Source organism: Halodesulfovibrio spirochaetisodalis (assembly GCF_001672295.1).
Taxonomy (GTDB): Bacteria; Desulfobacterota; Desulfovibrionia; order Desulfovibrionales; family Desulfovibrionaceae; genus Halodesulfovibrio; species Halodesulfovibrio spirochaetisodalis.
This window is the reverse complement of the sequence record NZ_JXMS01000016.1, coordinates 1-57,671: the sequence shown is the minus strand read 5'-3', so window position 1 is coordinate 57,671 and position 57,671 is coordinate 1. Positions and strand designations below refer to the sequence as shown.

The 57,671-nt window shown below is 47.5% G+C and carries 61 protein-coding genes (1 of these 61 running past the window's edge); 49 read left to right on the top strand and 12 right to left on the bottom strand.

Going from position 1 to position 57,671, the window contains the following annotated elements; translation table 11 throughout:
* The 5 genes from SP90_RS10150 to truA all read left to right on the top strand — a co-directional run.
* Positions 1-661, top strand: partial view of an SAM hydrolase/SAM-dependent halogenase family protein gene (locus SP90_RS10150; RefSeq protein ID WP_066855411.1) — the 3' portion only. The gene continues 278 nt to the left of window position 1, outside the view; the window shows 661 of its 939 coding nt (coding positions 279-939); the start codon falls outside the window, past its left edge; its stop codon occupies positions 659-661.
* 2 nt (positions 662-663) lie between these two features.
* Positions 664-1,401, top strand: a complete 738-nt coding sequence (locus SP90_RS10145) for an adenosylcobinamide-GDP ribazoletransferase (protein WP_066855408.1) — start codon at positions 664-666, stop codon at positions 1,399-1,401.
* Positions 1,402-1,520: 119 nt separating this feature from the next.
* A complete protein-coding gene (fliJ, locus tag SP90_RS10140; RefSeq protein ID WP_066855404.1) occupies positions 1,521-1,955 on the top strand; it encodes a flagellar export protein FliJ in 435 nt (144 codons plus the stop codon).
* A complete protein-coding gene (locus SP90_RS10135; RefSeq protein ID WP_157471240.1) occupies positions 1,882-2,604 on the top strand; it encodes a MotE family protein in 723 nt (240 codons plus the stop codon). Before fliJ ends, SP90_RS10135 begins: the two co-directional genes overlap by 74 nt.
* A gap of 3 nt (positions 2,605-2,607) precedes the next feature.
* Positions 2,608-3,381, top strand: coding sequence for a tRNA pseudouridine(38-40) synthase TruA (gene truA / locus SP90_RS10130; protein WP_066855398.1), 774 nt, complete (start codon positions 2,608-2,610; stop codon positions 3,379-3,381).
* A gap of 264 nt (positions 3,382-3,645) precedes the next feature.
* Here truA and fliM read toward each other — a convergent pair whose 3' ends face one another.
* Together fliM and SP90_RS10120 are read right to left on the bottom strand one after the other, a co-directional pair.
* Positions 3,646-4,626 carry a flagellar motor switch protein FliM gene (fliM, locus tag SP90_RS10125; protein ID WP_066855394.1) on the bottom strand — a complete coding sequence of 327 codons (981 nt, stop codon included), beginning with the start codon at positions 4,624-4,626 and terminating at the stop codon, positions 3,646-3,648.
* A 211-nt stretch (positions 4,627-4,837) separates the two neighbouring features.
* A complete protein-coding gene (locus tag SP90_RS10120; RefSeq protein ID WP_066855391.1) occupies positions 4,838-5,290 on the bottom strand; it encodes a hypothetical protein in 453 nt (150 codons plus the stop codon).
* Positions 5,291-5,457: 167 nt separating this feature from the next.
* On the opposite strand from SP90_RS10120, the gene SP90_RS10115 reads away from it, so the two are divergent.
* The 6 genes from SP90_RS10115 (at position 5,458) to SP90_RS10090 (ending at position 12,715) form a co-directional block, all read left to right on the top strand.
* Positions 5,458-6,999: an ASKHA domain-containing protein gene (locus tag SP90_RS10115; protein WP_066855389.1), complete on the top strand. Its 1,542-nt coding sequence runs from the start codon at positions 5,458-5,460 to the stop codon at positions 6,997-6,999.
* Positions 6,996-8,123, top strand: a complete 1,128-nt coding sequence (locus tag SP90_RS10110) for a small ribosomal subunit Rsm22 family protein (protein WP_066855386.1) — start codon at positions 6,996-6,998, stop codon at positions 8,121-8,123. Before SP90_RS10115 ends, SP90_RS10110 begins: the two co-directional genes overlap by 4 nt.
* Positions 8,124-8,143: 20 nt before the next feature.
* On the top strand, positions 8,144-8,800 hold the full coding sequence (gene lipB / locus SP90_RS10105) for a lipoyl(octanoyl) transferase LipB (protein ID WP_066855383.1): 657 nt from the start codon (positions 8,144-8,146) through the stop codon (positions 8,798-8,800).
* Positions 8,730-9,614, top strand: a complete 885-nt coding sequence (gene lipA / locus SP90_RS10100) for a lipoyl synthase (RefSeq protein ID WP_066855381.1) — start codon at positions 8,730-8,732, stop codon at positions 9,612-9,614. Before lipB ends, lipA begins: the two co-directional genes overlap by 71 nt.
* Before the next feature lie 271 nt (positions 9,615-9,885).
* On the top strand, positions 9,886-10,818 hold the full coding sequence (locus SP90_RS10095) for a YceI family protein (RefSeq protein ID WP_066855378.1): 933 nt from the start codon (positions 9,886-9,888) through the stop codon (positions 10,816-10,818).
* Between the two features lie 568 nt (positions 10,819-11,386).
* Positions 11,387-12,715, top strand: a complete 1,329-nt coding sequence (locus SP90_RS10090; RefSeq protein ID WP_066855477.1) for a glycerate kinase type-2 family protein — start codon at positions 11,387-11,389, stop codon at positions 12,713-12,715.
* A gap of 124 nt (positions 12,716-12,839) precedes the next feature.
* Here the strand turns inward: SP90_RS10090 and SP90_RS10085 are convergent, their stop codons facing one another.
* Positions 12,840-13,115 carry an HU family DNA-binding protein gene (locus SP90_RS10085; protein ID WP_066855375.1) on the bottom strand — a complete coding sequence of 92 codons (276 nt, stop codon included), beginning with the start codon at positions 13,113-13,115 and terminating at the stop codon, positions 12,840-12,842.
* 353 nt (positions 13,116-13,468) lie between these two features.
* On the opposite strand from SP90_RS10085, the gene SP90_RS10080 reads away from it, so the two are divergent.
* The 4 genes from SP90_RS10080 (at position 13,469) to SP90_RS10065 (ending at position 16,766) form a co-directional block, all read left to right on the top strand.
* On the top strand, positions 13,469-13,936 hold the full coding sequence (locus SP90_RS10080) for an AraC family transcriptional regulator (protein ID WP_066855372.1): 468 nt from the start codon (positions 13,469-13,471) through the stop codon (positions 13,934-13,936).
* 14 nt (positions 13,937-13,950) lie between these two features.
* Positions 13,951-14,505 carry a YajG family lipoprotein gene (locus SP90_RS10075; RefSeq protein ID WP_066855369.1) on the top strand — a complete coding sequence of 185 codons (555 nt, stop codon included), beginning with the start codon at positions 13,951-13,953 and terminating at the stop codon, positions 14,503-14,505.
* Between the two features lie 4 nt (positions 14,506-14,509).
* Positions 14,510-15,547, top strand: coding sequence for a tetratricopeptide repeat protein (locus SP90_RS10070; protein ID WP_066855366.1), 1,038 nt, complete (start codon positions 14,510-14,512; stop codon positions 15,545-15,547).
* A 946-nt stretch (positions 15,548-16,493) separates the two neighbouring features.
* Complete coding sequence (locus SP90_RS10065; RefSeq protein WP_066855362.1) at positions 16,494-16,766, top strand: hypothetical protein; 273 nt, start codon at positions 16,494-16,496, stop codon at positions 16,764-16,766.
* 11 nt (positions 16,767-16,777) lie between these two features.
* On the opposite strand, the gene SP90_RS10060 is transcribed toward SP90_RS10065, so the two are convergent.
* Positions 16,778-17,626, bottom strand: coding sequence for an MBL fold metallo-hydrolase (locus SP90_RS10060; protein WP_066855359.1), 849 nt, complete (start codon positions 17,624-17,626; stop codon positions 16,778-16,780).
* A 259-nt stretch (positions 17,627-17,885) separates the two neighbouring features.
* On the opposite strand from SP90_RS10060, the gene SP90_RS10055 reads away from it, so the two are divergent.
* The 3 genes from SP90_RS10055 (at position 17,886) to zupT (ending at position 20,624) form a co-directional block, all read left to right on the top strand.
* Positions 17,886-19,085: an aminopeptidase gene (locus SP90_RS10055; RefSeq protein WP_066855357.1), complete on the top strand. Its 1,200-nt coding sequence runs from the start codon at positions 17,886-17,888 to the stop codon at positions 19,083-19,085.
* A gap of 108 nt (positions 19,086-19,193) precedes the next feature.
* Positions 19,194-19,520, top strand: coding sequence for a hypothetical protein (locus tag SP90_RS10050; protein ID WP_066855475.1), 327 nt, complete (start codon positions 19,194-19,196; stop codon positions 19,518-19,520).
* 264 nt (positions 19,521-19,784) lie between these two features.
* Positions 19,785-20,624, top strand: coding sequence for a zinc transporter ZupT (gene zupT, locus SP90_RS10045; RefSeq protein ID WP_066855354.1), 840 nt, complete (start codon positions 19,785-19,787; stop codon positions 20,622-20,624).
* Here zupT and SP90_RS10040 read toward each other — a convergent pair.
* The 3 genes from SP90_RS10040 to SP90_RS10030 form a co-directional block, all read right to left on the bottom strand.
* On the bottom strand, positions 20,602-20,955 hold the full coding sequence (locus SP90_RS10040; protein ID WP_066855351.1) for a hypothetical protein: 354 nt from the start codon (positions 20,953-20,955) through the stop codon (positions 20,602-20,604). The two genes, zupT and SP90_RS10040, sit on opposite strands and share 23 nt — an antisense overlap.
* 62 nt (positions 20,956-21,017) lie before the next feature.
* Positions 21,018-21,494, bottom strand: a complete 477-nt coding sequence (locus tag SP90_RS10035) for a methylated-DNA--[protein]-cysteine S-methyltransferase (RefSeq protein WP_066855348.1) — start codon at positions 21,492-21,494, stop codon at positions 21,018-21,020.
* Positions 21,495-21,520: 26 nt separating this feature from the next.
* Positions 21,521-22,546, bottom strand: a complete 1,026-nt coding sequence (locus SP90_RS10030) for a TIGR01212 family radical SAM protein (RefSeq protein WP_066855344.1) — start codon at positions 22,544-22,546, stop codon at positions 21,521-21,523.
* A gap of 89 nt (positions 22,547-22,635) precedes the next feature.
* On the opposite strand from SP90_RS10030, the gene SP90_RS10025 reads away from it, so the two are divergent.
* From SP90_RS10025 to SP90_RS09885, 29 genes are all read left to right on the top strand, one after another.
* Complete coding sequence (locus SP90_RS10025; protein WP_066855341.1) at positions 22,636-23,676, top strand: rod shape-determining protein; 1,041 nt, start codon at positions 22,636-22,638, stop codon at positions 23,674-23,676.
* Positions 23,677-23,749: 73 nt separating this feature from the next.
* On the top strand, positions 23,750-24,571 hold the full coding sequence (mreC, locus tag SP90_RS10020; RefSeq protein ID WP_066855338.1) for a rod shape-determining protein MreC: 822 nt from the start codon (positions 23,750-23,752) through the stop codon (positions 24,569-24,571).
* A gap of 26 nt (positions 24,572-24,597) precedes the next feature.
* Positions 24,598-25,086 (top strand): hypothetical protein, encoded by a 489-nt coding sequence (locus tag SP90_RS10015; protein WP_066855335.1) that lies wholly within the window; start codon positions 24,598-24,600, stop codon positions 25,084-25,086.
* Positions 25,070-26,866 carry a penicillin-binding protein 2 gene (gene mrdA / locus SP90_RS10010; RefSeq protein WP_066855331.1) on the top strand — a complete coding sequence of 599 codons (1,797 nt, stop codon included), beginning with the start codon at positions 25,070-25,072 and terminating at the stop codon, positions 26,864-26,866. Before SP90_RS10015 ends, mrdA begins: the two co-directional genes overlap by 17 nt.
* Entirely contained in the window at positions 26,863-27,978 is a 1,116-nt protein-coding gene (gene rodA, locus SP90_RS10005; protein WP_066855328.1) for a rod shape-determining protein RodA, read from the top strand. Before mrdA ends, rodA begins: the two co-directional genes overlap by 4 nt.
* Positions 27,979-28,033: 55 nt before the next feature.
* Positions 28,034-28,405: a bactofilin family protein gene (locus SP90_RS10000; RefSeq protein ID WP_066855325.1), complete on the top strand. Its 372-nt coding sequence runs from the start codon at positions 28,034-28,036 to the stop codon at positions 28,403-28,405.
* 349 nt (positions 28,406-28,754) lie between these two features.
* Positions 28,755-29,171 (top strand): ATP synthase F0 subunit B, encoded by a 417-nt coding sequence (locus SP90_RS09995; RefSeq protein WP_066855322.1) that lies wholly within the window; start codon positions 28,755-28,757, stop codon positions 29,169-29,171.
* Between the two features lie 28 nt (positions 29,172-29,199).
* Positions 29,200-29,763 carry a F0F1 ATP synthase subunit B family protein gene (locus tag SP90_RS09990; protein WP_157471239.1) on the top strand — a complete coding sequence of 188 codons (564 nt, stop codon included), beginning with the start codon at positions 29,200-29,202 and terminating at the stop codon, positions 29,761-29,763.
* A complete protein-coding gene (gene atpH / locus SP90_RS09985; protein WP_066855319.1) occupies positions 29,760-30,311 on the top strand; it encodes an ATP synthase F1 subunit delta in 552 nt (183 codons plus the stop codon). Before SP90_RS09990 ends, atpH begins: the two co-directional genes overlap by 4 nt.
* A gap of 4 nt (positions 30,312-30,315) precedes the next feature.
* Positions 30,316-31,824, top strand: a complete 1,509-nt coding sequence (gene atpA / locus SP90_RS09980; protein WP_066855316.1) for a F0F1 ATP synthase subunit alpha — start codon at positions 30,316-30,318, stop codon at positions 31,822-31,824.
* Between the two features lie 16 nt (positions 31,825-31,840).
* The gene (locus tag SP90_RS09975) at positions 31,841-32,725 is read left to right on the top strand and encodes a F0F1 ATP synthase subunit gamma (RefSeq protein ID WP_066855313.1); all 885 of its coding nucleotides are present in this window, start codon (positions 31,841-31,843) and stop codon (positions 32,723-32,725) included.
* 19 nt (positions 32,726-32,744) lie between these two features.
* Entirely contained in the window at positions 32,745-34,154 is a 1,410-nt protein-coding gene (gene atpD, locus SP90_RS09970; RefSeq protein WP_066855309.1) for a F0F1 ATP synthase subunit beta, read from the top strand.
* A gap of 20 nt (positions 34,155-34,174) precedes the next feature.
* Positions 34,175-34,579, top strand: a complete 405-nt coding sequence (locus SP90_RS09965; RefSeq protein ID WP_066855306.1) for a F0F1 ATP synthase subunit epsilon — start codon at positions 34,175-34,177, stop codon at positions 34,577-34,579.
* A gap of 234 nt (positions 34,580-34,813) precedes the next feature.
* On the top strand, positions 34,814-36,187 hold the full coding sequence (glmU, locus tag SP90_RS09960) for a bifunctional UDP-N-acetylglucosamine diphosphorylase/glucosamine-1-phosphate N-acetyltransferase GlmU (RefSeq protein ID WP_066855304.1): 1,374 nt from the start codon (positions 34,814-34,816) through the stop codon (positions 36,185-36,187).
* A 37-nt stretch (positions 36,188-36,224) separates the two neighbouring features.
* Positions 36,225-36,461: a cell division protein ZapB gene (gene zapB / locus SP90_RS09955; protein WP_066855301.1), complete on the top strand. Its 237-nt coding sequence runs from the start codon at positions 36,225-36,227 to the stop codon at positions 36,459-36,461.
* A 6-nt stretch (positions 36,462-36,467) separates the two neighbouring features.
* Positions 36,468-36,755, top strand: coding sequence for a cell division protein ZapA (locus SP90_RS09950; protein WP_066855298.1), 288 nt, complete (start codon positions 36,468-36,470; stop codon positions 36,753-36,755).
* Between the two features lie 169 nt (positions 36,756-36,924).
* Entirely contained in the window at positions 36,925-38,484 is a 1,560-nt protein-coding gene (gene rny, locus SP90_RS09945; protein ID WP_066855295.1) for a ribonuclease Y, read from the top strand.
* A 201-nt stretch (positions 38,485-38,685) separates the two neighbouring features.
* On the top strand, positions 38,686-39,003 hold the full coding sequence (locus SP90_RS09940; RefSeq protein WP_066855292.1) for an antibiotic biosynthesis monooxygenase family protein: 318 nt from the start codon (positions 38,686-38,688) through the stop codon (positions 39,001-39,003).
* A gap of 180 nt (positions 39,004-39,183) precedes the next feature.
* Positions 39,184-40,068, top strand: coding sequence for a LytR/AlgR family response regulator transcription factor (locus SP90_RS09935; protein WP_066855289.1), 885 nt, complete (start codon positions 39,184-39,186; stop codon positions 40,066-40,068).
* A 1-nt stretch (position 40,069) separates the two neighbouring features.
* On the top strand, positions 40,070-42,043 hold the full coding sequence (gene acs, locus SP90_RS09930) for an acetate--CoA ligase (protein ID WP_066855286.1): 1,974 nt from the start codon (positions 40,070-40,072) through the stop codon (positions 42,041-42,043).
* 85 nt (positions 42,044-42,128) lie between these two features.
* Positions 42,129-42,803: a phosphoribosylglycinamide formyltransferase gene (gene purN, locus SP90_RS09925; protein WP_066855284.1), complete on the top strand. Its 675-nt coding sequence runs from the start codon at positions 42,129-42,131 to the stop codon at positions 42,801-42,803.
* 3 nt (positions 42,804-42,806) lie between these two features.
* On the top strand, positions 42,807-43,778 hold the full coding sequence (locus SP90_RS09920; RefSeq protein WP_082936386.1) for a LysR family transcriptional regulator: 972 nt from the start codon (positions 42,807-42,809) through the stop codon (positions 43,776-43,778).
* A 9-nt stretch (positions 43,779-43,787) separates the two neighbouring features.
* Complete coding sequence (gene amrA, locus SP90_RS09915; RefSeq protein WP_066855282.1) at positions 43,788-44,366, top strand: AmmeMemoRadiSam system protein A; 579 nt, start codon at positions 43,788-43,790, stop codon at positions 44,364-44,366.
* Positions 44,367-44,520: 154 nt separating this feature from the next.
* Positions 44,521-45,660, top strand: a complete 1,140-nt coding sequence (locus tag SP90_RS09910) for an MFS transporter (protein WP_066855279.1) — start codon at positions 44,521-44,523, stop codon at positions 45,658-45,660.
* Between the two features lie 80 nt (positions 45,661-45,740).
* Positions 45,741-46,226 carry a hypothetical protein gene (locus tag SP90_RS09905; RefSeq protein WP_066855276.1) on the top strand — a complete coding sequence of 162 codons (486 nt, stop codon included), beginning with the start codon at positions 45,741-45,743 and terminating at the stop codon, positions 46,224-46,226.
* A 262-nt stretch (positions 46,227-46,488) separates the two neighbouring features.
* Positions 46,489-47,310 (top strand): substrate-binding domain-containing protein, encoded by an 822-nt coding sequence (locus tag SP90_RS09900; protein ID WP_066855273.1) that lies wholly within the window; start codon positions 46,489-46,491, stop codon positions 47,308-47,310.
* A 68-nt stretch (positions 47,311-47,378) separates the two neighbouring features.
* Entirely contained in the window at positions 47,379-48,074 is a 696-nt protein-coding gene (locus SP90_RS09895; RefSeq protein ID WP_066855270.1) for an ABC transporter permease, read from the top strand.
* Between the two features lie 2 nt (positions 48,075-48,076).
* Complete coding sequence (locus SP90_RS09890; protein ID WP_066855267.1) at positions 48,077-48,736, top strand: ABC transporter ATP-binding protein; 660 nt, start codon at positions 48,077-48,079, stop codon at positions 48,734-48,736.
* Between the two features lie 189 nt (positions 48,737-48,925).
* Complete coding sequence (locus SP90_RS09885; RefSeq protein ID WP_066855263.1) at positions 48,926-50,092, top strand: iron-containing alcohol dehydrogenase; 1,167 nt, start codon at positions 48,926-48,928, stop codon at positions 50,090-50,092.
* A gap of 73 nt (positions 50,093-50,165) precedes the next feature.
* Here the strand turns inward: SP90_RS09885 and SP90_RS09880 are convergent, their stop codons facing one another.
* Positions 50,166-51,158 (bottom strand): hypothetical protein, encoded by a 993-nt coding sequence (locus SP90_RS09880; RefSeq protein ID WP_066855260.1) that lies wholly within the window; start codon positions 51,156-51,158, stop codon positions 50,166-50,168.
* Between the two features lie 268 nt (positions 51,159-51,426).
* On the opposite strand from SP90_RS09880, the gene rlmN reads away from it, so the two are divergent.
* Positions 51,427-52,479, top strand: a complete 1,053-nt coding sequence (rlmN, locus tag SP90_RS09875) for a 23S rRNA (adenine(2503)-C(2))-methyltransferase RlmN (protein ID WP_066855257.1) — start codon at positions 51,427-51,429, stop codon at positions 52,477-52,479.
* 131 nt (positions 52,480-52,610) lie between these two features.
* On the opposite strand, the gene SP90_RS09870 is transcribed toward rlmN, so the two are convergent.
* Positions 52,611-53,954, bottom strand: coding sequence for a YihY/virulence factor BrkB family protein (locus tag SP90_RS09870; RefSeq protein ID WP_066855254.1), 1,344 nt, complete (start codon positions 53,952-53,954; stop codon positions 52,611-52,613).
* A 129-nt stretch (positions 53,955-54,083) separates the two neighbouring features.
* Here SP90_RS09870 and SP90_RS09865 point away from each other — a divergent pair, with 129 nt between their 5' ends.
* Complete coding sequence (locus tag SP90_RS09865; protein WP_066855251.1) at positions 54,084-54,482, top strand: rhodanese-like domain-containing protein; 399 nt, start codon at positions 54,084-54,086, stop codon at positions 54,480-54,482.
* A 92-nt stretch (positions 54,483-54,574) separates the two neighbouring features.
* Here the strand turns inward: SP90_RS09865 and SP90_RS09860 are convergent, their stop codons facing one another.
* The 3 genes from SP90_RS09860 to SP90_RS09850 form a co-directional block, all read right to left on the bottom strand.
* Positions 54,575-55,450, bottom strand: coding sequence for an amino acid ABC transporter permease (locus tag SP90_RS09860; protein WP_066855248.1), 876 nt, complete (start codon positions 55,448-55,450; stop codon positions 54,575-54,577).
* A gap of 67 nt (positions 55,451-55,517) precedes the next feature.
* Positions 55,518-56,345: a transporter substrate-binding domain-containing protein gene (locus tag SP90_RS09855; RefSeq protein ID WP_066855244.1), complete on the bottom strand. Its 828-nt coding sequence runs from the start codon at positions 56,343-56,345 to the stop codon at positions 55,518-55,520.
* Between the two features lie 31 nt (positions 56,346-56,376).
* Entirely contained in the window at positions 56,377-57,195 is an 819-nt protein-coding gene (locus SP90_RS09850; protein WP_066855241.1) for an amino acid ABC transporter permease, read from the bottom strand.
* Positions 57,196-57,671: the final 476 nt, after the last annotated feature.

Genomic DNA, 57,671 nt, shown 5'->3' with positions numbered 1-57,671 from the left:
GGATAACGGGTGCCTGTCCTTCCTGTCTGCACGATATCCCGACGCCCCTGTGTACCGCATTAAACAGGAAAATTTGCCGCTCGAGCATACGAGCCATTCCTGCACTTTCCATGGCAGAACCATGTTTTCACCGCTGGCAGCTGATCTGGCGCTTCATATCGAACAGCGACCTTCCTACATTGAATGCACTTCGCCTCTTCCATTCAGCGAAAACTCAACGCAGGACTGCCGACTAGAACTGTTCCCGCCGCAACCGGAGCATGCACTTGATATTCTTGATACGTACATGCAAAACTTCGGGCACAAACGGGCTGAGAACATTGTCACCCTGACGTCCTCTGTACCAAAAGTGCATGACAAGATGCTTGAAACTCAAGTACTCCACATTGATACGTTCGGTAATGTCATCCTCAATCTCCCGAGCGCAGCATGGCGCAAACGCTTTGCAGCAGGTGGCAAGCTACAGCTCTACACACAGACGACCCGCCCGCTCAAGCTGATCTCGGCCTATGCGGAACTGGCGCCTAATCAAGTGGGGATTATCTGTGGCAGTCAGGGGTACTTGGAACTTGCCTGTAACATGTGCTCAGCAGCACAGTTTATCAGTCTCAAGTTAGACGACACAATCAACATACTATTTTCCAATCCACCTGAGGTGTAATAATGCTGACACAATTCTGGACTGAATATCTCACCGCACTCAGTTTTATGACACGACTTGGATGCGCACGCATGTGCACCAGTGAAGAGATCGCTGCAACCATGCGGCAATTCTATGCTGTCGGTCTCACCGTTGGTGCTCTCATCACCTTTCCATTTGCATTGGGGATATTTTCAGAGCATCCATGGGTTCAAGCATGGCTCTGGGTATTCCTCTCCATATGGGTTACTCGTGCCCTTCATTGGGACGGATGGGCTGACATATGGGATGGATGGGGAAGCTGTGCGGAAGGTGAACGCTTCTGGCAGATCGTCAAAGACAGCAGAGTGGGTGCCTTTGGTGCCATAGCCATGGTTGTCGGTATTCTTGGCCAAACCATCCTTGCTCATGAAATATTTTTACAGGGACAATGGCAGGTTCTCATCTTCGCCCCTATCGCGGGAAGAGTTACCGCTGTCATTATCGGAGGACTGGGAGATGCACCACGTGAATCAACACAAGGCCGCCTCTTCCTGCAAGGAGCTACCAACCAGACCATTGCAGTCCAATCTGTCCTCGCACTTATCACCGGCATTCTGTTTTGTGGCATTCTTCCGACGCTCTACACAGTTATCCTATGTGCGCTTATGGTGTGGTCATATCTTAGACTCGCCAAAGTCCAAGGAGGCATCAACGGTGATTTTCTTGGCGCAACCGTTGTCGGTGGCGAGCTTGCCGCTATGCTTGCGTTTCTCATGTAACACTCTTTTCCAGAGCATTCCTGCCTGCCATACCCTTTGGACAGTTTCGGCATGAAACATGCTATACCTACTATACATCTAGGTAACATGTCATAGCTTTGACACTACTAGGAAGGATTATGGCACCATTCAAATTCAAGCTGCAGCAGGTTCTCGAATACCGCACGCAGCTGGAAGATCAGGCTAAGCTTGTACTGGCTGATGTACAACACAAGTACGAAAACCAGGCGAAACGTGTTGACGGGTTAAGAGAGTCTCTTACTCACAACCAGACGCTTATGAGTACAACAACTGACCCTGCTCAAACATGGATCATCCGCAATTTCCTGCAAGGAGTCCGGCAAGACATCAGTACTGCTGAGCACCGCCTGCTCACACTTGCAAAGGAACTGCACTCTGCACGGCAAGTTTTGACTGAGAAATCTCAGGATAAAAAGCTACTGGAAAAACTTAAAGAAAATCAAGCAAAGCGACACGCACATGAAGAAAAGATCAAAGAACAATTGCAGCTCGACGAAACAGCAACGCTCAGGTTCAAAGCTCAAGCTTTCTAAAATTTGCAAACTTTTTGGTTGTGCAATCCTGTTCAAACTTATTCTCGTAGGCTCTATCGTTTTTGATGGTGACAAACAGCTTACTTCAATCCTGCCGGAAGACACTGTGAAGCAGGTTAAAACAGTTGCAGAGAATACCTCTGTCACCTTAGAGGAACGCTTTGCACAGGTTAAAGAGAACTTGCCAAGTGCACCGGCAACGCTTACTACCACTACAGCACATGCTGAAGTAAAAGAAGAGCCGAAACAACCTGCTCCCGAACCTGTAGTTGAAGACTCCATGACGCGTGACCTGCTTAAAAACAAGCAGGTTGAATTAAGCAGACGCGAACAGGAGCTCGAACGACTCCAGTCAACAATCGACGCCAAACTTGCTCAGCTTCAGACACTGGAAAAACGTCTGAAAGTCATGCTCAGGAATGCCAAAGAGACTCAGGACAAAAAAATGAAGCACCTTGTGGACGTGTACTCCAACATGAAAGCAAAACAGGCTGCTCAGGTTCTGCAGACTCTTGATGAAAAAATTTCTGTTAAAATTCTTGCAGGCATGCGCGGGCGTAAAGCAGGTGAAATCCTGACATATGTCAGAGCTGACAAGGCAGCACGCCTTTCTGAAGAGCTGACAAAGATGCAATTACCTTTTGAGTAGAGAATGCCTCGAATAAAAATCACTGTCGCCTATATCGGCACCCGCTACGTAGGGTGGCAACTGCAACCTCCAAGAGAGGAACACCCTCAGCCAACCGTTCAAGGTGAACTTGAAAAAGTTTTGACCGCTGTCACCGGCACTCTAATCAGAGTGCATGGCAGCGGTCGCACTGATTCCGGCGTCCATGCAGACGCACAGGTAGCTCATTTTGACCTGCCGGAAAAATGGAAGAATGTGAACTGGCAAAAAGTTTTCACAACAAAACTGCCGCATGACATTGCCGTTACAAGCGTAGAGACTGTTGACGACGAATTCCATTCGCGTTTCAGCGCAAAAGCAAAAAGTTACACATACACTCTCTGGTTAAAAAATGAGTTTGTTCTGCCTGCGCGCTACCCTTTTGTATGGAAAACCGGCCCGCTGGATATTGCTGCCATGGAAAAAGCTGCCAGCTACCTCATTGGTGAACATGATTTTGCAACCTACCAGAATGCAGGTACAGAGATAACCAATACGGTTCGCACCATTACAAAAATTGCCCATAACTGCCCTGACTATGCAACACGGGATACGCTTCCTGATGAACTAGTATGGACAGTAGAAGCACACGGCTTTTTAAAACAAATGGTACGCAACATTATGGGTACTCTTGTTGCCTGCGGACGCCATAAAATTTCTCCCGACTCCGTGCCGGATCTGCTGGCCGCTAAAGAACGTTCTGCTGCACCCGCAACGGCCCCCGCACGCGGCTTGTCCATGCACAAAGTAAGTTACTAACCACAATAATCAGCCACGCTGCACACATGCAGATAAAAAAATAAAAGCCGCTCCTTCCAGAGTGGCTTTCTTTGTCTCTAAACCTGTACTGTTTCCCTGCCGATTCTTGCCAGAAAAAACGAGAAGGCCGGATAAATCCGGCCTTCAGTTGAACACGCATAACCATTCGTCCAATATACTCGCACCGTGCCCTCTGCACAGTATGAATTAACTGTAAGGCTGTTGGTGCATTGTAGCTATTACATTTTTAATGATAGTTACTAGCTACGTGTAGCTTGGCTCTTCTTCTTTTACGATCTGGAATGCTCTGTTGGATTTCACGGTACCGCTGATACCCTGGAACTTTTTCACCCCTTCAATCGTTGCTTCAAGCAGATCTTCGGTGTCAGTATCCAGCAGGAGGACATCTCCTATTTTCATTTTAAGCAGCTGATTACCGGTAATTTGTGATTCACCAAAGCGAATCTTCATCTCAACAGGAGTCTCCAACAAACGTTCTTTCAAGCGGGATACCCACGCATGGTCAACTTCAAGACGTTCTGTCTGGAAGCTTGCGTGGAGCTTGGAACGGATAGGTTCGATGGTAGCATACGGCAAACACACAATAAGTGAGCCGATAGCACTTTCCAGTTCTACTTCAAAAGTAATAACAACCACTACGTCGCTTGGTGGAACAATTGCCGCAAACTGAGGGTTGATCTCAGAGCGTACAAGTTCAAGATTTACTTCGTGAACAGGGCGCCAGCTTTCTTCCATATTATCCAGTGCAATCTTGATAACACGGTCAACAATGGCCTGTTCAATACGTGTAAATTCACGTCCTTCAATCTTTGGCTGACTTCCCGCACCGCCGAAAAAGTTTTCTACCAGTGCAAATACCAGTCGGGAGTCTACAACCACTATAGCGTTACCACGCAGCGGTTCCATTTTAAAAATATTGATACTCGTCGGGACAGGCAGCGAACGCATGAAATCACCAAATTTCGTCATATCAATAGAAATAGGGTTCAGTTCAACACGCTTACGCACTGCGTTGGACAATGCGTTAGTGCAAAGACGTGAAAAGCGGTCGTTCACAATCTCAAGAACCGGCATGCGGCCTCGGATAATTCTATCCTGGTTGGCAAGGTCAAAGGCTACAATGCCAGTCTCGTCAGTCGGTATATCCGTTTCGCTTTCGATCTCGCCGCCGGAAAGTCCCCGCAGCAGAGCATCTACTTCGTCTTGTGCTAAAATCTTATTCATACGTCCTGTATCTCCGAAAACCTGTACTCTATGCTGCGTCCCCACATCATGAGTGATCAAGTAGGAATTTTTTGACACAACATGTGTCTGGCATAATTTTATGCACTATTAATGCCAACATGCTGCGCAAAAACAGTTATTTCACAGCTTCTTGAGATGCATTAAAAAAAAGGGCGTAATGACGCCCCTAACTTATTCTGGATATTTACAATTACGCAAACTTTGCCTTTACCCTGTCCACTTCAGACTGTGTTGCGTAGCCAAGCATCACAACAGTTTCTGCCACATCATATGGACAAGATGTTGACCTGCGGTACTTTTTCACCCTTTCAAGTTCACGAGGAGTAATCACCTTCTGGTTGAGAAGCTCCTGCTCAAACATATCGGATGCAACATTCGACTTGTCTGTACCGGCATCAAATGAAAATTTTTCCTGCGTATTGCTCTCATGTTTAGCCATGCGTAATTTGCTCATAATAAGCTTTTTTTCTTCACGCTTGGAAATCAGAGCTGCCTTCAACTCGTTCATATCTTCTGTCAGAGTGCGTCTGGACTGCTTGAGGGAATAAATTTCTTCCTTCAACTTAGCCGTGGCAAAGAAATTACATCCCGCAACCAAACACACAAACATAAGTCCGCAAAATCCTAATACGAGCAGATCCATTCCCACCTCTTTTCATAATAGTAAGACAAGGGCCGCACCCCCTAATGCATACTTTGCTGAAATCACAGCAACGTACCCGCTTTCAAGCATATTCTCAACCTTCAAGATTAAACGTAAGAATAGTCACGCTTTCTTCCTGACATGATTTATGGCATGGTCTCCCTACTATGCAGATTACCATCATTGATCACACCGGGCAGACGAAGTCCCTCCACGTTTCTCAGGCAGAGCCTCGAACACTGGCTCAGGTTATCTTTACAAGCGGACTTGTCCCTGCCCCTCCCCTCTGCTCGGGACTGGGTCAGTGCGGAAAATGCAGAGTACGCTTTGTAGAGAACGCTCCCTTACCTGTCGGCCCAGATACACTTATCTTTAAAGAACACGCCATTGATGCAGGATGGCGACTTGCCTGCCGCCACCAGCCGGAAGATGGCATGGTCATCGAAATACCGGAAAATCCGTATCTCAAACATGTTGAACTGGCGGAATCCAACAGCAAGTCACTACACCTTGCCATTGACCTTGGCACCACCAGCATGCACTGGGCCTTGCGCGACAGCAAAAAGCGAATTGCATTCGGCTCCGAGCCTAACCCGCAGATGGGCGCAGGTTCAGAGATTATGTCCCGCCTGAGTTTTGCGGCCACAGACTCCGGCAAAGAAATTTTGCAGGAACTCGTTGTAAGCAGAATTACAGAACTTATTTCCGAGCTTACTGATAATGCGTTCGGAACCGTCGAGTCCCTGTCCATTGCAGCAAACCCTGCAATGACCTACCTGCTTTTGGGGCTTGATACCTCAGGGCTTGCCACCGCTCCATACAGCCTTACTTACAAAGGCGGTACTATCGAAAAAATCGGCGACCTGCCTCCTGCGTACATCGCACCACTGGCTGCTCCGTTTGTGGGTGGAGACCTTACTGCCGGGCTGGTAGCTGTCTTGCAGAAAGAACCGGAATATCCTTTTGTTCTTGCTGATATGGGAACCAACGGCGAGTTCATTCTTGCCTTGAGTCCTGACAATTACCTTGTCACCAGTGTCGCACTCGGCCCTGCTCTGGAAGGTGTCGGGCTGCACTATGGTGCGGCAGCTGCCAAAGGGATAGCAACATCGTACAAGTTGACTCCGAACGGTCTTGTGCCGTCTGTGTTAGATGCAACCTATGCCGACGGTATCAGCGGAACAGGCTACCTTGCGCTTATCCATGCACTGCGGAAAATTAATTTTATTTCAAATGACGGCTTGTTTATTGAAGAGCAAACACAAGGGTTGGGAGCGCGTCTTGCAGAACGTCTGGAAATTCGCCACGGCATCCAGCACCTTGCACTGCCGGACAACATGTTCCTCTCGGCGGAAGACATTGAAGAATTTTTAAAAGTCAAAGCAGCATTCACTTTTGCGTTCACCCGCATTATGGAAACTGCGGATATTTCTCCGTCACAATTGAAAAAAATATATCTTGCAGGTGCTCTTGGCGAACATGCAGCAGTGCAGGATCTTGAAGGATTAGGATTTATTCCGGCTGGAATGGGCTCCAGAGTTGAAGCTGTAAACAACACCTCCCTGCAGGGAGCTGAACTGATGCTTATTGACCCCACCCTGCGCAGCATGGCAGAAAGCCTGACCGCAAACTGTGAAGCCGTTGATCTGACGGCAGACCCCGACTTCACGCAAACATTTATGCGCCATATGCGCTTTACATTTATATGAGCACAGTTCTTTCTTTCCCGACAGCAAAAATCCGTAGCGTCTTAGACGGCTACGATAAAGTTTTACAAAAAGCTATGCCGCTCAAGGCTGCACACAAGCGTGACCTTCCTTATGCTGTGGCTGACCTTTCACGCATGCTTACAAACGAGCGTGGCGGCATGCGTGCCAACTACTGGGCAACCCCGCGTTCGCTTTCCGCATATCTTCGCTTTTTCCTTCCGTGGAACTTGTACAGATTGTCATGGCTATTGCCGCAACTGCACATTCCGTTAAAAAACGGGGATACCGTTTTAGACTTGGGTTCCGGCCCGCTTACCTTTGTTCAGGCTCTGTGGCTCAGCCGTCCAGACCTGCGCAACAAAGATCTTACGTTCATCTGTACTGATGTGGCCAAAAAGCCGATGGAGCACGGGCGACGTATCTTTGAAGCCATGGCAGGTGTCGAACCGGGCAAAGGCCCATGGAAGATCAAGCTGGTTCGCGAAACTCTCGAAAAGAGCCTGCGCAACAGCTACGGAAAAATGGCACTCGTTACTGGCGCCAACGTGCTGAACGAACTGTCTGCAAGCCGTGGTCAGACAATGGAAGACCGTTTTTACGAGCTGGCTTACAATATGGCGTCAGCCTGTAAGGAAGACGGTTCTATTCTTTTTGTAGAACCGGGAACACGGCTTGGTGGTAAAATTATCGGGCTGACCCGAGCTGGCCTGCTTGAAGAAGGGTATCTGCCGCAGGCTCCTTGTCCGCACGAAGTGGAATGCCCTATGCTGGATCGCAATGCCACTGGCTGGTGTCACTTCAACATGACTGCTGACCATGCGCCGATGTGGCTCCGTGACCTTACGCAACGCGCCCGTATGAACCGTAAAAACGTCAGCCTCAGTTTCCTGCTGGCAAGCAAAGCGCATCCTGAATATGCAGAGAATGTACGAGTGTTATCTGATCCCGTGATCATTCCGGGTAGAAAACAGAAGGCACGCTACGCCTGTTCACACAAAGGAATTGCGCTGCTTCACGAGGCAGAAAACTTTGAAAGCGGCAGCCTTGTCGATGTTGAATGGCAAGACAACCCGCGTAAAGATGCTAAAACCGGCGCATTGGAAGTCTTTCCGAAACGTCGATAAAAATACACTAGGAATTCACGATGCGTGTTGTTGATCTTGGACTCATTTCCTACGCAGAAGCCGAAGCGATCCAAAAAGAAACACTGACAAAGGTTGTTGATGGTGCAGAAGAAACCCTGTTCCTTCTTGAACATCCACCTGTCATAACGCTTGGACGTAACGGCGGCAGGGAAAACCTGCATGTAAGTGATGAGTTCCTGCAGCAACAGAATATCGAGCTTGCCCATTCTTCACGGGGCGGGAACATTACATGTCATTTTCCCGGTCAGCTGGTGGCATACCCCATATTCCGCGTCGCAAAAAAGCCGGGTGGAATGCGCGGTCTTTTCCATGACCTGGAAGAAGTCGTCATCCGTGCCTGCGCCCACTACGGGCTGCACACAACACGGCAGGAAGGCAGACCGGGGGTATGGATTGAAAACAGGAAAATCTGTTCCATCGGCATCGCAATGCGTAAATGGACCAGTTATCACGGGCTTGCATTCAACGTTCTTAATGACGTCAATTTGTTTTCATTAATCACTCTTTGCGGTCTTGCCGATGCAGAGCCAACGTCGCTTGAAAAGGAACTGGGCCGTACTGACATAGACATACAGGAAGTGAAACATGTGCTCACAGAAGCGTTCAGAGCCGTATTTGCGGATTCCGCCATGGCTCAGAGTCAAAATTCCTTGTAACAAAACCTATGCAGCCACAACAGAGCTGGTAAAAGACCTTAATCTGAACACGGTATGCCAGAGTGCCAAGTGCCCGAACATGTTCGAGTGCTTCACATCCCATACGGCTACGTTCCTGATTATGGGCAACACCTGCACCCGTAACTGTGCTTTCTGCAACATCAGCAATGATCCTGTGGAGAAGCTTGATACAGAAGAACCGGCACGCGTGGCAGAAGCTGCAAAACGTCTTGGCCTTAAGCATGTTGTAATCACATCTGTAACCCGTGACGACCTGCTCGACGGCGGTGCTGAACACTTTGCAAAAACAATCCGTGCAGTACGTGCAATGCTTCCAGACTGTAGCATCGAAGTCCTCATTCCTGATTTTCAGGGAAGCAAGACTTCATTACAGATGGTGATTGACGCAAAACCGGACATCATAAATCACAATGTGGAAACCCCACCGCTGCATTATGATGCCATCCGCCCGCAAGCCGATTATGAGCAGAGCCTGACCTTGCTCAAGCGAGTAAAAGAAGCCGGATGCCGTTCAAAATCCGGTCTTATGGTCGGCCTTGGGGAAACAGATGAAGAAGTTCGTGGCGTTATTGACGACCTTGCAGCCATCGACTGTGATATCGTAACCATCGGGCAGTACATGCGCCCTTCCAGACACCATCCGGAAGTAAAACGCTACGTACATCCTGACGTATTCGAAGAGTATGCAACATACGGCAAAAGCAAAGGCATCAAACATATGTTCAGTGCCCCACTTGTCCGTTCGTCCTACAATGCTGCCATGTTTGCAGATGACTCCGAAGCGGCAAGCTAGCATTCCTTAAGTACCAAGTCTCACATGCAGAACTAAATGGTGCCCGACGTTCCGTCAGGCACCAATTTTTTTATGCACAAAATCTACCGTAGCACCAGCAGCTCACTGGCTCTGCCGCTCAGCAAGCACTATCATCCAGAGCAAGTCGACTGCGGGTTCTGCATATATCATTATTCTATCCAGACGGGCAGTGTATCTTAATCCCACGCCAATGTGAGTACAGGAATGATCCAGCCGAAAGAATTCAGCAGGGAATATTCAGGAGGTTCAAATGTTAGTAGGTCAAGCACGTGAACTGAGCTGCAATGAAGTTAAAACGCTATCTCAGCAAGATCAGCCGCCCGTTATCATCGACCTTCTTCCCCCTGAACATTTCGATAAAATACGAATCCCTTCTGCAGTAAACTTCTGTGTATTCAATGCAAACTTTATAGCCTCTGTAAACGACTACCTCACCACCCTTGATGTTCCCATTGTTGTGTATGGTTCAGGCATTGGCTCCTATGACTGCCTTACAGCTATAGAAAAGTTGCACCATGCTGGATATACCAACCTGAGCGCCATGAAAGAAGGTATAGAAGGATGGGTCGCTGCGGGATATCCTGTAGAAGGTTCTGAGCAGCAACTGCAAAAAGATGAGCCGGTGTATATTGCCAAGGAAAACAGACGCTGGGAGCTTGATACAAGCAAAAGCACAGTTGAATGGCGGGGAAGAAAAAACACAGGGTTTCATGTCGGTACAGTCAATATATCAGGCACACTGCGGGAAGAAGACGGCGAGCTGCGTGGGAAAATAGTTGCTGCAATGCACACCATAAATGATCTGGATTTAGAAAACGACCCGATGAAACAAGTTTTGGAATCCCATTTAAACTCGGAAGACTTTTTCTATACGCAGCAGTTCCCCACTGCGGAATTTGAAATACTCCACACAAACCCCACCCACATCCAGTCGCTCACCTACCCGCAAGTTACTGCAACCGGTGCTCTGTCGATCAGAGGTATGCGGCATGTCATCGAAGTTCCTCTACTGATAAACGAACTTGATGCAACTACCATTTCTGTGGAAACACATTTTGAAATAGACAGAACCAAGTGGGGAATAATCTATGGTTCATCACGCTTTTTCAAACATCTGATGTATCACAAGGTATTTGATCTTATTTCATTTGAATGCGTTCTGTTCGGCAATCTTCGTACATAAAAAAAATGTGATTCTATCTTAGTAACAGTATTCAGAACTCCATGATCGGGATTCATGATACGGTTTTCATCATTTACGTTTCAAAAAGACGAGCTTTCGCCTTTTCCGCTTGCTATTCTTCCTGTAATATTTCTATAGTTTCGTCGATAGCTCCATGACTTTCCTCATCGTCTTGATCGCTTTCGTACGCTATCCGTTCTGAACCAATGTACATTACGCTGCTTCACAACCAGAACTATAAGACCTGCCACGCAATAAAAAATGCCGCAATATGCGGCTCTTTTGTAATGCAGACTTTTTCATATTTTCTTTAGCGATTACGCCAACACCACCTGTAGCGCTAAAGGCAACCACAGTTACCGATATGTTCCGGTAACACAACAAACCATAATCTGTTACTCTGGAGGGGATACTAAGCTGCCAACTTCCGCATAATGCCAGCTTGAACTGTTATTGTTTACACCGTGTAAGATCTGGATATTCCATGCTGTTTATGCTGGAAAAGCTCTCCTTTTCTGGTAATCGCAGCACTCTTTCGCCAACCGATTATTCCCAGAGAAAATCAACTATGAATGCACATCCAAAAGATATGTTACACGAAATTCTGGGAGCTGCGCTCAGTGCTGTTGCTCCTGACAAAGCCGTCAGTAAATATGTGTCTCTGGACGGAGATACCCTGCTTATTGACGACGTAACCTATTACCTGAACACCTTTGAGAACATTTATGTTGTCGGTGCTGGAAAAGGCGCAGCCCCTATGGCTGCCCAACTGGAAGAAATACTTGGTAACAGAATAACCGACGGTATTATTTGCGTAAAATACGACCACACAGTACCGCTTACTATCATCCGTACCATCGAGGGAGCACATCCTGTTCCTGATGCAAACGGAGAGCGCGGTGCACGGGCTATTCTGGAACTTGTTGCCAATGCCGGAAAGAAAGACCTTGTACTCTGCTGTATTACAGGAGGCGCAAGCGCCCTTACACCTGCGCTGGTGGAGGGAATCTCTCTTGATGACGGTAAAAAAGTAACCCAACTTCTTCTGGACTGTGGCGCCAACATTAATGAAATCAATGCGATTCGAAAACACATGTCCATATTCGGCAGCGGCAACCTTGCACGCGCCGCGTACCCTGCACCTTTGGCTGCACTCATTATCTCCGATGTTATCGGTGATAATCTGGATGTAATTGCCTCCGGCCCAACGTCACCGGATAACTCTACGTTTAAAGACTGCATGGACATTTTTGAACGCTACAAACTTACAGACAAAGTACCTGTCAACATATTGGCACATATGCAAAGTGGTGCGGAAGGCACCATTTTCGAAACGCCTAAAGTGGGTGATCCGGTATTTGACTCTGTACAAAACCTGCTTGTCGCAACCAATGAGCAAGCGTTGCAGGCTGCTTCTGTGAAAGCTGAAGAACTTGGATATACTCCGCGAATTGTGACTTCCACAATGTCTGGTGAGGCACGGAGTGTAGCGAGTGACATTGCAAAGCAGGCGCAAAAAGCAAGTAATGGTAAAACACCAAAACTATGTTTGCTCTCCGGTGGTGAAACAACTGTTACACTTACCGGCAAAGGAATGGGAGGAAGAAATCAGGAAATGGCGCTTGCTGCTGCCGTTGCTCTTGATGGATGTCCGAACATTGCCATGCTATGTGCAGGAACCGACGGTTCAGACGGGCCGACTGATGCAGCAGGCGGCTTTGCCCTTCCGGACTCGCTAAAACGGGCAAAAGAGTGCCGCATAGACCCGCAAGTCTATTTGGCAGATAACGACTCTTACCGCTACCTGAAGAGCACAGGCGACTTATTGCAGACAGGCCCGACATTAACCAACGTAATGGACATATGCATTACACTGGTACAACACGAACCCTTTTAACCCATGCGCTTACTTCTTATATAAGAAAATCCCGGGCTGATAACAGTCCGGGATTTTTATATTCAAACAATATGCTTGAACATCATGCTGCTTACGCAGCAGAGCAGATAATCTTCAAAGAAAATTATTTTACAACTTCTTTGAGGGTTTTACCTGGAGTAAATTTAACAACTTTAGTTGCTGCAATCTCAATTTCTTCGCCAGTGCGTGGGTTGCGGCCTTTACGTGCTGCGCGCTCAACAACTTTGAAGCTACCGAAGCCAGTGAATACTACAGAGTCGCCATCCATGAGTGCTTCAGTGATAGTTTCGATAGTAGATTCGAGTACAGTTTCAGCCTGAGATTTAGAAGCGAGGTTAGCTTTAGTGAAAAGCTTTTCTACAAATTCAGCTTTAGTCATGAAGTTCTCCATTACATAATGTATGAGTTTATCAGATCAGTATGATCCGGTAATATTTTCATCAGGCGCTCACGCCAGCAAAGAGCAATCGCAGAGCTTAGTAAGTTTGTCAATAACCAATGCCCGAATACTGTTAATTCACAGGCATTGCGCGCGTTTTGTGACTTTTATGCCCCATTTTTCGTTCAACATCATTTGCTGTAATGTCAACAAGATGCACAAAACGTCTTTCTTGTGACAAGTAAACTTTCACAATTCTGTATTTCAGGAATTTTTTTTAGCACTTAGACTCTCGGGTTGCCGTTCTATACAGTTTCACTATACAACAAGTCCATTACAAGGAGCACATTGCAATGGAAGTGGTTATTGAAAAGTTACCCGACATCCGAGTAGCTGCAGTAAGGGAAACTGGCCCCTACTCTAGAACAGCACCACAGGCGTGGCGTCAGCTCTCCCTGTGGGTAGCTAAAAATGATCTATTATCTCAAAACAGTATCTTTCTGGGTTTACGCCACGACAGTTCTATCACCCCGGAAAAAAATCAACGTTATGATGCCGCTGTAAGTATCTCTGAGGAATTTGATCCTTCCGGCGTTGCAAGAGAGCTGTATGTTCCGGGCGGAGAGTTTGCCATGTACACTCACCAAGGTTCCTACGCCACCCTTGATCGAGCATGGGATGCCCTCTACTGGGAGTGGCTGCCGAAAAGTGGAAGAACTCCTGCTCCCGGTCCTAATATTGAAATCTACCTAAGCGATACAGCCTTTTCTGCCGATAAAGAGATATTGACCAGATTATTATTGCCACTTCAGCCCTTATAGTTTCTGGAGGCCACATGTTTCGCGCGTATCAAGCTCTTATTTTCATTCTTTGCGCTGCAGTGCTCGCCCTTTCCGGCTGCGCATCCTCGCAAGTTCGCCTGCGCTATGTTCCGGCAGAGCAGCTTCCTGCAGTCAGTACGCAGCACAAGGCAACTATCGGTCTGGTACAATTTACCGATAAACGTTCTTCAAACGCTCTCGGTACTGATAAAGGAAAAACCCTTACCCCTGTTTCCAATGTTGCAGCATGGGTAACGCACGGTCTCGAAAACGAACTTGCCCGCCACGGCGCGGCAGTTGATTACGTTGTCAGCCCAAGCCAGATTGAAGACCTTCCAGTACGTGTCACAGGCACCATTGCCCATCTAAAGATCATTCCGCTTTCCGCTGCTGAATATCGGGGCGAACTGACACTGACTATCGCTGTAAACGAAGGACTTCCTACAACGTACAAAGCGACTGTGCAAAAACAGGGTGTTCCATATACAAACATCATTGAGCCGCTGCTTGCAGAGTTACTGCAAGAAGCACTCAACCCTTCAATCCAGACAATTCTTACCGCACGCTAGTATCATGAATTATTTCCGCTCCATTGCAATTGCCCTTGTACTTCTTTGTATGCTGATCTCAGTTCCAGCGCACGCTACACCGGAACGCCTTTCGCCCGTACCATTTTCACATACAGTAAAAATGCCCTACGGAATCACGCTTACCGAACTTGCCGCAACACCCATTGCAGAGGCATTTGCACTGCACGGTGCATTCACTCGAGCCTCAAGCTGGCTTGATCATCGCCAAAACCTGGCATCTGCCTCAAACGCATCACCCGCACTTGCCGCAAGACGCGGGGCTATTTTTGCTAACCAGCTTTACAACTTCCACAGATCAAAAATATTCCGTTCCAGCGATTCTGAGAACCTGTATATCAATGTAGAAGTAACCATTACGCCAATTGCAAAGTTTGACGAAGAACGCCTTATGGCGATCCGTCCAACCAGTCGTGCGTACCTGTATGAAGCTATTTATACAGCCGAAGAAAATTATCTGAAAAAATTCTCCAGCAGTATCTACAAAGATAAACATAAGATTTACCTGCACGACCTCGACCCGAAGCGCCAATTTCTCTTTAACGATATCGCCAAGCGTCTGACCGTACTCAAAGCATACAGAAAGCTTGTCCCTCAATACTCTCAAGGGCTCTGGAATAATCCTAAACAGATACTGGCAAGCGTGAATAAATTACTGGAAAAAGCACCCGAAGAACCTATTTTGCTGCACGCAAAAGGGAGTGCTCTCTTTCAACTAAAAAACACGGTCGAAGCCATCCGCTACTTCAACGATGCAATAGACCTTGAACCAGACTTTGTGGTTGCACTGCACGACAGAGGCACCGCCTATGTTCGCGCAAGCCTTCCGGACATGGCGCTTGTGGACTATGACAAAGCCATCTCCCTTGCGCCGGAAAACCCGCACCTCTACATCTCGCACGGTTCAGCCGATCTTGTACGCAAAGATTTCCGCTCCATGTGTGAATACTACAGCAAAGGCTGTGCACTGGGATTCTGTGACGAGTTCAACTGGGGCGTTGCCCGAGGTCTCTGCCAGCAGTAATCTGAGCACTTTCGGTCAGATTTCAGTCTGTTTCTTTTTTTGCCTCCGGCGGGCAGGCGGGCATTGCCCCCTGCACCCCCACAAGGGGACACGTCCCCTTGACCCCGATTTTACGCGTCTCCAGTCCGTTGTTTCTGACGTTAGAAGCCGCGTATGGTGGCTACCTTTCCGTAGCAAAAAGATAATATTACAAACACTTACAGCTCGCTTGAATAAAAACATTAGCCTTGCGGTTCATCGCCAGTAAGCAACTCTACTTAAAGACTTATAAAAATCTGATCTAAAGAAAATATGCTTTAAATTCAGAATATTGCAGAAGACACAAGTTTAACACCCACTAACTAGCCCTACTGATAACTAAATGGCTGTAAGAGTACCCTCTTACAGCCATTTTTGCTGCCTACTGTCCCCCGCTCACACAAAACTACCTGTGTATCTTTCCCTTGCCGCACATTATTACCTGCCACCTCCCGAACAAAAAAAAAAAGACGAGTCGGCCGTGCCCGAGGGGTAAGGGGCACGGCCGACGCTGCAAGGGAGGAGGATGAGTTGTGTGGCATCGCTGCCTTGCCACACTGCAAGCCAACTGCTGCCTGTCGGCTTGGACTAACTCTGCTGTCTCCGCAAACGTTCGGAAACAAGCATCCATGTATCCACCATACCCTGAAAAAGGGACTTCGCTATTATATTCTGCATTCGTAACGACTACTTTTTTCTATATTAAATCGTGTAGATATCAAAAATACGCCAGTAGCTAACATGCTTTACTCATTATGCATTATGCCGGACGTAGAGAACATTTTTTTATAATGGAACAGGTTCAGCGAAGGTAAGGAAACAAGAGGAATGAGCCGGAGAATAGCAGACGTTACTGTCAGTAAAAAAACGCTCTCCTGTCTTGATAGAGCGCCTTGATGTTCAAAAACGTGATGCGTATGATAGAGGGATGATAGATATTAACAGAACCATTCCAGCTGTGATTTCGCGTGTTGCCTCACTGACAGAAAATCAGGCTATCCGCATTGCGACCTTTAAAAAAGATCGCCACATCACCATACGGCGTGTGGGCGAAGCGACGCTGTTCATCACACGGCACGGGTTTACCAATGCTGAGTATGAACTGGATGAAGCCAAGCTGAAAAAGGAATTAAAAACGTTACTCAAGCAGGAATTTCCGCGCAGCAACAAAGTGCACTTGAGTTCTGTTTCAAACGGTTGAAAATAGATGCTTCAGGAAAGCACTACTTCCGCGCCTTCCCGCATGGCAAAGCACAGCAACCGTGGCGAACGTTGTGCAGCCTCGCGCTTACACTCTTCCACAATGCGTGTCAGTTGCTCATCTGTCCTGTCTACAGCATGATGAAATAATCCGAGCTGTTGCACATCCGCAGCAATGGCAAGTTCCAGAGCCTGCCGCCACGAAGAATGTCCCTGCCCTTTGCAGGTGGTGTATTCATCACACGTAAGCTGGGCATCATGCACCAGCAGGTCTGCTCCGGCACAGATGGTTGCGTAAGCGTCAAAATCCATATCCGCACCGTGATCAAAAGCCAGCTCGTTGTCCGGCAGATAGACCACAGTTTTGCCACGGTCTGAAATTTTGAATCCGGCACACCGCCCGGGGTGCGACGCTGGGATTGCTGTCACCAGTGCACTTCCAATCTGCACCAACTGCCCGTATTCCAATGCAGGCTTCCAATCTATCTGTGCTTCCACTTCTCGGGTACATTGCGGGGAAAAGGACTGCGCTTCAACAGGATCACACATTTTCTCAAGCTTTTCGCGAAGCGCCTGATGTTCGAATACATTCATTGTTGTTGCGGCATCATAGAGCGGTTCAAAGAATGGCAGGCCTGTCAGATGATCATCGTGAGCATGCGTTAACAGCAGATGATACTCAGAGATAGAGTCCTGCTGCAGCGCGCTTCCCAAATTGCGTATGCCTGTTCCCGCATCACAAATAATGACAGACCGGTCGGAAGTACGCACCTCAAGGCACGGTGTTGCGCCACCATAATATTGTGTCTGTGCACCGGAAACCGGAATATTTCCGCGCGCTCCCCAACATCGTACAAGCATAGCCGCTCCTGTTGCGAAGAGTTAGCTGGATATGGATATAACCTTACTATCAGATTTCGCACAGGTACATTACATAAATGCATACACAATGCAGGTTGTGTAGTATGAAAACAGATGTGTCACGTTGTTTTCACAAAACGACTGGAATCCCCTTGCACAACCGCCTCCTTCCAGTCACAATCTTAACAAAGATAACCTCATGGCTCAGCCCGTTCTCAATGTCCTGCCGTACTGGTCTGCGAGAATGGAAGGAGAATATATGTACGATACACTCACTCTGGAACGATACGCCGAAGTACTCTTCTGGGCACTGTCCCGCGCCCGCACTGCGCCTTACAAAAAAAGTGACATCATTCTCGTAAATTTTGACATTGAAGGTCTCGCACTTGCTGAAGAAGTGTGTTCGTTAATCCATGACAGGGGCATGATTCCTGTCCCGCGCATGAATGAAACGCCGCGAATGCAGGTGGACAAATACACCAAAGCAAACAACAAGCGGCTTACTACACTTATTCCGGGTCAGCGGGATATGTATAACCATCTCAATGGCTCCATTTCTATTTATGCACCGGCTTCGCTGGGGCACCTTGCCAGCATTGATCCTGAACTGATTGCAATGCATAGCAAAGCGCAACAGCCGCTGCGCACCATCATGCAGACTCGTGAAGACATGGGAACTTTCAGCTGGACGCTGTGCATGTACCCTACGCAGGCGCTTGCAGCGCAGGCGGGAATCACCATTGAAGAATATGCCCAGCAAATCAAACAGGCATGTTACCTGACCAAACCGGACCCGACCTATGAGTGGCGCCAGTTTGCAAAACAGGTTGATGAGCTGACAGAGTGGCTCAACAGCTTCGGCGATTGCAGCCTGCACATTGAATCTGAATCCGTTGATCTGTCACTGCGTATCGGACAACGCCGCACGTGGGTTGGATTCACCGGACGAAATATTCCGTCATTTGAACTGTATGTTTCACCGGATATGCGCCACACAAACGGTGTCTACAAATCAACGCTTCCAACATTCCGCTCCGGTAACATTATCGGGGACATTCAACTGATCTTCAAAGATGGGCGCGCAACCAAGGTGACAACAGAACACAATCAGATGTTTGTTGAGCAGCAGTTGAATCAGGACACCGGTGCTGCCTTCCTTGGTGAATTTGCGCTGGTTGATAAACGCTTCTCACCGATTTCAGCATTCATGGCGAATACCTTGTACGATGAAAACCACGGTGGCAAAAACGGTTCAATGCATATTGCCTTGGGCAACTCCTACTCCAATACATTCAGCGGAGACGCAACTGAACTGACGGAAAGCACCCGCAAGACCCTCGGGTTCAACTCATCTGCTTTGCATTGGGATCTTGTAAATACTGAAGAAAAACGAGTTGTAGCTATCCGCCCTAACGGAACACGCACAACCATCTACGAAAAAGGACAGTTCGCGCTATAGGCAGACGCTGCTGGAAAACTACCAATCGGCTTCAGCGTAAAGCTGCCGATGGCAGGCTCAGCACTTTTCGCTTGCCCGTCTATCGCAAAGAAGGCACCATCGCCCCCTATGGAACACATTCTTATTAAAGTATACGGCAGTATTTCCAATGCCAGCCCAGAGCTTTATCAGGCTGCATTATCTTTCATTGAAGAGCAGGATGAAGATGCAGTGGAGCTGGATGGCACGTTTTTCACCATCAGCTTTGAAGGCATCTATTTCATGATTGATGAATTCATGGATGCCATTAAGCCGCATCTGACAAAAGAATGCTCAGGCCGTATTGATTATATTGACGTTGATGAATGGAGCCTGACACGGTTCTGGATTGAGGGAGGACTGGTCACACATAACACGGCAAATTTAAACCATGTTATGGATCATTCCGGTCACTAGCCTTCTGCCGTCATCTGCCTTATTGGAACAACTCTGTGCAATAAGGGAATAAAAAAATTAGGGCAACGCATTCAGAATATATGCGAGCGTCTAGTTTTACCCAAAGGACACCGCAATGTGCGGGTTTTGTTGATCTGAAGCACCGTTACTGATGCTAACGGTGCTTTTTTCTTGCAGTTCTATACAACAACTTTTATTTTTATTTGGTATACTGACGCCTTACAAGCTCACTCTCTTACTTCCACTTCTCGCGTAAGGACCCGCATGCACGATTACGAAACCATATTCTTCGCCTTTGGACTCACACTCTTTGCCGGTTTAGCAACGGGCATCGGCTCTATTCTTGCGTTTTTCACTAAGAAGACAAACACTGGTTTTCTTTCTGTTGCACTGGGATTCTCAGCTGGAGTCATGCTGTATGTTTCTTTCATAGAAATTTTTGTCAAAGCAAAAGTGGAGCTACAATCAGAACTGGGAGAAGTAGCCGGAACATGGGTGACTGTGGCTGCTTTTTTTGGCGGAATCCTGCTCATCGGCATCATCGACAGACTTGTTCCGAGTGAAGAAAACCCGCATGAAGTGCGGAAAATTGAAGATATTGAAGATATCGAAAAGCAGTTGGAAGAAGAAGGGACAGAAGAACAGAATAATAAAAAATTACTCAGAATGGGCGTTTTCACCGCGCTTGCAATAGGAATCCACAACTTTCCTGAAGGGCTGGCAACCTTTACAGCAGCGCTCACTGACCCGAATCTTGGATTCGCCATTGCGGTTGCTATTGCTATTCATAACATTCCTGAAGGCATTGCTGTTGCCGTACCTGTCTACTACGCAACAGAAAGCCGTGGCAAAGCCTTCACCCTTTCATTCTTATCCGGCCTTGCAGAACCGGTTGGCGCTCTCATTGGCTACCTGCTGCTCATGCCGTTCCTCACCCCCACTGTATTCGGAGTCATCTTTGCTGCTGTTGCAGGAATTATGGTGTTCATCTCATTGGACGAACTTCTTCCCACAGCGCAGGAATACGGCGAACATCACCTTTCCATATACGGTCTGGTGCTCGGTATGGCAGTTATGGCACTTAGCCTGCTACTTTTTTTGTAGGGCACGTCTCACCATAGCGGCCTGCGCCATGCGCCATACGGTTCACATTTGCCTCTTCATATGAATCAAGCGTGTACAACCGAATTTTATTGGAACGCGGAAACTCTTTTTTCAAAAGAGTCTTCAGGAGACGCTTTACTTTATCCGCAGTCTGGTTTTCCCATACTTCCTGATAAAAGCCGTCTTCCACAACACGAAACGAGTCTTCCCCGCAGCAGATAATCACAACAGAACGGTTGCGCTTGAACGAACGCATATCCACGCACTGCCCGACCTTCAACTTCTTCATGCGCTTTAATACTGATTCAATTGAAGTCTGTTTACTCGTCATTCATATCTCCACTGTCTGCCGCTGGTACCTTCAAAAAACAACCAGTGCCAAATAAAACATGTTTAAGGCAACACGCCCTCGATACCAAGCAGGTACCGTTTCATAGTCAGCCCCTGTCCAGAAAAACCGCCAATGCCTGAAGCTGCCACCACCCGATGACAGGGAATGATCAGCGGCCACCGGTTACGAGCCATAATCTGCCCTACACCGCGTGCCGCATTCGGGCTTCCAGCCAGAGCGGCAAGCTCACCGTAGGAAAGCGTTTCCCCGTAGGGAACCTGCATCAAAGCAGTAAGAACCTTTTGACCAAATGGTGTCATTTTTTCAAGTGCAAAAGAAATGTCCGGCCACTGTACTTTTACTCCGGATTCATACTGTAACAGACACTGCTGCAATTCTTCTGCAGTATTGGATAATTTAGCAGAACTTTTCTCACCTTCTGCCCAAAGCAGTGAAAGCTCTACCAGCCTATCATCCTGCCAGTTAAGAATAAGGCGCAATTTTTTGCCGACAACCTGTTCGACTTCCGGTAACAACATGCCACGCTCCGTATCGGGAATATTATTTACTGTCGCGGCAAAAAGCCCAACTGTTCTGCAACAGCATCATACTCTGCATCCCACTGCTCACGCAATCGTCTCGGCAGGTTTTCTCGTATGGTAAACCACAACGGGATACCTTGCTGTGCGTCAACTTCCTTTCCTTGCCACATGTCGCGGGCAACAAGCTCTGCCATAATTTTATCTACCAGTACACGCTTAGGAGTACCCCAGTGCGGAGCAAGCAACTCACCTTCAAGTGCATCACCAGTCAATCGCTGCACAACAACCGTACTCGGTACCTTAGGAACCGCACGGGCTATCGCATCAATAAACTCGGCTTCTGTCATTGGCGTATATTCACCATTACGCCACATTGTTTCCAGCACTGTATCTTCTGCAACATACAGACTGTGAAACTTAATTCCACGTATCGGAAGTTCGCTTACCATTTCAACAGTCTGTAGAAAATCGTCTATGGTTTCATTGGGCAGCCCTGCAATAAGATGTACACAAACATTAATGTTCCTTTCCGCTGCAAGAGTGACCGCCTGAACGAAATCTTCATAAGAATGACCACGATTTATATGCGTAAGCGTCCGGTCATGCGCCGATTGAAGCCCCAATTCAAGCCAAACCTCATCCAATTGCAGTTTTGCAATGATGTCTAATTTTTCTACATTAATGCAATCGGGCCTTGTGCCGATAGATACTCCCATAACCCCTTGTAAAGATGCGATAGAATCAAGATTTTCAGAGAGTTTTTCCGGAGGCCCATAAGTATTGGAAAAAGACTGCAAATAAGCTATAAACAATCTCGCGTTTTGGGAGCGTGTATACTTGTTATACCAGAAATCCCACTGATCATTCAAATTCATCCCCTGGAGACCCATTCCAGAACCCGAGCCTGAGGGGTTGCAGAAAATGCAACCGGAACTGGAAAGCGTTCCGTCTCTATTAGGGCAGGTCGCCCCGGCATCTAAAGGGATTTTTTGTACGCGTTCTGCAAAACGATAGCGAAAGTAAGTTGCCAATTGGAGATATCTATTCATTTTTTTTTGAATTTTTGCTCTAATTTACGAGTTTTTCAACAGATTATGATGTACCTAGCCACATCAAAGACCAAAGCAAGCGAGAGCACATGGCCAACGCACTAAATTTTCTTCTTGGAATATTTTCCAACGACCTTGCTATCGACCTTGGTACCGCAAACACCTGCGTTTACGTAAAAGGACAAGGCATTGTACTGCGCGAGCCTTCCGTAGTTGCTGTTAAAAAAGACAGCCGCGGCGGCAGCGTTGTACTTGCTGTAGGGCAAGATGCCAAGCGCATGCTTGGACGTACCCCGGGTAACATTCAGGCAATCCGCCCGATGAAAGACGGCGTGATCGCAGATTTCGAAGTTACGGAAGCTATGCTCCGTCATTTCATCACCAAAGTCCACAACTCCCGTCGCCTTGTACGTCCACGAATCATCATTTGTGTTCCAACCGGTATTACTCAGGTTGAAAAACGTGCTGTTAAAGAATCTGCACAGAGTGCAGGCGCACGTGAAGTTTACCTGATTGAAGAACCTATGGCAGCAGCAATCGGTGCAAACCTCCCGATTCAGGAACCTACCTCCAACATGGTAGTTGATATCGGTGGTGGTACAACAGAAGTTGCTGTTATCTCCCTCTCCGGTGTTGTGTACTCCAAATCTGTACGCGTTGGCGGTGACAAAATGGACGAAGCCATTATGACACACGTTAAGCGTAAATACAGCATGCTCATTGGTGAAGCCACCGCAGAAGACATCAAAATTAAAATAGCTTCCGCATACAACATGCCGGAAGAAGAAACCCTCGAAGTAAAAGGCCGCGACCTCGTCACAGGTATTCCGCAGCACATTACCATTACTTCTGAAGAAATCCGTAAAGCCATTGCAGAACAGGTTGACTCCATTGTTCAGGCTGTTCGCATTGCACTTGAGCAGACTCCACCAGAACTTGCAGCGGACATTGTTGACCGCGGTATTGTTCTCACAGGCGGCGGCGCCCTGCTCAAAGGTCTCGATCAGCTCCTGCGTGAAGAGACCTCCCTGCCTATTACCGTTGTGGACGATCCGCTCTCCACAGTTGTAATCGGTACTGGTAGAGCACTTGATAATCTGGATATTTTGAAGGAGGTAACAGTCGATTAACTCCTCAATCAAACGCACTCTTCTTCTCCTGTTCAGCGCTCTTCTTCTGTACCTGCTGCTACTTTCATGGAACATGCGTTCCGGTGCGGTTGACCGGTTTGCTGCCAACACCGGTTTAGAATTTACCGGAGCAGTATTAAAGCCCGGTAAATGGGTAGTAAACAACGCTACCGACCTGTGGAATAGATACATCTACCTGCAGGGTGTACAGCAAGAGAACGTCCGGCTCATGGAGCAAGTGGAAAACTTGAGTTTTGCGCTTGCTGATGCCAGAGAAAACGTTGCCGAGTTAAAACGACTTAGGGCACTCATGCACCTGTCTCCGCCACCGGAATGGAACAGGGTCGCTGCCCGTGTGCTTTCATACAGAATCGGGGTACAGGCCGAACTGGACTCTATCATCCTTGATAAGGGCTTCATGGACGGCGCAGATAAGAATACTCCTGTGGTCACCCATGAAGGAGTTGTGGGGCGTGTAATCAAAGCAGGTCCTACCACCTCTTCCGCGTTGCTGCTCACTGATATGAACAGCCGTATCGCTGTTATCAGCAGCAATAACCGGACACGCGGCCTGCTTGTAGGTTCCGGCAACCGTGATGAGTTGCACTTGAAGTATGTCCCTATCAACGCTCAGCTTGAAGAGGGAGAACTGCTTGTAACCTCCGGTCTTGCAGGAGCGTACCCGAAGGGTCTGCCTATTGCCAGAATCGTCTCCGTTGCGCATTCAGACATTTCACTGTTCAAAACAGTGAAGGCTGTGCCGCTTGCGAGCCTTGGCAATCTTGAAGAAATTATCTTGCTTCAGGCACCTCTTACTCCGGTCGTAACTGAAGCGGCGCTTCAGACCAATGAACAGTCCTCTTCAGAACCTACAAAACAGAATGCAACGAATTAGCACTGTTTTCACACACGGACAGGGTAATGCGAAAAAGTAGGCGCCCACTTATTAAAAATATCCTCTGGTGGCTCGGCTATACAGTTGTAGCCATCTGGATGCAGTTTGCAATCGCAGGTGTGGATTTTTTCATGCCTGCGGTTATCTGCTCAATGCAGGAAGAAAAACCCCGTCAGACATTCTGGTTAATCACCATGTTTGCTCTCATTCAGGAAGGAACAGGAGCCATGTCCTTCGGCTCATCCACGCTCTGGTATTGTTCCGCACTCATCCTGATGCATTATGGCCGCTGGATGTTTGACGCAAATAACTTCTTTTTTATCGTTCTGGTCTCGTGCGCGCTGGGAGTCTGGAACGTCTGCCTTACACTGCTTATGGCAAACCTGCAGACGTTTCAGGTAAATATGCAGCTGCTCATTGCTGACAGCTGCCTGCTTGCCGGCCTCATTCCTCTTGTATGGCTCGTTCTGTACTCATTCCGCCAAGGATTCCTGCGTAATGTCAATGCAACTTGATCCGGAAGGATACCAACCACCAAAGGCTGGATTATGGCTGTTGCAAGGGCTTGTTTTACTGCTCTTCCTCATCTTTTTGCTCAGATTCTGGTACCTTCAGGTTCACCACGGCGAAGATTTTGCTAAAAAAGCCAGAGACAACCGTATCCGGCAGGCACAGATCTACGCTCCCCGCGGCTTACTTCGTGCACGCAACGGCGAACTTCTCGCCGAAAACCGCCCTGCATACGGTCTCGGTATCGTGCGTGAAGACGTAAAAGATATTGATGCCACCCTGAAGCAAATCAGTCTTTGGACAGACGTTCCCCTTAAAAAGATCGAAAAGCGCTACAAAAAGAGTCGAAGACGCGCCAAAGCGTTCGAACCTATGCTGCTTGTACCTACCATCGACTTTTCCCAGCTTGCCACCATTGAAGCAAACTCACTGGACTGGCCGGGAATCGTTGTCATGACTCGTCCGCAGCGATTCTACCCAGAGGGAGAGCTGTTTGCTCATATCCTCGGGTACGTTTCTGAAGCGAACGAAAAAGAACTGGAAAAAAACAAAGAACTGGATCTTGGCGACACCGTCGGCAAACAGGGTCTCGAGCTGATTCGTGAAGACACTCTGCGCGGCACCAAAGGCCTGCGCCAGATGGAAGTGGATATTTCAGGTCGTGAGTACAACTCACAGACACTGGAAGAACCAACCGCTGGGTCGTCCGTTAACCTGTCCATTGACCTCGGTTTGCAGCGACTTGCTGCAAAACAACTTGAAGGACAGGCAGGCTGCATCGTTGTTATGGATCCGGATACCGGCGAACTCTACGCACTGGTAACAACACCAAGTTTTGATCCTAATGCATTCACCCGCGGCTTGAGCCACAAAGAATGGGGCGCTTTACGCGACAACCCAAAATTTCCGCTCCAGAACCGCGTCATCCAATCCGTATACCCTCCGGCTTCTATCTGGAAGCTACTCATGGCAGGTTTGTACCTGCAGGAAGGTATCGACCCGAATGAAACCGTCAATTGTACCGGTAAACATAAACTGGGCAACCACACGTTCCGCTGCTGGAAAAAGTGGGGGCACGGGCCGCAGAATCTGACGGAAGCACTGGTACACTCCTGCGACGTCTATTTCTATGAAATGGGTCAACGGATCGGCATTGATAAAATCGAAGCCTTTGCGCGTAAGAACGGATTTGGAAAACAGACAGGCATTGACCTACCACACGAACGTTCCGGCCTTGTGCCTTCCAAAGCATGGAAGCGTAAGCGCTTCAACCAGCCTTGGCAGGGTGGTGAAACTGTTATTACGTCCATCGGACAGGGCTTTACGCTGGTTACTCCGGTTCAGATTGCCGTCTTTATATCCTCACTTCTCAATGAGAACGGTGAGCTTCTTAAACCTAACCTGTTTAAAGGTGCCCCGAAGTCAGTTAAAGCTACTTCGCCGCTGACCGAGACACAGCGTGGCTTCATTGTTAAGGCAATGCAGGAAACTGTAGAAGCCAAACGCGGCACAGGCCGTATCCTGCGAACCGACAAAGCAGTTGTCGGAGCTAAGACAGGTACTGCGCAGGTTATGAAGCTTAAAATTGATGCAGACGACAACCGCTTAAAAAATGAAGACCTTGAATACTGGCAGCGTGACCACGCATGGATGGCTGCCTGGGCAAAATTCAATAATAAAAAATATGTTGTTGTAGCTATGGTTGAGCATGGCGGCGGCGGTTCTTCCACCGCTGGGCCGATTGTCCGTAACATTCTGAATTACATCTATGAGACTCAGAAATGATCGCATTTGACAGACGACTACTCACTCATATGAACTGGGGATTGCTGTTCAGCACAATTCTGCTGTTCACTATCGGGGTTCTCAACCTCTACTCTGCCAGCGCGTTCATGTCTCAGGAAGGTATGGCTGTTACAGCCTATTACCAGAAACAGCTCCTCTGGGGTGTAATCGGGTTCGGTGTCCTTATCCTTTCTGTCGTTGTTGACTACAGACACTTGAAAAGTCTGGCCTGGCCGCTCTTCATACTGACAATCATAACGCTCATACTGGTTCCGGTAGCCGGAAAAACCATTTACGGCGCTCGCCGTTGGCTTGATCTCGGCTTTTTTAACTTTCAACCGAGTGAACTGGCTAAAATTTCCACCATCGTTATTACTGCACGGCTTCTTTCCCGTTCTGCTCATCCGCTGGACTGGAAGGAACTTTTCATCATGCTCGCCATTTGCTCCATTCCGGCAGGTCTTATCCTGACACAGCCGGATCTTGGAACAACACTGAACATGTTGCTCAACGTGGGTGGAATCATTTTATTCAGGGGACTTACCAGACGGGTTTTTAAAACCTGCGCAGTGGTTATCCCGTCACTTATTCCGGTAGCATGGTTCTGCATGCTCGACTATCAGAGACAGCGCGTTCTCACCTTCCTTAATCCGGGAGATGACCCGCTGGGTGCAGGATACCAGATTATTCAATCGCAAATTGCTATCGGCTCCGGTCAGATTACAGGAAAAGGATTCCTCGGCGGTACACAGTCACAGTTGCGTTTTTTACCGGAAAAGCATACGGATTTTGCAATTGCTGTGTTCGGGGAGGAATGGGGATTTATCGGCTGCCTTTTATTGCTGTCTCTTTTCTGCCTCTTCCTGCTGGCTATTTTTACCACCAGTCGAGATGCTAAAGACCGTTTCGGGTCTTTTCTCTCCGCCGGAGTGTTCTTTTACTTCTTCTGGCAGTTTCTCATCAACATGGGCATGGTGATGGGTCTTATGCCGGTAGTTGGTATTCCGCTACCATTTATCAGCTACGGCGGCAGTGCTACGGTGGTAAACCTGTGCCTTATCGGCCTTGTGTTAAATGTTTCGATGCGACGATTTGTTTTTAAAACAGATTAACCTGTTATACGATTTTTTTTGATGCGCAACGTGCGTGAGTAGAAAGGAGTCTCCCATGGCCAAAGACGAAATCAATGCCTTTTTAGGTTCAGGCACCATTTACGAAGGTAAGCTTAACTTTCAAGGGTCTGTACGTATCGACGGTAACTTTACCGGCGAAGTTTTTTCCGAAGGCACTCTGGTAGTTGGCAAAGACGCCATTATGAAAGGGCAGATCCGCGTAAGCCAAATGATTCTTTCAGGAAACATCACCGGTGAAGTATACGCCACTGAGCGTGTTGTGCTGCACAAAACAGCCAACCTCGTAGGCACACTGCACACCCCTGCTCTTGTAATGGAAGAAGGTGCTAAAGTGGAAGGTCAAATCTCCATGAACAGTAAGCCTGAAGCTGCTGCAAAACCTGCTCCTGCCAAGCCTGCTGCATAGTACACTCTGCTATTCATGATTTTTGATAAAAAAACCGCCTGATGGCGGTTTTTTTATTCGCTCAAAACGCCCGTCCGCTCCAGACTCCCGCATTATATTTTTTTGCACATTTTCCTTGTGCAATAATGCGCTTCTGCGTAACCCATCAAACTCGCATAGTTATACTGCAAAAAGCTCGTCACTTACCGTGAACTTTTTTCATTAAGCTACGATTATCAAGCCCTCGCGGACGACTGTTTAATTACACAGTAACCCTTTTTTTTAAAAAAGGTTTTGACACAACATAGTGAATCAGCTAATTCGGAAACGACTTTGAGCTTAAATTCACAACCTCACCAAGGGAGCAGGCATGATCGATTTGGATATTACGTTACTTATCCAATTGGTGAACTTCCTCATCGTGCTGGTTGGCTTGAACGCACTCCTGATCCGCCCCATCCGGGAGATTATCAAGCAACGCCAGGACAAAATGTTAGGGTTGCTTGGCGACGCCGAACAGTTCGTCGAAGCCTCTGACTCCAAAATCAAGAACTACGAGAACGCTCTTGCTGACGCGCGCAAAGCAGCTGTTGCTGAACGCGAAAAAGTTAAAGAGGCCGCTCTCGCTCAGGAAGCAGACATTGTAGCCAAGGCAACCGCAGACGCCCAGGCATCTATCGCTGCATCCAGAGAGAAAGTCGCTACCGACGTAGCAACAGCAATGGCCAGTCTGAAAGGGCAAGTGGGCGCTCTTGCAGAACAAACCATGGCTAAAGTGCTCGGATAGCCGCGTAAGCGTTGAAGGAGGGTTCGCTTTGAACAAGCTGAGAACTATTGCTGGTGCATCGGCGCTGGTACTGCTTATGGCAGGTACAGCGTTCGCTCAAGCCGGCGGACATGACATACCGTGGGATAACTTCGCATACCGCGTAATTACCCTCGCAGTCGTACTCGGCATCATCTGGTATGCAGGTGGAAGCAAGATCAAAGCCTTCTTTAGTGGTCGCGCAAGCGGCATTGAAGAAGAGCTGATATCTCTTGAAACTCGCAAAGCAGATGCAAAAGCCAAGCTAGCTGATGTTGAACAGCGCATTGCAAACATGGATGCAGAAGCCCAGAGCATCCTTGATGAATACCGTAAACAGGGTGAAGCAGCTCAGGCTGCTATCATTGAGCGTGCTGAAAAGTCCGCTGCCCAGATTACGGAACAGGCAAGCAAAGCTGCTGAGAACGAAGTAAAGCAGGCAATGGAGCAGATGCGTGAAGAAATGGCAGATCTTGTTGCCGAAGCTGCTGAGCAGATGATTGCTAAGAAGCTCGACAAGAAAAGCCACGAAGCGCTCATCGATAAATACTTAACTAAGGTGGTGCTCAGTTGACCGGTAACATCATAGCAAGAAGATACGCCAGGGCGCTATTTTCTCTTGGCAAAAAGGCCGGCTCTAAAGAGCTGAATGCCTACGGCAAGGAGCTTGATGCACTGGCTGGAGTGATCAAGAGCACACCTGAGCTTGGCAAAATATTCCGTAATCCAATCATTTCCGTAGAGGAAAAGAAAGCTGTATTGGCTTCTTTGTTGGATAAAGGAGAGGTAAGCGTTATTGTCCGCAACTTCTGCAATTTGCTCGCGGACAAAGACCGTCTTACTGCCATTCCGGAAATTCAAGCCTTTTACAATGTTCTGCTTGATGCCGATCAGGGTGTTGTTCGCGGTGAGCTTATTACCGCAATCAAACTTCCAAAGGCCAAGTGCGATAAAGTAAAATCCCAATTGGAAAAACAGGCTGGCCAGAAGCTGTTCCTGTCTTTCAGTACTGACAAGTCCATTCTCGGCGGCGTTGTTCTGAAAGTAGGCGACAAGGTACTCGACGCTAGCCTCAGAGCACAGCTGGGTATCTTGAAAGAAAACATCAAGAGGGGTGAGTAGGGCCATGCAGATTAAAGCAGAAGAAATCTCCCAAATTATTGAAAGCCAGATCGAGAATTACGAGCAGCGCGTAGAAATGAGCGAAACCGGTACCGTACTTTACGTTGGTGACGGTATTGCTCGTGTATACGGTGTTCGTAACGCTATGGCCATGGAGCTGCTGGAATTCCCAGGCGGCCTTATGGGCATGGTTCTTAACCTCGAAGAAGACAACGTTGGTGTTGCTCTTCTTGGCGACGATACAGGCGTTAAGGAAGGCGATCCGGTAAAACGTACCGGTCAGATCTTCTCCGTACCAGTTGGTGACGAAGTTATGGGTCGCGTTTTGAACCCGCTTGGTCAGCCACTTGACGGCCTTGGACCAGTAGAAGCTGCAGAAGTTCGTCCTGTAGAACTTAAAGCTCCTGGTATCATCGCACGTAAATCCGTTCACGAGCCAATGCCTACAGGTATTAAAGCTATTGACGCTATGACCCCGGTAGGTCGTGGTCAGCGTGAACTGGTTATCGGTGACCGTCAGGTTGGTAAAACAGCTGTTTGTCTCGACGCTATTCTTGCACAGAAAAATACAGACATTCACTGCTTCTACGTAGCTATCGGTCAGAAAAAATCTACCGTTGCTCTTGTAGCAGATACCCTTAAGAAGCACGGCGCGATGGAATACACAACCATCATCTCCGCTACCGCTTCTGAGCCGGCACCACTGCAGTTCATCGCTGCATACACCGGTTGTACCATGGCTGAGCACTACCGTGACAACGGCAAACACGCTCTCATCGTATACGATGACCTGTCCAAACAGGCTACTGCGTACCGCCAGATGTCTCTCTTGCTCCGTCGCCCTCCAGGACGTGAAGCGTTCCCGGGTGACGTATTCTACCTGCACTCCAGACTTCTTGAGCGTGCAGCTAAAGTTAACGACGATCTCGGCGCTGGTTCCATGACTGCTCTGCCTATCATTGAAACTCAGGCCGGTGACGTATCTGCATACATTCCTACCAACGTAATTTCCATTACTGACGGTCAGGTATATCTTGAGCCTAACCTCTTCAACGCCGGTATCCGCCCTGCGATTAACGTAGGTCTTTCTGTATCCCGAGTTGGTGGTGCTGCTCAGATTAAAGCTATGAAGCAGGTTGCAGGTACAATGCGTCTTGATCTTGCTCAGTACCGTGAACTCGCAGCGTTTGCTCAGTTCGGTTCTGACCTTGATAAAGCAACACAGGCTAAACTGAATCGTGGTGCCCGTCTCGTTGAGCTGCTCAAGCAGCCTCAGTACGAGCCAATGGAATTCTGCGAGCAGGTTTCTTCTATGTATGCTGCTACTCGTGGCTTCATGGATGACGTTGAAGTTGATAAAATTCGTGATTTCGAATCCGGATTGCTCGACTTCCTGCGTTCTTCCAAGTCCGACATTCTTGCTGACCTTAAAGATCGTGAAGTCATTGACGACGATATTGAAGGTCGCCTGAAAGCCGCTATTGACGAGTTCAAAAAAAGCTTTAGCGCTTAAGGATTGGAGGTAGTTTATGCCTTCATTGAAAGATGTCCAACTACAGATTGCCGGGGTTAAGAAAACCAAGCAGATTACAAAAGCAATGAACATGGTTGCTTCTGCTAAACTGCGTGGTGCCCAGTCCCGTATCGAGCGTTTCCGCCCTTACGCAGAAAAGTTCTACGATATGCTGGGTGATCTTGCCAGCAAGGCAGACGAGAATGCGCATCCACTGCTTGAAGTCCGTGAGGAAATCAAGACTTGTGCGATTGTGCTTGCAACTTCCGACCGCGGACTTTGCGGCAGCTTTAACGCAGGCCTTATTTCCAAGGCTGAAAAGCTTGCCAAAGCAAAAGCTGCGGAAGGTAAAGACGTTAAATTCTACTGCGTCGGTAAGAAAGGTCGCGATTTTGCGCAAAAATCCGAGTTTGACCTTGTAAAAGGCTACCCGGATTCCATGGGCAATTTTGACTTCTCTCTTGCCAACGAGCTGGGAATGGAAGTTATCCACTCCTACCTCACTGGTGAATTTGATGAAGTTGTACTCATTTACGGCGAGTTCGTAAGCATGGGTAAACAGGTACCTGTTGAACAGCAGATCCTGCCTATGTCCTCTGAAGAAGCACCTGAGGTTGAAGAAGATACCACAGGCGTTAAAAAAGAGTTCATCTACGAACCAGCTGTAGAAGGTCTTCTTGCAGAGCTTCTGCCCCGCTTTATTAAGGTCCAGATTTACCGTGGTCTGCTTGATACTTCTGCATCTGAGCATGCAGCACGTATGGCGGCTATGGATAATGCCACAAAGAACTGTGACGAAATGGTCGACAACCTGACACTTATCTTCAACAAGACCCGTCAGGCCGCCATTACCAGTGACCTCATGGATATTGTCGGTGGCGCTGAAGCGCTGAAAGGATAAGTAAGGGAGCGAATAAGCTATGGCTAACGTAGGTAAAATCGTTCAGGTTATCGGCGCGGTTGTTGATATCGAATTTGCCGATGGCAACCTGCCGAATATTCTGAATGCTGTTAAAATTGATAACCCGAATAACACCGACGCCCCTGTGCTGATTTGTGAAGTAGCACAGCACCTTGGCGACAACGTAGTTCGTACCATCGCGATGGACGCTACTGAAGGTCTTGTTCGTGGTATGGAAGCAACTGACACTGGTGCAGCTATTACTGTACCTGTTGGTGATGCTTCCCTTGGCCGCATCATGAACGTTGTTGGTGTACCAGTGGATGAAATGGGCCCTATTGACGCTAAAAAGCGTATGCCTATTCACCGCCCTGCTCCGGATTTCACCGATCAGGACACCAACGTTGAAGTTCTCGAAACCGGCATTAAAGTTGTAGACCTTCTAATTCCATTCCCTAAGGGTGGTAAAATGGGTCTCTTCGGTGGTGCGGGTGTAGGTAAAACAGTTATCCTCATGGAAATGATTAACAACATCGCTAAGCAGCACGGTGGTATCTCCGTATTCGCTGGTGTTGGTGAGCGTACCCGTGAAGGTAACGACCTTTACCATGAAATGAAAGACGCGGGCGTTCTTGAGAAAGCCGCCCTTGTTTACGGTCAGATGAACGAACCTCCGGGAGCTCGTGCACGTGTTGCGCTGACAGCTCTCACCTGTGCGGAATACTACCGTGATGAAGAGAACCAGGACGTGCTTCTCTTTGTTGACAACATCTTCCGCTTTACTCAGGCTGGTTCCGAAGTATCTGCGCTCCTCGGTCGTATGCCATCTGCGGTAGGTTACCAGCCTACTCTCGGTACTGACCTTGGTGGCCTTCAGGAACGTATTACATCCACAACCAAAGGTTCTATTACCTCTGTTCAGGCTGTATACGTACCTGCTGATGACTTGACTGACCCTGCTCCTGCTACCACATTCTCTCACCTTGACGGTACTCTCGTACTTTCCCGTCAGATTGCGGAACTTGGTATTTACCCAGCGGTAGACCCGCTTGACTCTACCTCCCGTATTCTTGACCCGAACGTTGTAGGTGAAGAACACTACGCTATCGCACGTGAAGTGCAGATGATTCTCCAGAAGTACAAAGATCTTCAGGACATCATCGCAATTCTCGGTATGGACGAACTCTCTGATGATGACCAGCTCGTTGTAGCACGTGCTCGTCGTATTCAGCGTTTCCTTTCCCAGCCGTTCCACGTTGCGGAAGTATTTACCGGTACCCCTGGCGAATACGTTAAACTTGAAGACACCATCAAAGGCTTCCGCGGCATTCTTGATGGTGACTACGACCACATGGCCGAAAACGACTTCTACATGGTCGGCGGCATCGAAATGGCTATCGAGAAGTACAACCAGGGTCAGCAGGCTTAATCCCTAAAAGGAGCTGACTTATGGAAAATACACTTCGTCTCGAAATTGTTACGCCAGATCGGCTCGTACTTAGCGAAGACGTTGACTATGTAGGTGCACCTGGATTCGACGGTGAGTTCGGTATTCTTCCGAATCACATTCCTTTCCTTGCTGCCCTGCAAATCGGTCCTCTGCACTACAACGTTGGCGGACAAACACGTTATGTGTTTATCTCCGGTGGCTTTGCTGAGGTTTCCGAGAACAAAGTGACCGTCCTTGCTGAGGCTGCTGAACGTGCTGAAGATATCGATCTTGGTCGTGCACGTCAGGCTAAGGAGCGTGCTGAGCAGCGCGTGTCCATGGATATGGATTCCGTTGATTACGCTCGTGCACGGGCAGCTCTTGCCCGTTCTCTCCATCGCCTCAAGATGCGTGGTTCTGAATAATATTCAGGCAATTACACTATAAAAAGCAGGCTGTCTTTTGACAGCCTGCTTTTTTTATCATTAACCATTTCAATCAACTGTACCATCCAGCCTCCCTTTCGTACGCGTTTCCTCGCGTTTTTGTACCCCTTTTCATCTCCATCTATTATACGTTTCTACTAGACAAGTCCCCGCTCCCGCACGTAGTACATAGGCGTTAGAACTACTTGTTACCACGTTATCTCAGGAGTAAAAATGTCTGCCAGAGAGACAATCGGAGCGCTTGTACTTGCAGCGGGTAAAGGAACCCGTATGCACTCAGATAAACCTAAAGTTCTTCAGGAACTTTTAGGCGCACCAATGCTCCGTTATGTATATACAGCTTTAGATCCGCTCTTCGGTGAAGGCATTTGGACTGTTATCGGTCATAAATCAGAAATGATCGAGCAAGCCTTTGCAGACGAAGACCGCAATTTTATTCTTCAGACCGAACAGCTCGGCACAGGACACGCATTACAGACAGCATGGAACGAACTCGTAGAGTCCGGTGTTTCCCATGTACTCGTCATTAATGGTGATACTCCGCTGTTGCCGCAGCCTCGTCTTATCAACTTCTTAAAAGAGTGTCTGGCCGGTCATGCTGACATTGGTTTTATGACACTCACCCTCCCGCAACCCGGCTCATTTGGTCGCGTTGTGCGTCATCTTGGCGATGTAGCTGCCATTATCGAAGCAAAAGACTACGATGAAAGCCTGCATGGCCCTGAACCCCGTGAAATCAACGCAGGTATCTACCTGCTCGATGTTGCAAGTGTTACACCGCTTCTCGAGCGTCTCACGAACGAGAATAACAGCGGTGAATATTATATTACAGACCTCGTAGGGTTTGCTGTAGAAGAGCAAATGTCCGTTATCGGCGTAGACTGTGGAAACGATCCGCACCTGCTCGGTATCAACAACCCTGCAGAGCTCGTACGTTCAGAATCCCTCCTCCGTGCAAACCTTGTCATGGAGTGGCTTGAACAAGGTGTTACTATCCATGCGCCGGAATACGTCCGTGTGGGCCCAATGGTAACCCTCGAACCGGGTGCAGTCCTGCATGGGCCTTGCGAAATCTACGGCAACAGCCATGTAGCGCGCGGTGCAGAAATTTATTCTAACACTTGGATTAAAGATTCCAATTTAGCGGAAGGGTGTGTTATCCATCCATTTAGTCACCTTGACGGGGCTACAGTCGGAAAAGACTGTGTAGCAGGTCCGTATGCAAGACTCCGTCCGGGTGCAGTCATGAAACAAGGTTCCAAAGTGGGCAACTTTGTCGAAATGAAAAAATCCGTTTTAGGAGAAGGCTCCAAGGCAAACCACTTTACCTACCTTGGCGATGCTGAAGTGGGTACAGACGTTAACATCGGGGCAGGCACTATCACCTGCAACTATGACGGTGTTAACAAACACAAGACAACCATTGAGGATAATGCCTTTATCGGCTCCAACACCTCTCTGGTAGCTCCAGTTTGCGTGGGTAAAAACTCACTTGTAGGTGCCGGCTCCGTTATAACTAAGAACATTCCTGAAAACGCTGTTGCTGTAGCTCGGAGCAAGCAGAAAAACTTGCCCAAAAAATGCTAGTATTGATTTCTCGTACCAAAAAGGATAGTTAAAACTTATGGAACTTATAGACCGTTTAGAAAAAAAATTAGAATCTCTTCTTGAAGAAGTAGAGTCCCTTAAGAACGAAAACTTGCAGCTTAAAGAAGAAGTTGAAGTAAGTCTTTCTGTTCTTGAAGAAGAGAATCGTGCTCTGAAGGAAGAGTTGGAACTCGAACGTTCTACGAAAGATGAAGTCATGGGTCGTATAGACGGCTTACTGACAAAGCTTTCTAACCCTGCAGACTCCATGTAATACGCTATGCGCAGCTTCAATCTGAAGATACTCGGCACTGAGGTCTCTTTTAAATCAGAAGCAGACCACGACACTGTCGAACGGGCTAAAACTTTGGTGGAGGAGCGTTACGAGACGCTCTACAGTCCGGGTATGCCTATCAGTAAGGAAAAATTGCTCACTTTCCTTGTCTTAGGTCTTGCGGATGATTATCTGCAAACAGCAGAGAAGTTGCAGGCACTTGAAGAACGGTTACAACGATTAACTATGAGAGTGGAAGGCTGCACTGAAGATCCTGCAGCCCCGCAAGAATAATCAGCCTGACTTTGGTTGTGTTTCCTGCTTACTGTACGCAAACTGCATTTTTACATGCAGCCAGTCGGGGCTTAACGCCACTCTCACTTTATATATAAAGGCACAGTTGTGCTCTAAACTTGTACATCTCAGATTCAACGAATCTGTGTGTAATAACGGGAGAAAAGGTATGAGTCTGATCTCATTCGGGCTCGTCCTTGTTGGTGCTATTATTGGAGCTGGCTCCGGATACGCACTGCATAAAGTTGTTTCCTCTAAGCGATTGGGTGACGCGAAGGAACTGTCCACACGCATCATTGAAGAGGCTCGTAAGGAAGCACAGGCTCAAAAGAAAGAAATCATTCTTCAGGGTCAGGACGAGATTTACAAACAGAAACGCGAAATTGAACGTGAATTTAAAGACCGTGAGAATGAAACAAAAACTCGTGATCGTAAGATTCAAGAACTCAGTGAACGCGTAGAACGCAAACGCGAACAAGCCAACCAGAAAGAGCAGGAACTGCTCTCTTTAGATAAAGACTTGACCCGCAAAGAGCGTAAACTCGAAGAAAAAACTGCTCTGCTCGATTCCAAACTGGATGAGCAGGAATTAAAATTACAAGAAGTATCTGGCCTCACCATTGAAGAAGCTAAAGAACGCCTCTTCACTGAAGTGGAAGCGCGCACCAAGCACGAAGCCGCTAAAATGATCCGCCAGATTGAAATGGAAGCAAAAGAGACTGCCAACCGCAAGTCCCAGCATATTATTGCTACTGCTATCCAGCGCTACGCAGGCGATTACGTGGGCGAACAGACCGTTACCGCGGTAACCCTGCCAAGCGAAGATATGAAAGGTCGTATCATCGGCCGTGAAGGCCGTAACATCCGTGCTATTGAAGCAGCTACCGGTGTTGACCTGATTATTGATGATACCCCTGAAACTGTTATCCTTTCTGCATACAGCCCGCTGCGTCGCCAGATTGCCAAAATGGCTCTTGAGCGTCTTATCAGCGACGGCCGTATCCACCCTGCCCGCATCGAAGATGTTGTACGCAAGGTTGAGCAGGAACTGGAAGTACAGCTTCGCGAAGTTGGTGAACAGGCTACATTTGATGCAGGTGTTCACGGTATCCACCCAGAGCTTATCAAGTTCCTCGGTCAGCTTAAATACCGCACAAGTTTCTCCCAGAACGTGCTGCAGCACTCTCTGGAAGTTTCTTCTCTCTGTGGCATGATGGCAGCCGAACTTGGCCTTGATGTCAAAAAGGCTAAACGTGCAGGTCTCCTGCATGACCTTGGTAAAGCTGTCGACCATGAAGTTGAAGGCCCGCACGCACTTATCGGTGCTGATCTGGCTAAAAAATACGGCGAAGCAAAAGACATTGTGCATGCAATTGCAGCGCACCATGAAGACACTCCGCCAACCACTGCACTTGCTGTTCTTGTACAGGCTGCGGACTCCCTTTCCGGTGCTCGCCCTGGCGCCCGTAAAGAACTCCTCGAGAACTACGTAAAACGTCTCGAAGAACTCGAAGGCATTGCAACAGCATTTGACGGTGTAGCAAAAGCATACGCTATTCAGGCTGGTCGTGAAATCCGCGTTATGGTTAACTCCGATAACGTTGATGATGATTCCACCTACCTGCTCTGTAAAGAGATTGCAGATAAGATTGAAAACAATCTTACCTACCCGGGGCAGATTCGCGTTACCGTAATTCGCGAACGCCGCGCAGTAGGATTTGCAAAATAGCAATCAACTGTCAGCAAAAAAGACCGCACTCTGTGCGGTCTTTTTTTTTGGTTTATATCCTGACCTGAACGTACACAGCGCCCCTCTTGCCGAGTAAAACAAAAAAAGAATGAAGAGCGTCAGTAAGTATGGTATCACACTGACCTCTCGACAACAGATTATCTTACTTAGTTTATCCAGCCATTGCAGCAGGAGTATAGAATGAATCTTTTTGCTCAGACACCTACGCCTCCGTACTATGCGGTCATCTTCACATCCACTCGAACTGAGGATGAACAAGGATACAATCTCATGGCAAAAAAAATGGTTTCTCTGGCATCACAGCAACCGGGTTTTCTCGGTATTGAATCTGCCAAAGGAGACGTTGGTATCACTGTTTCTTACTGGAGCGATCTGGAATCCATTAAAAACTGGAAATCAAACATGGAACACCATGACGCACAAAAGAAGGGACGCTCTCAATGGTACTCATCGTTTAAGCTACGTATTGCCAAAGTCGAACGTGACTACGAAATGTAGTATTGCTAAGTAAGTTAACTGTCACAAAAGTACGCTCGTACCGGATGATTTTTATCCCACCATCCTTCACTGATTAAACAGAGAAGGACGGGTTTCCCTTCCCATGAAGCCGTTGAAAATGTAGTATCGATGTAATCAGTTATATTTTTCTCTTCAGCTTTTTACTCACGGTTGCCGACTATGTTACCAACACTTCTTGTGCATCCCGATCCGGAAATCCGCACTCAGCTCAGAGCATTCTTTGAGCCTGTCGATTTTGTGCGAGTAGTTGGCGAGGCCGTGCATGTTGACGAAGCACTGGAATTACTCAGTGCCATTGAATACGCAGTTCTTGTTCTTGCTGTTTCCGTAAAGGAACCACGCGACGGATTCGAGCTTACACGAAGGCTTCGCGGCCGCACCACTCAGCCTGCCCTTATCTTTCTTGCCGACAACGAGGATGATGCATTTACTGCATTTGAACTGGATGCCACGGACTATCTGATTTTCCCATGTACTCCGGAACGCTTCAACCGCACAATTTCACGGCTTGAACAATTTCGCATGCATTTTAATCTGGCACAGGAGCCGTCCACACAATGGCAGGAACCTGTTGTCATCGACAACAGCGATGAAGAGCCGGAACCTCCTGAACAGACCCTGCAACTCCCACTGGAAGATGACGAACAGGATCAATTTCTCCACGCCTTGCGTCAGGCATGGGAGCTTACGGAAAAATTCCGCCCTGCAGAAATAGAGAAACTTGCCATTACCAGCGGCGGTCGCACTATGTTGTTGCCGTATAACGAGATTATCTTTATTGAAGCCAACGAAGATTACACCTACGTGCATACAGCATCGGGGAAACATCTTACGTCATACAGACTGAAGATACTTGAAGCCCGTCTGCGCCCGCACAATTTTTTCCGTGCACACCGCAAGTTTCTGGTTAATCTTGATATGGTTACCGAAATCGCTTCACTGCCCGGTTCCAACTTCATGCTGCGAACTGCCGGACGTACCCGCATTGAAATTCCTATCAGCCGTAGACGGCTTGGTGAACTCAAACAGGTTTTAGGGCTATAATATGACAGATAAAGCACACCCTGCATCACACGGTGCCGTTGAATCACTGTTAACGGAACAACGCGTATTCCGCCCTTTACCACGGGTTATTGCAGACTCTGCTGTAAACCCGTCCGACCTTAAGCATGCCTATGAAAAAGCACGAGCCAACCGGTTAACCTACTGGGAAGACGCCGCAGAACGACTTCAGTGGTACAGACGCTGGGAAACAGTACTCAACGAAAATGACGCGCCATTCTATAAATGGTTCTATGGTGCCCGCTGCAATATTGTCCACAACGCGCTGGACAGGCACATCTCGTCCCCGAACCGCAACAAGCTTGCGCTGATCTGGGAAGGCGAGCCGGGAGACACTCGAAGACTCACTTATTTTGAGCTGTACAGAGAAGTTAATAAATGCGCCAACGCGTTACGTGAGTTGGGAGTTTCCAAAGGCGACCGAATTGTCATCTACCTTCCATCCTTACCTGAAACTGTTATCTCCATGCTGGCCGCAGCCAAAATCGGTGCCATTCACAGTGTGGTGTTTGCCGGATTCTCCGCTAACGCCCTTGCTGAACGCATTGAAGACGCCAAGCCTAAACTGATTATTACTGTTGATGCATTCTACCGGAACGGACGCGTGCTTGCTCTCAAACCTCTTGTTGACGAGGCACTGGAGCAAATCAACCATACCGTTGACCACACCGTTGTTGTGCACCGAACCCACGTTACTGTCTCCATGGACACAGAAAAAGACGTGTGGTGGCACGATATTATGCGCGGTAAATCATACGAGGCTTTAACAGAAAGCATGGAAGCCACTGACCCGCTCTTCATGCTCTATACGTCCGGCACCACAGATAAACCCAAGGGAGTTGTACACTCGCACGGGGGATACATGGTGGGGGTACACCACACCTTCACTCAAGTGTTCGACAACAATGCTACAGATATTTTCTGGTGTACCGCTGATGTGGGCTGGATTACAGGTCACTCATATGTAGTGTACGGCCCGCTTATGGCTGGTACCACAACCTTCATTTATGAGGGACACCCCCTCTACCCAGAGGCTGGTAGACTATGGTCAGTTGTGGAACGCTGGGGAATCTCAGTGCTCTACACCGTGCCGACTCTCATCCGCATGCTGATGCGCTTCGGAGAAAAATATACTCAGCGTCATGACCTGAGTACACTGCGCTTACTTGGAACTGTGGGTGAACCTATTTCGCCGGAAGCATGGGTATGGTTCCATAAACATATCGGAAAAGGCCAGTGCCCTCTTCTCGACACATGGTGGCAGACTGAAACCGGCATGATCATGATTTCCCCGTACCCGATATCCGTTTTAAAACCGGGTTCAGTTGCACGTCCGTTACCAGCAATTGATGTTGATATCGTAGACGAAAGCGGTAATCCTGTACCAAACGGTAAAGGTGGATACCTTGTCATCAACAAGCCGTGGCCTGCCATGATCACCACAGTTTTTAATGATGACGAAACATACAAAGATATGTATTGGTCACGGTTCCCCGGCCGCTATTGCTCAGGCGATATTGCCCGCAGGGACGAAGATGGCTATATCTGGCTGCAAGGTCGTGCAGATGATGTCATCATGATCGCAGGCCACCGCATAGGCACCGCAGAATTCGAAGCAGCCCTTGCTACACATCCGCTTGTGGCAGAATGCGCTGTTATCGGCATGCCGGATGATATCCGCGGTGAAGTAGCCAAAGCGTTTGTGGTACTCAAAGAGCAGACTGATACCATCTACTTCATGGATGAAGAGAGCGAGACAGAGCAGCAACTCATTGAGCATGTCCGCTCTGAACTCGGCTCCATCGCTGTCATCGGCAATGTAGAAATCCGTGATTCTCTGCCACGCAACCGTAGTGGAAAAATCATGCGCAGATTACTGCGGGCAGAAGCTACCGGCAGCGATATGGGGGATACAAGCACACTGGAAGAAGACCCGTTCTGGGCAACCAGTGAGTAACACTGACCATAAAGCATAACCTTTTTTTACCCTTCCACAGGATATATGCACCAAGCACTGCATATGACTGTTTTTCGGAGAACACATGGCGTTACAAATTGCGGTACTCGCATCCGGTTCCGGCTCCAATCTTCAATCCATCATTGATGCCGTTGAGCGGGGGGCGCTGGAAGCAGAAATCTGTCTTGTACTTTGCAACCGTACTGATGCGTATGCACTTGAACGGGCTCGCAAGGCAGGTATTCCGACAGCCACCATTCTCCACACAGAATTTGAAACACGAGAAGCCTTTGATACTGCCATGATCGCAGCGCTGAATGCCGCGGGAGCAGAATTGATTGTGCTGGCCGGATTCATGCGATTACTTACCCCTATGTTTATTCAAACATTTGCAGGACGAATTATAAACATCCACCCTGCCTTGCTTCCTTCATTCAAAGGTGCCCATGGTATTGCAGATGCAGTGGACTATGGTGTAAAACTGGCTGGATGCACAGTGCATTTTGTTGACGAATGTATGGATAATGGTGCTATCATTGCGCAGGCAGTGGTACCATGCAGTACAGCAGAGTCTGCCGACGTCGTTCAAAAACGGGTTCTTGCGTTTGAACACCGGATTTACCCACAGGTGCTGCAGTGGATTGCAACTAAACGGGTTACGCTGACCGGCCGTAAGGTTACGGTACAGGATACCGGCCTGCCTAAGGTAGTTCCAGACGGCAGCTTTCTTGTTTCACCTCAATTGGAAGATGGATTTTAGGTAATGAAAATAGGGCGAGTGAATCTGGCTTCGGTAAACCTTAACTTACTTGTAGCGCTTAAAGCATTACTGGATGAAGGTAATGTCACCCGTGCGGCAAGCCGCCTGAATATTACGCAAAGCGGCATGAGCAAAAACCTCAGGCACTTGCGCGAACTTTTTGATGATCCACTCCTTGTCCGCAGTGGAAACAACTTTGCGCTCACCGAACGCGCGGTTGAACTGAGCCAGAATCTGGAACGAATTTTAGGGGAAGTAACAGAACTGCTCGACAGAAGCAGCTTTGAGCCCGCCGAATGCACACGCACATTCACCTTTGCCACTTCCGACTACGTTGCTGAATATATTTTCCCGCAGGTGCTGGAAAGCTACCGTAAGATAGCCCCTAACATCTCCATCCAACTGGAGATATCAGACAGTACTACAATTAATGCCCTTTCCTCAGGTGAATATGACCTTGTGACCTCCATGTTGGATTCACAGCATCAGGGTCTGCATCATCTTGTCATAGGACGTGACCAGTTTGCATGCTGCATGCGCAAAGATCACCCGTTAATGGCACGCGGTGGCGGACTTTCGCTGGATGAATACTGCTCCCTTAGCCATGCAGCTATTACAGGTGGCGGAGACAAGGTGCAGGTTATCGATGCGGAACTGGCCAAGATAGGTAAGCGCCGGACTGTCCAATTTTCCGCTCCGCTCTATACAACAGTATGCAAAGTTATCAGCCGCTCAGATATGATTGCAACAATGCCGAGCCACATCGCAAGTAACCTTGCCCCTGAATTTGATCTGGCATGGTGCGCCCTGCCGTTCTATATTGAGTCATTCGACTATACGATTGCCTGGCACGAGCGCCAGCATCACGATGCTTCACACATCTGGTTCCGCAATGTGATGCTGCAACAAATTCAGTCCAGCCTTTACAGCCATATGGCACAGGAAGCACCTGTAGATATCCTGTGCGTGCTCTAGGAGGAATACATGATCGACAACAACGCAGATGTTCGCAGTTTTTGTTTATCCGAAGCCGACAAGCAATACCTCAGGCAAATAGTCCACAACAGCATCACCAGCTACTTTGAGGGCGAGCATTCCCTCAATGAAGATAATATCCTGAAGCCGGAAAACCCGCTTCTTGAAGAACATCTCGGTGCGTTTGTCACGCTCACACAAAATGGCTCACTGCGTGGCTGTATTGGAAATGTGGTCGGAAATGATGCGCTCTACCGTACTGTTGCACGCATGGCCCGTGCTGCGGCCTTTGAAGACCCGCGCTTTCCACCAGTAAGTGAAGAAGAGTTTGCGGAAATTTCCGTAGAAATATCTATCATGGGGCCACTCACCCTTTGTCCGGATACTGACAGCATTGAGGTGGGAACACACGGTCTTATTATGCAGTACGTACAATATTCCGGCCTGCTGCTCCCGCAAGTAGCCAAAGAGTGGCAATGGGACAAGATTACCTTCCTTGAGCAGACATGCCTCAAAGCCGGACTTCAGCCGCATATGTGGAAACATGAGGATACAAAAATTTACTGGTTCGAAGCCTACGTATTCTAACCCTACACTCTCCAACCATCTTTAATTCATACTTTTTTACACAAAGACCATACAATCTTACTTGCTCGGACAACCAATATCCTGCATTATCGTGCCTCGCATTCTTCATGCGTTTTTTTAGTACACTTTCACACGATTTTTCGGAGAGCCTACCATGTCCGACGCTGATCGCCGCCGAATGTATATTTTTCTGCTTGTCATGACTGTTGCCGTTGCAGCAGGCTTTCAAGCATGGCGAACCCTGTACAACAACTTTGCAGTTGATATTGTAGGACTAACAGGCCAACAGATCGGTATTATTCAATCCGTCAGGGAAATTCCCGGTTTCCTTGCCCTGCTTGTCATCTACCTTCTTCTTTTCATTGCAGAACATCGCCTTGCAGCTCTTTCCATAGCCATACTGGGGCTTGGTGTAGGACTTACCGGTTCCATGCCCACGTATCACGGCATGATCATTACCACGCTCATCATGAGTTTTGGTTTCCACTACTACGAAACGGTCAACCAGTCCCTCACGCTGCAATACTTCTCGCTCAAAGAAGCACCAGTCATTATGGGTAAGCTGCGCGCAATGGGCTCGGCAACAAACCTTGTGGTTGGTGGAGCTATTTTTCTTCTCAGCATGAAGCTCGATTTCCAGCAGCTCTTCTGGCTGTTTGGTATTCTTGTCATTCTCGCTGCAGGATGGTGCCTGACACAAAACCCGACATCCAAGAATATCCCGCCTCAGCATAAGAAAATGGTACTGCGCTGGCGTTACTGGTTGTTCTACATGCTCAACTTCCTCGCAGGTGCCCGCAGACAAATTTTTGTGGCCTTTGCTGTGTTTCTCATGGTGGATAAATTCCAGTTCACCATTCAGGAAGTCACCCTGCTGTTTATTGCCAACAATGTCATCAACTGGTGGCTTTCCCCTGCTATCGGCAGAGCAGTAAACACCTATGGTGAACGAAAAGTTCTTACTCTTGAATACGCTGCCATGGTTTTCGTGTTTGTTTCATACGCATACGTAGAGTCCAAGATACTGGTGGCATTCCTGTATGTGCTTGATCACATCTTCTTCAACTTCTCTCTGGCGATTAAATCGTATTTCCAGAAAATTGCTGACCCTACCGATATTGCGCCATCAATGGCTGTGAGCTTTACAATCAACCACATTGCAGCAGTTGTTGTGCCTGCCCTTGGCGGTATGCTCTGGATGGTGGACTACAAAATTCCATTCCTCGGCGCTGCGGGAATATCTGTCATGTCCCTGATACTGGTGCAGTTCATTCGAACACCGGACGCAGAGTAAACTTTCAAGACTGACATACACAACAATACGTGATAGTTATCAACACACAATTCATACGAGACCACAATAAGGAGATCATCATGAAACGATTATTCTGCCTCGTACTCATTTGCATTACCTTTGCTGCCCTGCCTGCTTTTGCGGAAAATGCCCCGAAAGCTCCGAAAAACGCTCAGGCTGCAGAGCCAAAGAAAGATACTCCGACTGTTATTGCCTCACGCAATACGCCGATTTTCATTGAACAAAAAGGCGCAGATAATCTGGGCTCCATGCTTGCCTTCGAGCTTAAATCAACCTGCAACACATCCAGTCTGTTTAAAATGACAGGTGACGATGTTCCGAAAATCACAGTCATGATTACAACCATGTCCGAGTTTGCATCCCGCCCGAAAATCGGCTCCGTTTACAGTATCGTGTGGGTATTCTCAGAAGATTCCAATAATCTGAAATACTATCTTGCTCAGGACGCCGGCATCGTTACCGAAGAAAACGTCAGCATGCTTGCAACATCTATTGCAGACAAAACAGACCAGATCGCATTGCAGTATGGTTACCTGTTTGAATAAAAAGCAACTCTGTTAAATAAAACAGAACTCAGGACAGCGAACTTTTCGCTGTCCTTTTTTGTTGTTATTTTTAGTTAGTTATAGTCATTTTTTTACTTTTTTATATTTTATCCTGCAATTTCAAATAGTAAAACCAATACAAATATCAAGTGTCATTTTATACGCAGGTATTTTTAGTTTCCCTTACTCCGAAAATATGATTACACCTTCTTCTATTCCTAATCATGACTATAAATAACTAAAAATGACGATGGAGCTTTTAATGAAAAAATTTGCTGCCTTACTTCTCGCATTTGCCCTGCTCGTACCTGCAATGGCGCAAGCAAAAGATAAAGTACTGATGATGGCAACCACCACCAGTACCGACAACACCGGTCTGCTTGATGACCTCATGCCTGAGTTTACCAAAGACACCGGAATTGAAATTCGCTGGACTGCTATCGGCACCGGTAAAGCTCTTGCCATGGGTCGCAACTGCGACGTTGACGTACTGCTCGTTCACGCTCCAGGCGCTGAGAAAAAATTTGTTAAAAACGGTCACGGCGTTGACCGTACCCAGCTGATGTACAACGATTTTGTTATTGTTGGCCCTGCTGCTGACCCTGCACATGTGAAAGGCATGCCTGTAGAAAAAGCACTCAAAACAATTGCTGCTGCTAAAGCTCCGTTTGCATCCCGTGGTGACAACTCCGGTACAAACAAAAAAGAAATTTCTCTGTGGAAAGCTGCAGGAATGGCTGTTCCTGATAAAGCAGACTGGTACATGCAGCTTGGTCAGGGTATGCTCAAAACTCTGAACGCTGCTGCTCAGAAAGGCGCTTACACCATGACTGACCGTGGTACATGGATCAAATACATGGATGTAAACAAAGGCAAGACTCCGTTGAAAATCGTTGTAGAAGGCGATAAAGTACTCTTCAACCAGTACAGTGCAATTGCTATTAATCCGGGTGTCTGCCCTAAGGCACAGGTTAAACTCGCAAACGAATTCATCGCTTGGATGGCTTCTCCTAAAGCACAAAAAGCAATCGGCGACTTCCGTCTGCTCGGTAAACAGCTCTTCACACCAAACGCTGGTAAATAATACGCTGTTGCTTATTCAGACTTTACAGGGGTGGCACTTGCCACCCCTTTTTTTGTCAGGGAGATTTAATGGGCTTCATATACGAAGGACTTATCAAGGCCTTTCAACTTCTTTTTGACGGTAACCCTGAAACATGGTCTGCCGTATACATAACCTTATGCGTTTCGACTCTTTCTATCTTCTTCACTATCCTGATAGGAGCCCCTCTCGGTTTTATTCTCGGGTATTGTCGATTTAAAGGGCGTGACACCCTGCGCATGATTACCGACACACTTCTTTCCTTTCCTACTGTCGTCATCGGACTGCTGGTCTATTCCCTTGTCTCACGTCAGGGGCCGCTGGGAGAATTCGGGCTGCTCTTCACCCTGCCCGGTATCGCCATAGGTCAGGTCATGCTTGGCATGCCAATTGTTGTAGCAATGGTTGCCAATGCCGTTGAAAACGCTGACTCCGGTATGAAAGAAACCCTGCTCACACTGGGAGCTGATAAATTCCAGTTGCTGCGCGCAACATTATGGGAAGTACGCTATCACCTCATGCTCGCAGGTGTTGCAGCGTATGGACGTATCGTATCGGAAATAGGCATTTCCATGATGGTGGGTGGCAATATTAAATGGCATACACGCACCATTACAACTGCGATCGCTCTTGAGACCGGTAAGGGTGAGTTCGCCATGGGCATAGCCCTTGGTGTTGTTCTTCTCATCATTGCCTTTGGCGTTAACTTCAGTGTGGCAAAACTTAAACGACGCGCAGGACAGTAACAATGGCACTGTATGAACTAACAGACATCACACAGGTATATGGCGGCAGAACAGTCCTTACCATTGACTCACTCTCTCTCGAAGCCGGAACTATTACTGGAATCTTCGGACCCAACGGAAGCGGGAAATCCACCCTGATGCGTATGCTTGCGTTCCTTGAAGCCCCGCAATCCGGTCAGTTACGTTTTCAAGGTAGCAACACTGACATTGCAGACACAACGTTACGCAGAGAAGTGACACTACTTACCCAGCAACCATACCTGCTTAAACGAACAGTGCAGGAAAATATTGAATATGGCCTGCGTATACGTGGAACTGAAAATATAAGCGGCATTGCTGAATCTGTGCTCGAAGAAGTAGGTCTTGCACCAGGCTCCTTTCTTTCCCGCCAATGGTTTGAATTATCTGGCGGAGAAGCCCAGCGCGTTGCTCTTGCCGCCCGCCTCGCAGTAAGGCCAAGTGTTCTTCTTATGGATGAACCAACTTCTTCACTTGATGAAGAGTCTACTGAACGCATTCGCAATGCAGCCATCCATGCAAAAACTGAATATCACACCAGCCTTGTCATTGTATCTCACGACCGTGAATGGCTTACCTCTGTATCAGACCGCACAGTTCTTATCCGTAATGGACGAATAGAATCCGAACACGCATCCCAGTAAGCAAAAGTACATCATCACCTGCTACAACTCTATTCCACGTTCTCTACTGCAACAGTCACAGGTCTTCGTAATTTTGTGTGCATTTCTAAAGAGTCACAGCTCGCAAGGGTTGTCGTTATTCCAGTTAGCCGCTATAGTGCAAGACTTCGTAACTCAGAGCAGTAACTTTTTCTTATCAGGTGATTAAACATGGATGCTTTTACTTACAGTGCCCCCACTCAGGTCATTTTTGGTCAAGACGCAGTCGATCTCATCGGCTGGCATATAGTTAAAGAAGCGTCTTCAGTCCTTCTCGTCATGGGAGGCGGTTCTGCCCGCAATAACGGAGCATATGAAGCTGCGACCCGCTCATTGCAAGAAGCTGGTGTCGACTGGACAGAATTCTGGGGAATAAAGCCCAACCCGTCACTGGAGCAAATTGAAGCAGGCATTAATATTGCCCGCAAAGCCAGCGTCGGTGCTGTTCTCGGTGTTGGTGGCGGAAGCGTTATTGACGCAGCTAAAGCCATTGCAGCAGGCTTCTACCTAGACGACTACTGGGAGCGTGTAGAATCCCGTAAGCCAGTAGAACGCTCATTACCTGTATTTACCGTTGTTACGCTCTCTGGGACAGGCTCTGAAATGAACGGCAAAGCCGTCATTACTAATGAGCAGCAGCAAAAGAAATGGAGCCTTGGCGGTCACTGCATGATTCCTAAAGTGACAGCAATTGACCCGCTCTACCAAGTACAAACTCCGTGGAACATCACCGCAGGGAGCGGTATTGATGCTATGACGCATATCATGGAAAACTACTTCCGTGGTCGCATAGCAGACAAGCGCACAGGGTACTTCAACGAAGAAACTACACTGAGTATCTGCGAAGGGTTACTTATCTCCCTTATCAACTCACTGCACTCCCTCCAGCATGATCCTTCAAATTATGAAGCAAGAGCAAACCTTGCGTGGGCATCCTGCCTGAGTCTCAACGGGCTGACCGGTTGCGGACTTTCCGGTGGAGACTGGACTTCGCATGCACTTGAACATGCATTAAGCGGTCGTTTCCCGCATATTCCGCATGGTGAAGGCCTTGCAGTCCTCTTCCCATCCTGGATGCAGCAAGTTTGCGCCAAGGCACCGGATATCTTTAATCGCTTCGCTGCGACGGTATGGGGTCAGGACAGTATTCAGGGCGGTATTGATGCCACACGTGCAGCTTTCTCTGCTTGGGGTGCTCCGACCCGTCTCTCCGCTTGGGGAGTAACCGCAGAAGACGTGCCACACCTTGTTGAAAGCGCATTTGCCTACCGTGATTTAGGCCGCATTGCTCCGCTCAGCAGGGAAGATGTGACAGAAATTTTCATGCGTGTGCTGTAACTCACCTATTCACAAAAGCAAAAACTCCCCCCATACAAAAATATGGCGGGAGTTTTTGCTTTTTAAAAAGAATCTATCCAATTACCGATGAAACCGCGATTTCACGAAGCGTCTGGTAATACCTGCGGAACAACTGTTCCTGTTCCGGTGTAGGTGTCCTTCCCGGCCCGTTCACACCGGACTGGAACATCAACAGTGTACCATCAACCATCATGTACCAGTTGTAATAGTACCCTGCACCATTCTTCCCTTTTCCGTCAGCAGCAAACATGACCCATACGCTCTGCGTATTCCCGAGCTTCTGTACGCCCTGTGCAAGAATTTCCACCAGCCCGAATTGTCTGGAAAGCATTTCTGCAGAAACACGATGCTGCAATGCAGCCAGAATCTTGTCTTCAGAATAAATCCGCTTGGCAGGAGCATATTCAATTGCAAAAAACGGAACACCGTTCCCGAGTGCACTACGGAATTCAAATCCTCTACCTGCACGCTCAGGAGCCACATGCTCCCACGTTTTCGGCATAAGCACACGACAAGAACGCTTCTTACCATTGGCTACCCAGCGATACCGTACCCGTGACAACAGGCCATCTGTAAACTGAAGTTCTGGAGTTTGCTTATACTTCTCAGAATGCAACAGTGCAGCACGTGAAATACCGGAAGGCAAACCTTCCTGTGCATACTTCTGAACACGCTTTGCAGTTGCGACACAAGGAGTACAGCCTGCGGCTCTAGAGTAAATTTTTTTATTTGCTGTAAGCAGGTCAGCATCATAGTTCATAAAATTGATGACTTTATGATGTTCTCCACGGATAGATGACACTGTACCATCGAGCAGTGCGGCAAGTGTACCCGAAGCATCATCCAGCATATCTGCATGACTGGGGCACGTTGAAAGGCAAAGCTCAAGCCCCTGATTATATGTCATGTAAAAATCATACAATTTCATATCAATGCTGCGCATGGCAGCAACCTGTTCAGAACGGATATCGCCAGCGTAAGCTTGCATCGAAAAAGTGCATAGCAAGAGTAGAAACGCAGCCATACAGCTGCCCAGAAGTTTCACAGCACCCCTCCATCGCGGTAAAACAATTCGATCTGCACAATCAAAGATAGATATGCATAACACTATTTTCTTTAAAAAATAAGAGGTTATTTCTGAGTAAACGCGGTGCACCATAGCGCAAAAAAGCAGATAAAAACTTCCGGTTCATGCAAAGACGACACTGCCTCTTCACAGGTGAACCGTTAATGTATATAGAGTCTGTGGCGATGGCGCACTGCGCACATCTACCACATTCACCGGCTTGTAGTACCGGATTAAAGGGGCCGTCATGGTTAATATTCTTGATCTTTCATATGAAGAGCTTGAAGAGTTCCTCGTAGGACTCGGGGAAAAAAAATTCCGCACCAAGCAAGTTTGGCAATGGTTGTGGAATAAATATGTTCAATCTTTTGATGAGATGACCAACATCTCTAAAACTGTCCGCGCACGTCTGCATGAAGAAGCGTACATCCGCTGGCCGGAAGTCGTTACGTCACAGACAAGTAAAGACGGTACTATCAAGTTTCTTCTCAAACTGCATGACGGCGCTCTGGTTGAAACTGTTCTTATCCCGGGTTCAAAAGGACGATACTCACAGTGTCTTTCCTGTCAGGTAGGCTGCGCTATGGCGTGTACTTTTTGCTCTACCGGCACAATGGGATTCAAACGTAACATGACCCAAAGTGAGATTCTTGGTCAGGTGCTTGTGGCTCGCCATTTTCTTAATGATGTTGCTGAGCGTCCTATCCTTCGCAACATTGTGTTCATGGGCATGGGTGAACCACTGCTCAACCTTGAAAATGTGCTGAAATCGCTCAACACCATGCACAGCACCCTCGGCCTTGCTTTTTCTCCGCGCCGTGTCACAGTTTCCACCTGCGGTATTCAGAAAGGTCTTTCAGAACTGGGTGAATCCGGCCTTGCTTTCCTTGCGGTATCCTTACATGCCCCGAATCAGGAAACCCGCGCCCAGATCATGCCTAAAGCTGCACGCTGGAAGCTTGATGATTTCATGCATGCTCTGAAAAACTATCCGCTTAAAACGCGTGAGCGAATCACCTATGAGTATCTTCTCCTTGGTGGAGTAAACGACTCCGTCGAAGATGCGCGAGAGCTTGTAAAGCTGATTTCGCAGACAAAATCCAAGCTGAATCTTATTGTCTACAACCCGTCAGAAGGCGATCCATATAAAGCACCTTCTGAAGAAGCGGTTCTCAAATTCCAAAAAGTTCTCTGGGATAAGGGTGTTACTGCCATCATCCGCCAATCCAAGGGAGCGGATATTAAAGCAGCATGCGGTCAGCTTGTTGCTGATCAGAAGAAAACCCAAGACAACTGTTAATACAAAAGCCCGAAGCATTTGCTTCGGGCTTTACTTTTTGCTTTATAGAATCAAGCGAATATATAAAAGGCACGGAGTCTTACAAACAGTTCTCCAAAAACACGCATGCCACTGAGCAGCACAAAAAGGAATTATGCGCTAGTTTGTTGTCCAGCGTGCAACTCCTCCAGTGTACAATCTTTGCCTTCTGCAAGCTGGCAGTACAACGCATCAACAGTTGTGATTGATGTTTTATTTCCATTCAAGGCATAACGCATCACTCTTTCCGGATGATACTTGGCAATAGTTGTCACAATATCTGAAACTTTAGTAGAGGCTGCAGGACGAGCCAAAATATATGCCGCATCTTCTGCTTCAACCTTTGCCACAAATCCATTCTGCTCTAAGATATCCAGAACATCGTTAATAAGCAGCTGAGAAACGTGTAGCGTGTCACTCATGAAATCCACCCGCACAGCCCCGGAGTTCTGTTGATACGCTCCGGTCAGTAAATTCATAACAGCTGTGGCAAGTATCCCTTTTTCGTAACAGCTCGTTTTTCCGGCAAGCATTTTGTCTTCCTCAGTAGAGCCATACTGAATAGCATAGCAAATCTCCACGCCAAACAATACGATCAGCCAGCTTATGTAAATCCACAAAAGGAACAGCGGGAACTGGGCAAAACTGCCATAAATCAAGTTGTAATTATTCACACCAAGCAGATACGAAATATATCCACTCTCTACCCCTTTCCATAACACAGTACTGATGAAGCCACCGATAACAGCGCTTCGCACCTGCACTTTCAGATTGGGAATAAAGATATAGGCAAAGAAAAGCAGAAACCAGATAACGACTGTGGGCAACAGTTTCAGCACTTTTATGTAGACATAGTTTACAGCATCTATGGTCAACAGCCCCTGCACAACCGAATCATGCTGCATTGTTACGCTTAAGCTTACGGCAACACCAAGAAGTATCGGCCCCACCAGTACAATAGAGAAAAAGTCTGTGAACTTTCTCCAGATTGTCCGCCCGCGCTTAACATTCCAGATTGTATTGAATGCAGCCTCAATATTACCCATCAACGAAATTACAGTGAAAAGCAGGGTTGCCACGCCCACAATACCCAGTGTGGTTACATTGGTATTATTTACGTATTGCAGCAGCATATCGACTGCCTTTGTATTTCCGGCAGAAGCATTCAGCAAAATATAACGAAGCGTCTGACTGTCCTGAATACCAAGCCCCTTGGACATGGCAAACACGACCGCAAGAAACGGTACAATCGAAAGTATGGTTGTATATGCTAATGCTGTGGCGCGCAGCATGCAGTTATCATAAAAAAATCCGGTAATAACTACAGACAGTCTCCTGCAAAACACTACTGCCCAACGTTGCAGCATGGGAAGTTCCTGTAAATCTGCTTCCCACATCCCACGGGAAACAAACTGAACAACCGAAGCAATATGATTCTTAGAAAAAGAACAACCCATAATATATCCTGATAATTTTGCTGATGTGTTTCAATATAGTATTCTCAACCTACATGCTGCAGCTAAACTCTACAATACTCTTTAAAAACAATATCCCGAAACAAAAGGGTATTACGCAGGAGTACATGTATGAAAGAACATATAGATGTCTGTCCCAAGCTGTCAGATGTATTACGGGAGATGGACATAGCATTTCTGGTAGCGGGTGAATACGGAATAACTGTTGAAGAAGCCAGTAAATTCATAGATCATGATCACTTTATCTTTCTCGATGTCCGTACTCATGAAGAAGCAAAAACCCTTTCATTTTCGTTCGCAACACATATTCCGTTGCATGAACTGCCGGACAGACTTTCGGAAGTCCCACGTAACAAGTTCATCATCACATTCTGCCTCTCAGGATTTCGAGCCTCAATGGCGTATACGTATCTGCGAACTGAAGGATACGACGAGATCAAAGCCCTTAAAGGTCGCCTTGATCAATTGGCAGGAGCCATGACCCCGGGCAGGTTCTATAAACTCACATAAAAAACTCCGTCAGCAACGTATTGCTGGCGGAGTTTTCTTCTACCTTATTACCTGAGTGATCTACAGGCATCAGTCAAGCTATGCCTCATGTCCTAGTTTTTCCACTCCAATGCCCGCTCAACCCAGCGGGACAGCAAGGAACAGCCTAACGTAAGCATAAGATACATCAACGTGATCGTCGTCCAAATTTCAAAAACAAGATAGGTGGACGCCATCAACTCCAATCCCTGAAAGGTCAGTTCCTGAATAGAAATTACAGACAAAATGGCTGAATCTTTTATCGTTGAAATAAACTGTCCGGCAAGGGGAGGAACAATAACTTTGAGCGCTTGCGGCAATACAACAAGCCGTAGCTGATCAAAACGATTGAAACCGAGAGAAGCCGAAGCTTCCCACTGTCCGCGTTGGACACTATTTATCCCTCCACGCACAATTTCTGTAATATATGCGCCTTCATACAAACCCAAGGTGATTACACCCGTGATAAACTGCGTAAACTGGGAAGGCTTGCTGAACAAAACAGAAACAATTGAATGCAACCACTCCGGCATATTCTGCACCGCCGAATCCAGCGCGAGAAAATGCGTGAGTTGTGCAGAAAGAAAAAAGTAAGAAATAAAAATAAGGACAATAGGCGGCATGTTTCGCACTATTTCCACATAGGTTCTTGAAACCATGCGCCAAAAATGACTTTGGCTCACACGGGCCAGTCCCATCAAAATCCCTACTACCGATGCAAGAAGCGTGGCCCAGATACTCAAGCGAATCGTGGTAAACAATCCCTCAAGTAAAAAGTTGGGTTCCCAATTTCCTTTAGTATTTTTTACAAGAAATTGCGGAATGGTAGACCAGCTCCATTCATATTGCAGCTCATTTTCCAACTGCCAGTAGAAGTAGACTATGCCGCCGCCGATGAGCACCAGCAAAATGTAATCAAGAAGAACAGGTTTATATCGTGTACGCTGCATAAGAAAATTGTGGCGGAACAAGTCCGCCACAGTGTTTGATATTACTAAAAACTACAAAGTCCACTGATTATTTCAGCATGGACTCCCACTCTTTACCCTCAAACCAGTAATCCTTGCGAGCTTTAAGCCAGCCGGACTGATGCTTGAGACGAACCCAGTTGTTCAGCACATTCAACGTATCCGGATCACCTTTACGCAGTGCGAACCCGATAGGTTCTTTTGTGAAGGTACCTTTGATCGGCACAAATAATTTTTTGGGGAATTCATACGCCTTAAAGGCAGGAAGCGGAGCACTGGCAAGCATTACTGTAGCGCGGCCTGTCATGAGTTCCTGAACGCACTGAGTTTCTTTTTCAAACAGACGAACTTCTGCCTTTGGGAAATACTCTTTTGCTGCTGCAGCTGGTGTAGAACCAATTCGTGCAACCACCACAACACCCGCTTTGTTTACATCTTCAAGAGTCTTAATGTCGCCACCCTTTTTACGGGAAGCCAGCATGGCAATGCCGGTATAATCGTACGGATCAGAAAAGTTTACTTTAAGATTTCGCTGTGTCGTCACAGACATTCCACCGATAATCACATCAAATTTATCAGCAAGCAGCGCAGGAATAATGCCGGACCATGTTGTCGGTACAAACTCAATTTCAACACCAAGGTCTTTAGCAAGTTCTTTCATTACATCAATTTCAAAACCCACAAATTCGCCGTTCTTATCTTTCATAGCCCACGGTACGAAAGTAGAAAAACCAACACGCAGCTTATTACGCTCAACAACCTTTGCAATAACACTCTCTTTACTCAGATCTGCCATCACGTTTTGCGCAGATGCAGGAAGAGAAAATGCAATGACAAGCAGCAACGCAACTACAATCTTAAAACAGCTTTTACCCACGCCGATTCTCCTCTTTTATAGAAAACATTTTCTAGTGATCATACGAATATTTATTTTCCAAAAAATGTACAACAACGGACAAACTCACTGTAATCAATAAATAAATCAAGGCTACTATAAACCATATCTCAAACGTGAGGTATGTTTCCGAAATAATGGCTTGTCCCTGCATTGTTAAATCATAAATGGCAATTACAGACACCAGCGCAGAGTCTTTTACTAACGAAACCGCCTGACCGGTTAATGGTGGCAAGGTAGCACGAATGGCCTGTGGCAGAACCACCAGTCTGTAGATATGGAACCGGCTGAGCCCGACACTTTCAGCAGCTTCCCATTGTCCTTTGGGAACAGAAGCAATCCCTGCTCTGAAAATCTCTGCAATGTATGCACCCTCAAACAACGCAAGTGCGAGCACTGCGGATAGAAACCGCTCCATCTCCAGCACCGGTGCGATCACAAAATACATTATGAGCACTTGCAACATGAGGGGAGTATTGCGGATAAGCTCAACGTAAAAAACAGCCACATAGCGTGCGACTACAGACTTAGAAAGCCTGAACAGTACAGCAAGCAAGCCGAACGCAAAAGCCAGCACCATTGAATAACAGGTTATTTCAAGCGTAACCATCAAGCCGCTTAGCAACGGGCCTATGTGGAATGAGCCATCTGTAGTGGTAAAAAGGTACCGAGGTACCCTGCTCCACTGCCAGTTATACCCTGAGGCTTCTGCACCGGAAAAAACACTCCACACCAACACCGTGACCACAGCCAGATACATTGCAATATCAACGGCAACTGAGCGTGTGTCGGGATGGATATAATAAAATAGCTTACGTATAGTTTGCTGCATGGTGAAAGGCTCTTGCTCCATAACTAAGGAAGACGCCAAAGTGATACTAAAAAGTTATAATTCTAGACAGCTAAATAACATGCACCTTCATTTTGTACGCAAAATAATTCAATTAATAATCATTTCATCACGTTAACAAAAAGCATGTCGACTAAGGAAAAACGCAACCCTCTATGATTTTTCTCGTAACGCTCAGGTGATACCTTTCTTCTTGCAAGTATGCAAAAGCCTTACAGCTGCCTATCTGACATTCTCACGCCTTTACTACTCGGCATCATCTATCGGTATCCTCATCTCTAAAGACTCATTCTTTTTTCAAACTGTATATTTTACGCACGGTCAAAAATTGATTTCAAATATACTCAGAGCAGTTCGCTAAAAAAGGAAATAAACACATTCGCTGCTTAGAAATTAAAATCAGTCCGGCTAGAGTGTAATCTGGACTTTGATTTTAAAATAAAATAACCTTTTAATAT

Bases quoted from the DNA above. Each gene is read 5' to 3' on its own strand.
- SP90_RS09995 (WP_066855322.1), top strand. From the start codon at position 28,755: ATGATCGATTTGGATATTACGTTACTTATCCAATTGGTGAACTTCCTC.
- SP90_RS10055 (WP_066855357.1), top strand. From the start codon at position 17,886: ATGTACGATACACTCACTCTGGAACGATACGCCGAAGTACTCTTCTGG.
- SP90_RS10000 (WP_066855325.1), top strand. From the start codon at position 28,034: ATGGCCAAAGACGAAATCAATGCCTTTTTAGGTTCAGGCACCATTTAC.
- SP90_RS10090 (WP_066855477.1), top strand. From the start codon at position 11,387: ATGAATGCACATCCAAAAGATATGTTACACGAAATTCTGGGAGCTGCG.
- SP90_RS10120 (WP_066855391.1), bottom strand. From the start codon at position 5,290: ATGGATCTGCTCGTATTAGGATTTTGCGGACTTATGTTTGTGTGTTTG.
- zupT (WP_066855354.1), top strand. From the start codon at position 19,785: ATGCACGATTACGAAACCATATTCTTCGCCTTTGGACTCACACTCTTT.
- SP90_RS10025 (WP_066855341.1), top strand. From the start codon at position 22,636: ATGGCCAACGCACTAAATTTTCTTCTTGGAATATTTTCCAACGACCTT.
- SP90_RS09920 (WP_082936386.1), top strand. From the start codon at position 42,807: ATGAAAATAGGGCGAGTGAATCTGGCTTCGGTAAACCTTAACTTACTT.
- SP90_RS10050 (WP_066855475.1), top strand. From the start codon at position 19,194: ATGGAACACATTCTTATTAAAGTATACGGCAGTATTTCCAATGCCAGC.
- SP90_RS09975 (WP_066855313.1), top strand. From the start codon at position 31,841: ATGCCTTCATTGAAAGATGTCCAACTACAGATTGCCGGGGTTAAGAAA.
- atpD (WP_066855309.1), top strand. From the start codon at position 32,745: ATGGCTAACGTAGGTAAAATCGTTCAGGTTATCGGCGCGGTTGTTGAT.
- lipB (WP_066855383.1), top strand. From the start codon at position 8,144: ATGCGTGTTGTTGATCTTGGACTCATTTCCTACGCAGAAGCCGAAGCG.
- SP90_RS09935 (WP_066855289.1), top strand. From the start codon at position 39,184: ATGTTACCAACACTTCTTGTGCATCCCGATCCGGAAATCCGCACTCAG.
- mrdA (WP_066855331.1), top strand. From the start codon at position 25,070: ATGTCAATGCAACTTGATCCGGAAGGATACCAACCACCAAAGGCTGGA.
- SP90_RS10135 (WP_157471240.1), top strand. From the start codon at position 1,882: ATGAAGAAAAGATCAAAGAACAATTGCAGCTCGACGAAACAGCAACGC.
- SP90_RS10085 (WP_066855375.1), bottom strand. From the start codon at position 13,115: ATGACTAAAGCTGAATTTGTAGAAAAGCTTTTCACTAAAGCTAACCTC.
- SP90_RS09865 (WP_066855251.1), top strand. From the start codon at position 54,084: ATGAAAGAACATATAGATGTCTGTCCCAAGCTGTCAGATGTATTACGG.
- SP90_RS10065 (WP_066855362.1), top strand. From the start codon at position 16,494: ATGATAGATATTAACAGAACCATTCCAGCTGTGATTTCGCGTGTTGCC.
- SP90_RS09860 (WP_066855248.1), bottom strand. From the start codon at position 55,450: ATGCAGCGTACACGATATAAACCTGTTCTTCTTGATTACATTTTGCTG.
- SP90_RS10080 (WP_066855372.1), top strand. From the start codon at position 13,469: ATGGAAGTGGTTATTGAAAAGTTACCCGACATCCGAGTAGCTGCAGTA.
- SP90_RS09910 (WP_066855279.1), top strand. From the start codon at position 44,521: ATGTCCGACGCTGATCGCCGCCGAATGTATATTTTTCTGCTTGTCATG.
- rny (WP_066855295.1), top strand. From the start codon at position 36,925: ATGAGTCTGATCTCATTCGGGCTCGTCCTTGTTGGTGCTATTATTGGA.
- mreC (WP_066855338.1), top strand. From the start codon at position 23,750: ATGCGTTCCGGTGCGGTTGACCGGTTTGCTGCCAACACCGGTTTAGAA.
- purN (WP_066855284.1), top strand. From the start codon at position 42,129: ATGGCGTTACAAATTGCGGTACTCGCATCCGGTTCCGGCTCCAATCTT.
- SP90_RS10040 (WP_066855351.1), bottom strand. From the start codon at position 20,955: ATGACGAGTAAACAGACTTCAATTGAATCAGTATTAAAGCGCATGAAG.
- SP90_RS09905 (WP_066855276.1), top strand. From the start codon at position 45,741: ATGAAACGATTATTCTGCCTCGTACTCATTTGCATTACCTTTGCTGCC.
- SP90_RS09900 (WP_066855273.1), top strand. From the start codon at position 46,489: ATGAAAAAATTTGCTGCCTTACTTCTCGCATTTGCCCTGCTCGTACCT.
- glmU (WP_066855304.1), top strand. From the start codon at position 34,814: ATGTCTGCCAGAGAGACAATCGGAGCGCTTGTACTTGCAGCGGGTAAA.
- SP90_RS10145 (WP_066855408.1), top strand. From the start codon at position 664: ATGCTGACACAATTCTGGACTGAATATCTCACCGCACTCAGTTTTATG.
- SP90_RS10110 (WP_066855386.1), top strand. From the start codon at position 6,996: ATGAGCACAGTTCTTTCTTTCCCGACAGCAAAAATCCGTAGCGTCTTA.
- zapB (WP_066855301.1), top strand. From the start codon at position 36,225: ATGGAACTTATAGACCGTTTAGAAAAAAAATTAGAATCTCTTCTTGAA.
- amrA (WP_066855282.1), top strand. From the start codon at position 43,788: ATGATCGACAACAACGCAGATGTTCGCAGTTTTTGTTTATCCGAAGCC.
- rlmN (WP_066855257.1), top strand. From the start codon at position 51,427: ATGGTTAATATTCTTGATCTTTCATATGAAGAGCTTGAAGAGTTCCTC.
- SP90_RS09895 (WP_066855270.1), top strand. From the start codon at position 47,379: ATGGGCTTCATATACGAAGGACTTATCAAGGCCTTTCAACTTCTTTTT.
- SP90_RS10075 (WP_066855369.1), top strand. From the start codon at position 13,951: ATGTTTCGCGCGTATCAAGCTCTTATTTTCATTCTTTGCGCTGCAGTG.
- SP90_RS09850 (WP_066855241.1), bottom strand. From the start codon at position 57,195: ATGCAGCAAACTATACGTAAGCTATTTTATTATATCCATCCCGACACA.
- fliJ (WP_066855404.1), top strand. From the start codon at position 1,521: ATGGCACCATTCAAATTCAAGCTGCAGCAGGTTCTCGAATACCGCACG.
- SP90_RS09870 (WP_066855254.1), bottom strand. From the start codon at position 53,954: ATGGGTTGTTCTTTTTCTAAGAATCATATTGCTTCGGTTGTTCAGTTT.
- SP90_RS09965 (WP_066855306.1), top strand. From the start codon at position 34,175: ATGGAAAATACACTTCGTCTCGAAATTGTTACGCCAGATCGGCTCGTA.
- SP90_RS10115 (WP_066855389.1), top strand. From the start codon at position 5,458: ATGCAGATTACCATCATTGATCACACCGGGCAGACGAAGTCCCTCCAC.
- SP90_RS10030 (WP_066855344.1), bottom strand. From the start codon at position 22,546: ATGAATAGATATCTCCAATTGGCAACTTACTTTCGCTATCGTTTTGCA.
- fliM (WP_066855394.1), bottom strand. From the start codon at position 4,626: ATGAATAAGATTTTAGCACAAGACGAAGTAGATGCTCTGCTGCGGGGA.
- SP90_RS09885 (WP_066855263.1), top strand. From the start codon at position 48,926: ATGGATGCTTTTACTTACAGTGCCCCCACTCAGGTCATTTTTGGTCAA.
- SP90_RS10035 (WP_066855348.1), bottom strand. From the start codon at position 21,494: ATGTTGTTACCGGAAGTCGAACAGGTTGTCGGCAAAAAATTGCGCCTT.
- SP90_RS09890 (WP_066855267.1), top strand. From the start codon at position 48,077: ATGGCACTGTATGAACTAACAGACATCACACAGGTATATGGCGGCAGA.
- truA (WP_066855398.1), top strand. From the start codon at position 2,608: ATGCCTCGAATAAAAATCACTGTCGCCTATATCGGCACCCGCTACGTA.
- acs (WP_066855286.1), top strand. From the start codon at position 40,070: ATGACAGATAAAGCACACCCTGCATCACACGGTGCCGTTGAATCACTG.
- SP90_RS10070 (WP_066855366.1), top strand. From the start codon at position 14,510: ATGAATTATTTCCGCTCCATTGCAATTGCCCTTGTACTTCTTTGTATG.
- lipA (WP_066855381.1), top strand. From the start codon at position 8,730: ATGTGCTCACAGAAGCGTTCAGAGCCGTATTTGCGGATTCCGCCATGG.
- rodA (WP_066855328.1), top strand. From the start codon at position 26,863: ATGATCGCATTTGACAGACGACTACTCACTCATATGAACTGGGGATTG.
- SP90_RS09940 (WP_066855292.1), top strand. From the start codon at position 38,686: ATGAATCTTTTTGCTCAGACACCTACGCCTCCGTACTATGCGGTCATC.
- SP90_RS10095 (WP_066855378.1), top strand. From the start codon at position 9,886: ATGTTAGTAGGTCAAGCACGTGAACTGAGCTGCAATGAAGTTAAAACG.
- SP90_RS09950 (WP_066855298.1), top strand. From the start codon at position 36,468: ATGCGCAGCTTCAATCTGAAGATACTCGGCACTGAGGTCTCTTTTAAA.
- SP90_RS10015 (WP_066855335.1), top strand. From the start codon at position 24,598: ATGCGAAAAAGTAGGCGCCCACTTATTAAAAATATCCTCTGGTGGCTC.
- atpA (WP_066855316.1), top strand. From the start codon at position 30,316: ATGCAGATTAAAGCAGAAGAAATCTCCCAAATTATTGAAAGCCAGATC.
- SP90_RS10060 (WP_066855359.1), bottom strand. From the start codon at position 17,626: ATGCTTGTACGATGTTGGGGAGCGCGCGGAAATATTCCGGTTTCCGGT.